The 57671-nt window shown below is 57.5% G+C and carries 53 protein-coding genes (2 of these 53 only partly in view); 25 read left to right on the top strand and 28 right to left on the bottom strand.

Annotation, left to right across the window (positions count from 1 at the left end; translation table 11 throughout):
* From H586_RS0104140 to H586_RS0104185, 9 genes are all read left to right on the top strand, one after another.
* A protein-coding gene (locus H586_RS0104140; RefSeq protein ID WP_027181423.1) for a tetratricopeptide repeat protein crosses the window boundary here: on the top strand, positions 1–45 show its final stretch. The gene continues 573 nt to the left of window position 1, outside the view; 45 of the gene's 618 nt are visible here — the last part of the coding sequence; the start codon falls outside the window, past its left edge; the stop codon is at positions 43–45.
* A 376-nt stretch (positions 46–421) separates the two neighbouring features.
* Entirely contained in the window at positions 422–1879 is a 1458-nt protein-coding gene (gene guaB, locus H586_RS0104145) for an IMP dehydrogenase (RefSeq protein WP_027181424.1), read from the top strand.
* Between the two features lie 47 nt (positions 1880–1926).
* Complete coding sequence (guaA, locus tag H586_RS0104150) at positions 1927–3477, top strand: glutamine-hydrolyzing GMP synthase (protein WP_011367436.1); 1551 nt, start codon at positions 1927–1929, stop codon at positions 3475–3477.
* 36 nt (positions 3478–3513) lie between these two features.
* The gene (gene tatB, locus H586_RS0104155; protein WP_011367435.1) at positions 3514–3894 is read left to right on the top strand and encodes a Sec-independent protein translocase protein TatB; all 381 of its coding nucleotides are present in this window, start codon (positions 3514–3516) and stop codon (positions 3892–3894) included.
* A 347-nt stretch (positions 3895–4241) separates the two neighbouring features.
* The gene (tatC, locus tag H586_RS18095; RefSeq protein WP_034618605.1) at positions 4242–4997 is read left to right on the top strand and encodes a twin-arginine translocase subunit TatC; all 756 of its coding nucleotides are present in this window, start codon (positions 4242–4244) and stop codon (positions 4995–4997) included.
* Positions 4998–5027: 30 nt separating this feature from the next.
* Positions 5028–5618: an imidazoleglycerol-phosphate dehydratase HisB gene (gene hisB / locus H586_RS0104165; RefSeq protein WP_027181425.1), complete on the top strand. Its 591-nt coding sequence runs from the start codon at positions 5028–5030 to the stop codon at positions 5616–5618.
* Positions 5618–6268, top strand: coding sequence for a hypothetical protein (locus tag H586_RS0104170; protein ID WP_011367432.1), 651 nt, complete (start codon positions 5618–5620; stop codon positions 6266–6268). Before hisB ends, H586_RS0104170 begins: the two co-directional genes overlap by 1 nt.
* Positions 6265–7002 (top strand): 1-(5-phosphoribosyl)-5-[(5-phosphoribosylamino)methylideneamino]imidazole-4-carboxamide isomerase, encoded by a 738-nt coding sequence (gene hisA, locus H586_RS0104175; RefSeq protein ID WP_011367431.1) that lies wholly within the window; start codon positions 6265–6267, stop codon positions 7000–7002. The genes H586_RS0104170 and hisA overlap by 4 nt, the downstream gene beginning before the upstream one ends.
* Positions 7003–7261: 259 nt before the next feature.
* Positions 7262–7717, top strand: a complete 456-nt coding sequence (locus H586_RS0104185; RefSeq protein ID WP_011367430.1) for a hypothetical protein — start codon at positions 7262–7264, stop codon at positions 7715–7717.
* Positions 7718–7726: 9 nt separating this feature from the next.
* Here H586_RS0104185 and H586_RS0104190 read toward each other — a convergent pair whose 3' ends face one another.
* The 5 genes from H586_RS0104190 to H586_RS0104210 all read right to left on the bottom strand — a co-directional run bounded on the left by H586_RS0104190 (position 7727) and on the right by H586_RS0104210 (position 12627).
* Positions 7727–9184, bottom strand: coding sequence for a dihydrolipoyl dehydrogenase family protein (locus H586_RS0104190; RefSeq protein ID WP_027181426.1), 1458 nt, complete (start codon positions 9182–9184; stop codon positions 7727–7729).
* 2 nt (positions 9185–9186) lie between these two features.
* Entirely contained in the window at positions 9187–9888 is a 702-nt protein-coding gene (locus H586_RS0104195) for a TVP38/TMEM64 family protein (protein ID WP_027181427.1), read from the bottom strand.
* 43 nt (positions 9889–9931) lie between these two features.
* Positions 9932–10921: a glucokinase gene (locus tag H586_RS0104200; RefSeq protein ID WP_011367427.1), complete on the bottom strand. Its 990-nt coding sequence runs from the start codon at positions 10919–10921 to the stop codon at positions 9932–9934.
* A 142-nt stretch (positions 10922–11063) separates the two neighbouring features.
* Positions 11064–11411 (bottom strand): PilZ domain-containing protein, encoded by a 348-nt coding sequence (locus H586_RS18100; RefSeq protein WP_011367426.1) that lies wholly within the window; start codon positions 11409–11411, stop codon positions 11064–11066.
* A gap of 25 nt (positions 11412–11436) precedes the next feature.
* Complete coding sequence (locus H586_RS0104210) at positions 11437–12627, bottom strand: cytidine deaminase (protein ID WP_011367425.1); 1191 nt, start codon at positions 12625–12627, stop codon at positions 11437–11439.
* Between the two features lie 223 nt (positions 12628–12850).
* On the opposite strand from H586_RS0104210, the gene H586_RS0104215 reads away from it, so the two are divergent.
* The gene (locus tag H586_RS0104215; RefSeq protein WP_027181428.1) at positions 12851–13336 is read left to right on the top strand and encodes a CinA family protein; all 486 of its coding nucleotides are present in this window, start codon (positions 12851–12853) and stop codon (positions 13334–13336) included.
* Positions 13337–13453: 117 nt separating this feature from the next.
* Here the strand turns inward: H586_RS0104215 and H586_RS0104220 are convergent, their stop codons facing one another.
* Together H586_RS0104220 and H586_RS0104225 are read right to left on the bottom strand one after the other, a co-directional pair.
* Complete coding sequence (locus H586_RS0104220; protein ID WP_027181429.1) at positions 13454–14257, bottom strand: class I SAM-dependent methyltransferase; 804 nt, start codon at positions 14255–14257, stop codon at positions 13454–13456.
* 152 nt (positions 14258–14409) lie between these two features.
* Entirely contained in the window at positions 14410–14895 is a 486-nt protein-coding gene (locus H586_RS0104225) for a hypothetical protein (RefSeq protein WP_011367422.1), read from the bottom strand.
* Positions 14896–15158: 263 nt separating this feature from the next.
* Between H586_RS0104225 and H586_RS0104230 the strand changes: the two genes are divergently transcribed.
* The 4 genes from H586_RS0104230 to H586_RS0104245 all read left to right on the top strand — a co-directional run bounded on the left by H586_RS0104230 (position 15159) and on the right by H586_RS0104245 (position 18083).
* Positions 15159–15608 carry a universal stress protein gene (locus H586_RS0104230; RefSeq protein ID WP_011367421.1) on the top strand — a complete coding sequence of 150 codons (450 nt, stop codon included), beginning with the start codon at positions 15159–15161 and terminating at the stop codon, positions 15606–15608.
* Positions 15609–15717: 109 nt separating this feature from the next.
* Positions 15718–16869, top strand: a complete 1152-nt coding sequence (hisC, locus tag H586_RS0104235) for a histidinol-phosphate transaminase (protein WP_027181430.1) — start codon at positions 15718–15720, stop codon at positions 16867–16869.
* On the top strand, positions 16862–17521 hold the full coding sequence (gene cmk, locus H586_RS0104240; RefSeq protein WP_027181431.1) for a (d)CMP kinase: 660 nt from the start codon (positions 16862–16864) through the stop codon (positions 17519–17521). Before hisC ends, cmk begins: the two co-directional genes overlap by 8 nt.
* A 148-nt stretch (positions 17522–17669) precedes the next feature.
* Positions 17670–18083, top strand: coding sequence for a hypothetical protein (locus H586_RS0104245; RefSeq protein ID WP_027181432.1), 414 nt, complete (start codon positions 17670–17672; stop codon positions 18081–18083).
* A gap of 163 nt (positions 18084–18246) precedes the next feature.
* Here H586_RS0104245 and H586_RS0104250 read toward each other — a convergent pair whose 3' ends face one another.
* Positions 18247–19494, bottom strand: coding sequence for a uracil-xanthine permease family protein (locus H586_RS0104250; protein ID WP_027181433.1), 1248 nt, complete (start codon positions 19492–19494; stop codon positions 18247–18249).
* Positions 19495–19665: 171 nt separating this feature from the next.
* A complete protein-coding gene (gene upp / locus H586_RS0104255; protein WP_011367416.1) occupies positions 19666–20292 on the bottom strand; it encodes a uracil phosphoribosyltransferase in 627 nt (208 codons plus the stop codon).
* Positions 20293–20398: 106 nt separating this feature from the next.
* On the opposite strand from upp, the gene coaE reads away from it, so the two are divergent.
* The 5 genes from coaE (at position 20399) to H586_RS0104285 (ending at position 25714) form a co-directional block, all read left to right on the top strand.
* Entirely contained in the window at positions 20399–22063 is a 1665-nt protein-coding gene (coaE, locus tag H586_RS18105; RefSeq protein ID WP_234702927.1) for a dephospho-CoA kinase, read from the top strand.
* A gap of 60 nt (positions 22064–22123) precedes the next feature.
* The gene (locus H586_RS0104265; protein ID WP_011367414.1) at positions 22124–22870 is read left to right on the top strand and encodes a rhomboid family intramembrane serine protease; all 747 of its coding nucleotides are present in this window, start codon (positions 22124–22126) and stop codon (positions 22868–22870) included.
* Positions 22871–23152: 282 nt separating this feature from the next.
* Entirely contained in the window at positions 23153–23935 is a 783-nt protein-coding gene (locus tag H586_RS0104275) for an ABC transporter ATP-binding protein (RefSeq protein ID WP_011367413.1), read from the top strand.
* A gap of 3 nt (positions 23936–23938) precedes the next feature.
* Positions 23939–25099 carry a SufB/SufD family protein gene (locus H586_RS0104280; RefSeq protein ID WP_027181434.1) on the top strand — a complete coding sequence of 387 codons (1161 nt, stop codon included), beginning with the start codon at positions 23939–23941 and terminating at the stop codon, positions 25097–25099.
* A gap of 165 nt (positions 25100–25264) precedes the next feature.
* Positions 25265–25714 carry a TraX family protein gene (locus tag H586_RS0104285; RefSeq protein ID WP_027181435.1) on the top strand — a complete coding sequence of 150 codons (450 nt, stop codon included), beginning with the start codon at positions 25265–25267 and terminating at the stop codon, positions 25712–25714.
* A 90-nt stretch (positions 25715–25804) separates the two neighbouring features.
* On the opposite strand, the gene sppA is transcribed toward H586_RS0104285, so the two are convergent.
* Positions 25805–26767 (bottom strand): signal peptide peptidase SppA, encoded by a 963-nt coding sequence (gene sppA, locus H586_RS0104290; RefSeq protein WP_027181436.1) that lies wholly within the window; start codon positions 26765–26767, stop codon positions 25805–25807.
* Between the two features lie 99 nt (positions 26768–26866).
* Between sppA and H586_RS0104295 the strand changes: the two genes are divergently transcribed.
* Positions 26867–27808: a Smr/MutS family protein gene (locus H586_RS0104295; RefSeq protein ID WP_011367409.1), complete on the top strand. Its 942-nt coding sequence runs from the start codon at positions 26867–26869 to the stop codon at positions 27806–27808.
* Positions 27809–27965: 157 nt separating this feature from the next.
* Here H586_RS0104295 and proC read toward each other — a convergent pair whose 3' ends face one another.
* From proC to H586_RS0104325, 6 genes are all read right to left on the bottom strand, one after another.
* Positions 27966–28769, bottom strand: coding sequence for a pyrroline-5-carboxylate reductase (proC, locus tag H586_RS0104300; protein ID WP_027181438.1), 804 nt, complete (start codon positions 28767–28769; stop codon positions 27966–27968).
* Complete coding sequence (gene ndk / locus H586_RS0104305; protein ID WP_011367407.1) at positions 28769–29188, bottom strand: nucleoside-diphosphate kinase; 420 nt, start codon at positions 29186–29188, stop codon at positions 28769–28771. Before ndk ends, proC begins: the two co-directional genes overlap by 1 nt.
* A gap of 80 nt (positions 29189–29268) precedes the next feature.
* Complete coding sequence (locus H586_RS18110; protein WP_051363853.1) at positions 29269–30735, bottom strand: divergent polysaccharide deacetylase family protein; 1467 nt, start codon at positions 30733–30735, stop codon at positions 29269–29271.
* Between the two features lie 96 nt (positions 30736–30831).
* The gene (locus H586_RS0104315; RefSeq protein ID WP_011367405.1) at positions 30832–32121 is read right to left on the bottom strand and encodes a S41 family peptidase; all 1290 of its coding nucleotides are present in this window, start codon (positions 32119–32121) and stop codon (positions 30832–30834) included.
* Positions 32122–32150: 29 nt separating this feature from the next.
* Positions 32151–33260 carry a murein hydrolase activator EnvC family protein gene (locus tag H586_RS18115; protein ID WP_011367404.1) on the bottom strand — a complete coding sequence of 370 codons (1110 nt, stop codon included), beginning with the start codon at positions 33258–33260 and terminating at the stop codon, positions 32151–32153.
* Positions 33260–33925 (bottom strand): endonuclease III domain-containing protein, encoded by a 666-nt coding sequence (locus H586_RS0104325; protein ID WP_011367403.1) that lies wholly within the window; start codon positions 33923–33925, stop codon positions 33260–33262. Before H586_RS0104325 ends, H586_RS18115 begins: the two co-directional genes overlap by 1 nt.
* A 143-nt stretch (positions 33926–34068) precedes the next feature.
* Here H586_RS0104325 and H586_RS0104330 point away from each other — a divergent pair, with 143 nt between their 5' ends.
* A complete protein-coding gene (locus H586_RS0104330) occupies positions 34069–35187 on the top strand; it encodes a glycosyltransferase family 9 protein (protein ID WP_011367402.1) in 1119 nt (372 codons plus the stop codon).
* A gap of 86 nt (positions 35188–35273) precedes the next feature.
* Here the strand turns inward: H586_RS0104330 and H586_RS0104335 are convergent, their stop codons facing one another.
* The 8 genes from H586_RS0104335 to dut all read right to left on the bottom strand — a co-directional run bounded on the left by H586_RS0104335 (position 35274) and on the right by dut (position 41760).
* Complete coding sequence (locus tag H586_RS0104335; protein WP_027181439.1) at positions 35274–36125, bottom strand: 50S ribosomal protein L11 methyltransferase; 852 nt, start codon at positions 36123–36125, stop codon at positions 35274–35276.
* A gap of 1 nt (position 36126) precedes the next feature.
* A complete protein-coding gene (locus tag H586_RS0104340) occupies positions 36127–36819 on the bottom strand; it encodes an amino acid ABC transporter permease (protein ID WP_011367400.1) in 693 nt (230 codons plus the stop codon).
* 9 nt (positions 36820–36828) lie between these two features.
* Positions 36829–37530, bottom strand: coding sequence for an amino acid ABC transporter permease (locus H586_RS0104345; RefSeq protein WP_011367399.1), 702 nt, complete (start codon positions 37528–37530; stop codon positions 36829–36831).
* 83 nt (positions 37531–37613) lie between these two features.
* Positions 37614–38429: an ABC transporter substrate-binding protein gene (locus H586_RS0104350; protein WP_011367398.1), complete on the bottom strand. Its 816-nt coding sequence runs from the start codon at positions 38427–38429 to the stop codon at positions 37614–37616.
* A gap of 65 nt (positions 38430–38494) precedes the next feature.
* Entirely contained in the window at positions 38495–39223 is a 729-nt protein-coding gene (locus H586_RS0104355; protein ID WP_011367397.1) for an amino acid ABC transporter ATP-binding protein, read from the bottom strand.
* A 355-nt stretch (positions 39224–39578) separates the two neighbouring features.
* A complete protein-coding gene (locus H586_RS0104360) occupies positions 39579–39875 on the bottom strand; it encodes a hypothetical protein (RefSeq protein ID WP_011367396.1) in 297 nt (98 codons plus the stop codon).
* Positions 39876–40062: 187 nt separating this feature from the next.
* Positions 40063–41265 (bottom strand): aspartate aminotransferase family protein, encoded by a 1203-nt coding sequence (locus H586_RS0104365; protein ID WP_027181440.1) that lies wholly within the window; start codon positions 41263–41265, stop codon positions 40063–40065.
* Positions 41266–41310: 45 nt separating this feature from the next.
* On the bottom strand, positions 41311–41760 hold the full coding sequence (gene dut, locus H586_RS0104370) for a dUTP diphosphatase (RefSeq protein WP_049753943.1): 450 nt from the start codon (positions 41758–41760) through the stop codon (positions 41311–41313).
* Between the two features lie 290 nt (positions 41761–42050).
* Here dut and glgP point away from each other — a divergent pair, with 290 nt between their 5' ends.
* The 3 genes from glgP to trmFO all read left to right on the top strand — a co-directional run bounded on the left by glgP (position 42051) and on the right by trmFO (position 46867).
* Positions 42051–44615 carry an alpha-glucan family phosphorylase gene (glgP, locus tag H586_RS0104375; protein ID WP_011367393.1) on the top strand — a complete coding sequence of 855 codons (2565 nt, stop codon included), beginning with the start codon at positions 42051–42053 and terminating at the stop codon, positions 44613–44615.
* A gap of 61 nt (positions 44616–44676) precedes the next feature.
* Entirely contained in the window at positions 44677–45441 is a 765-nt protein-coding gene (locus tag H586_RS18120) for a substrate-binding periplasmic protein (protein WP_051363854.1), read from the top strand.
* Positions 45442–45526: 85 nt separating this feature from the next.
* Positions 45527–46867, top strand: a complete 1341-nt coding sequence (gene trmFO, locus H586_RS0104385; RefSeq protein ID WP_011367391.1) for a methylenetetrahydrofolate--tRNA-(uracil(54)-C(5))-methyltransferase (FADH(2)-oxidizing) TrmFO — start codon at positions 45527–45529, stop codon at positions 46865–46867.
* A gap of 107 nt (positions 46868–46974) precedes the next feature.
* Here the strand turns inward: trmFO and H586_RS0104390 are convergent, their stop codons facing one another.
* The 4 genes from H586_RS0104390 to H586_RS0104405 form a co-directional block, all read right to left on the bottom strand.
* Positions 46975–49038, bottom strand: a complete 2064-nt coding sequence (locus tag H586_RS0104390; protein WP_051363855.1) for an HD-GYP domain-containing protein — start codon at positions 49036–49038, stop codon at positions 46975–46977.
* Positions 49039–49053: 15 nt separating this feature from the next.
* Positions 49054–49653, bottom strand: coding sequence for a transglutaminase-like cysteine peptidase (locus tag H586_RS20995; protein WP_234702928.1), 600 nt, complete (start codon positions 49651–49653; stop codon positions 49054–49056).
* Between the two features lie 584 nt (positions 49654–50237).
* Entirely contained in the window at positions 50238–51578 is a 1341-nt protein-coding gene (locus H586_RS0104400) for an HlyD family type I secretion periplasmic adaptor subunit (protein WP_011367388.1), read from the bottom strand.
* Between the two features lie 32 nt (positions 51579–51610).
* Positions 51611–53881, bottom strand: coding sequence for a type I secretion system permease/ATPase (locus tag H586_RS0104405; RefSeq protein ID WP_081428092.1), 2271 nt, complete (start codon positions 53879–53881; stop codon positions 51611–51613).
* 399 nt (positions 53882–54280) lie between these two features.
* Between H586_RS0104405 and H586_RS21000 the strand changes: the two genes are divergently transcribed.
* On the top strand, positions 54281–57671 hold the 5' portion of the coding sequence (locus H586_RS21000; RefSeq protein WP_027181442.1) for a type I secretion C-terminal target domain-containing protein. The gene runs 884 nt beyond the window's last position; the window shows 3391 of its 4275 coding nt (coding positions 1–3391); the start codon lies at positions 54281–54283; its stop codon lies beyond the right edge, outside the window.

Below are 57671 nucleotides of genomic sequence, written 5' to 3' on the forward strand. Positions count from 1 at the left end.
CGGGCCAAAGCCGAGCTGACCGGCAACAAACACGAAGACAAATAGCATGAAGCCGGCAGCCCCCTTTCATGACAGGCCTGCCGGCCGCACACTGACCCTCCACGGGCAGCAGGCTGCAACGCCTGTTGCCCGTTTATGCTTGGTCGGCTATACAATTACACTTGATCAGGTAACCTTGCGGCGCATAATCTGCGGACGTTGCCCCTTGGTCTGGTTCGCGGTGCACAGGGGCACCCGATGCTTGCAGAACCGCATCACAAGCCGCCTTCCGGTTGACAGAAGCCGCCCAAAAGGACTACTAAGGTCGATTAACTTTTCATTGATTTTAGACCGTTTCTTCCTCCACGGAAGCACGGCTCAGCGCAGACGGCGGCCTGCCTAAGGGCCGGCCGTCTGACGGAAACCTGTTTGGAGAAATATCATGGGCACGATTCTTGGCAAAGCTCTGACATTTGACGATGTGCTGCTTGTCCCCGGCTACTCCGAGATCACGCCGGATCAGGTGGACGTTTCCACCATGCTGACCGCGCAGATCAAGCTGAACATCCCGCTTATCAGCGCCGCCATGGACACCGTTACAGAGTCTGCCATGGCCATCTCCATGGCGCGTAACGGCGGTGTGGGCGTCATCCACAAAAACATGACCATCGACGAGCAGCGGCTTGAAATCGAAAAGGTCAAAAAATCGGAAAGCGGCATGATCATCGATCCGGTGACCATAGCCCCCGACTACACTGTGGCGCAGGCGCTGCAGATCATGCGCGAATACCGCGTTTCCGGTCTGCCCGTTGTTAAAGACGCCGAACTGGTGGGCATACTGACCAACCGCGATGTGCGTTTTGTCACCGATCTTGAAGGCACCAGAGTGCACGAAGTGATGACCAGCGAAGAACTGGTAACCGTGCCGGTGGGAACCACCCTGGATGAAGCCCGCCATCACCTGCATGAACACCGCATCGAAAAACTGCTTGTGGTTGATGAGAACAACAGACTCAAGGGTCTCATCACCATGAAAGACATCGACAAGGTGCAGAAATACCCGCAGGCATGCAAAGACGACAAAGGCCGTCTGCGTGTCGGTGCCGCCATCGGTGTGGGCGGCGAATGCGAAGCCCGCGCACAGGCCCTGCTCGGGGCCGGAGCCGACTTCCTCGTTCTTGATTCTGCCCACGGGCATTCGCAGAACATCCTCAAAACCGTGGAAATGGTGAAAAAAACCTTCCCCGATTGCCAGCTTATCGCAGGTAACGTGGCTTCCTACGAAGGCGCCAAGGCGCTTTTCAAGGCAGGAGCCGACACTGTGAAAGTAGGCATCGGCCCCGGTTCCATCTGCACCACGCGTATCGTGGCCGGTGTGGGCGTGCCCCAGATCACGGCCATCATGGAAGCCGTGCGTGCCGCCAGAGAATTCGGCCGCCACATCATTGCGGACGGCGGCATCAAATACTCCGGCGACATTGTCAAAGCCCTTGCCGTGGGTGCCAACACCGTCATGCTGGGTTCGCTGCTGGCAGGCACCGAGGAAAGCCCGGGTGAAACCGTGCTCTATCAGGGCCGCACCTACAAAATCTACCGCGGCATGGGATCCATCGACGCCATGAAGGACGGCAGCTCCGACCGCTACTTCCAGGAAAAGACCAAAAAACTGGTCCCCGAAGGCATCGTGGGACGTGTGCCCTACCGCGGACATGTGGGCGACACGGTCTTTCAGCTGGTGGGCGGACTGCGTTCCGGTATGGGATACACCGGCGCGGCCACCATTGCAGAACTGGATGAAAAAGCACAGATGGTGCAGATTTCCGTTGCGGGTCTTCGTGAATCACACGTGCACGACGTGATCATCACCAAAGAAGCCCCCAACTATAACATGGACAAGTAATCAACCGTCCCAAACGGAGCGCGTAACGCACGCCCCGGAGGAATAGAATGGAAAAGCAGAACAAAGTCATTATCGTGGACTACGGTTCGCAGGTTACGCAGCTGATCGCTCGCCGTATCCGCGAGGCCGGTGTCTATTCCGAAATTCATCCCTGCATCGTCACTGCCGCAGAAGTAGCCGCCATGTCTCCTTCGGCTGTAGTGCTTTCCGGCGGACCCGCCAGCGTGCTGGGCGAAGATTCCCCCGCGCTGGACAAAGGCCTGCTGGAACTCGGCGTGCCGGTTCTGGGCATCTGCTACGGCATGCAGCTGCTTGCGCACAATCTGGGCGGAGAGCTTTCCTGCTCCGAAACCCGCGAATACGGCCCCGCCGACCTGAAGTTCTGCGCCGGAAGCCCCCTGTGGGACGGCCTGAAAACAGATGAATCATCACGGGTATGGATGTCGCACGGTGACAGAGTGAAAAAAGTGCCCGCCGGATTTACGGTGACCGGCAGCACCGAAACACTGGAAGTGGCCGCCATGGCCGACGACCAGCGCCGCATCTATGCCGTGCAGTTCCACCCCGAAGTCCATCACTCTGAAGACGGCGTGCGCATGCTGCACAACTTCCTGTTTAAAATTGCAGGAATCAAGGCTGACTGGTCCATGTCTTCTTTCTGCGAGCGGGTGATAAAAGAAGTCTCCGAGCAGGTAGGCCCCGACGATCAGGTGGTCTGCGCTCTTTCGGGCGGCATAGACTCCACCGTGGTTGCCGTGCTGCTGCACAAGGCCATCGGCCACCGCCTGCACTGCATCTTTGTGGACAACGGAGTGCTGCGACTGAATGAAGTTGATGAAGTTTCCGGCTATCTGCGCGAACACTTCGACCTCAACCTGACGGTTGTAGACGCCCGCGAACGCTTTATGAAGCAGTTTGCCGGAGTCGAAGACCCCGAAAAGAAACGTAAGATCATCGGCTACACCTTCATAGACGTGTTCGATGAAGAGTCGCAGAAGATTCCCAACGTGAAGTATCTCGCGCAGGGCACGCTGTACCCTGATGTCATTGAATCCATATCGCACAAGGGCCCTTCGGCCGTCATCAAAAGCCACCACAACGTGGGCGGCCTGCCCGAAACCATGAAACTCAAGCTCATCGAGCCGCTGCGCGAACTCTTCAAGGACGAAGTGCGCAAGCTGGCCGTGGAACTCGGCCTGCCCGACTTCATTGTCTGGCGCCATCCCTTCCCCGGTCCCGGCCTTGCCATACGCGTCATCGGCGAGGTAACGGAAGAGCGTCTGGACATCCTGCGCAAAGCTGACAAAATCGTTCAGAATGAGTTGACGGCGTCTGGCTGGTATCGCAAAGTGTGGCAGGGCTTTGCCGTACTGCTGCCGTTAAAGACGGTCGGTGTCATGGGCGATGACCGCACCTACGAGCACGTCATAGCCCTGCGCGTGGTGGACAGTGTCGACGCCATGACCGCAGACTGGGTGCGGCTGCCCTCCGAAGTGCTGGAGCGCATCTCCAGCCGCATCATCAACGAGGTCAAAGGCGTCAACCGCGTGGTTTACGACATATCCTCGAAGCCGCCCAGCACCATCGAGTGGGAATAAGGGCGGGTAACAAGCTGAAAAGGCGGATACCAGACTATGTTCGGCATCGGAACTACGGAACTCCTTGTTATCCTTGTTGTTGCTCTTATCGTTCTCGGCCCTAAAAACCTGCCCAAAGCGGCTCGCACGCTGGGCAAGGGTCTGGCCGAGTTCCGCAGGGTGTCCACAGACTTCCAGCGGACCATCAATACCGAAGTGGAGCTTGAAGAGCACGAAAAGCGCAAACAGGAAGCCAGAAAAGACCTGTACGGCGATGATGAAACTCCCGCAAAGAAGAAAACGGCCAAAGCGGAACAACGCGACCCCGATGCAAAGCCTGATATCGCCGTGGCACCTGACAGTGAACAGCAGGACACGGCAGCAACAGCTCAGGCCGATGCTGATGCCGTAACCGACAAGCAGAAGGTAAAGGCATGAGTGACGAGCTGAAACGCGACGGGCAGACCGGAGATTCCGAAGAGCACGAAACTGCGGCAAACGGAGAAACCGGAACTTCTACCGCCGATGCCGGGCAGGGCGACACAAACGAACAGCCCGCAGCGGAACAGCAGGATACAGCAGCAGATTCCACCCCCGGGGACGGAACTGATGCTGATACCGGCGATGCCGCAGCAGATGACCCGTCTGCCGAATCCGCCGACGATAACAATAAAGCCGGGGCGGAAAACGCCCCGGCTCTTTCTGAATCCGTTCCTCCCGTACCTGCCGTCAACCGCGTGACCGAGGCGGCGGCAGATGAGGAAGAGGATGAAGACGAACGGCCCATGACGCTGCTTGAACATCTGGATGAGCTGCGGTTCCGGCTTGTGCGCTGCTGTATTGCCGTGGGCATAGGCTTTCTGGCCTGTTACGGTTTTGCAGAACAGCTTTTCGGCTATCTGGTGGCTCCGCTGCTGGCAGTAATGCCCGAAACAAGCACTTTGATTTTCACCGAGCTGCCCGAAGCGTTCTTCACCTATCTTAAAATATCCATCGTTGCCGGTATGTTCCTGACCAGCCCGTACATATTTTACCAGATATGGGCTTTTATCGCTCCAGGACTGTACGACGAGGAAAAAAAATACATCATTCCCATGGCCGGTGTTTCCGCACTGTTCTTTGCGTCGGGCGCCTGCTTCGGCTATTTTATTGTTTTCCCGTTCGCTTTCGACTTTTTCATGAGCTTTAACAACGAGACCATTCAGGCCATGCCCAAGCTTGGTGAATATCTCGGTTTTTCGCTCAAGTTGCTTATAGCGTTCGGCCTGATTTTCGAAATGCCTCTGTTTGCCTTTTTCGGCGCACGGATAGGCATTCTTACCGCTGCAGCCATGCGCAAAGCCCGCAAAGTTGCTGTGCTGTGCTTCTTTATTGTGGCGGCCATTCTTACCCCGCCCGATGTCATCTCGCAGCTGCTTATGGCCGGTCCGCTGCTGTTGCTGTATGAAGTAAGCATCTACGTGGCACAGATTTTCGGCCGGTCCGCCAAAGCCGGCGGGCAGGATGAAGATGAAAACGATGAGCAGGAAGAAACAGCGTAGCCGCTTTTTTTCCGGCTTTCAGGAGACACCATGACCCGACGCGCTGCGACTGTGACGCGCACCACGACAGAAACTGCCATTTCCATTTCGCTTACAGTGGACGGCAAAGGCGAAGTATCGGTAACAACCGGTCACGGATTTACCGATCATATGCTTACTCTGCTCGGCTTCTGGGCGGGCTTTGACCTGACCCTGACCTGCAACGGCGACACGCATGTGGACGCCCACCATACGGTGGAAGATGCAGGGCTCTGTCTGGGGCAGGCTTTCGCACAGGCGCTGGGTGACAGAAAAGGCATAGCGCGGGTAGGCAACGCACGGGTACCCATGGATGAAGCGCTGACGGAAGTCGATCTGGATATTTCCGGACGCCCCTATCTGGTTTACCGCGGCGACGAACTGCTGCCGCCGGTCATTGCCGGTGACGAGGCAGACCTGTGGCGCGAGTTTTTCAAATCATTTGCCAACGGTGCCAGAATCAATCTGCACATATCATTGCTTTACGGCAAAAACGGTCATCATCTGTTAGAATCCGCGTTCAAAGGTCTGGGGCTTGCTCTGCGCCGGGCCGCGGCTTGTGAACGCGAAGCACTGCTCAGCACCAAGGGGAGTCTCGACTGATGCGCAAACTCTGCATAAAAATCCTGCTGGTCACGGCGGCGGCCGCGCTGCTGCTTACCGGCTGTTACAGCCCTGTCCAAGGTCCCATGCCGTTGCCCGATATCAACATTGGTGTGGCGGGCTTTACCCAGCCCACCACCACGGCAGCGCTGCTGGCCGGTTACATTCCGGAAAATCAGCAGGAGGTGGACAACCAGACCCTGCGCGGTCTTGATGAAGACTTTGCCGCCATTCTTGCCGGTGCCACCGCACGCAAGTATGTTTCCAGTGAACAGGGAAGGCAATGTCAGGAAATAGTTTCCGCCGCACAGCAGGGCGAAAAAAGCATCAGCGCTTTTGAACACTGGCTGCGCGTGGGCCGCTGCATGGAGGTTGACTACCTGCTGGTGCCGCATCTCATCGACTGGCACCAGCGCAAAGGCGAAAACATGACGGCAGCCAGCCCCGCAAGCGTCACCCTTGACCTCTTTCTGATGGACGTGCAGGGGCAGTCCCTTGTTTCGCGTTACCATTTTGAAGAAACCCAGCAGACACTTGCTGACAATCTGCTGGAGTTCAGCAAATTCGTCGAACGCAAAGGCAAGTGGATCACAGCAGAAGATCTGGCCCGCGAAGGACTGTATCAGGGAATCAAGGAGCTGGGTCTGTGATCATCTTTCCTGCTGTGGACATAAAGGGCGGGCAGGCGGTTCGCTTGCGGCAGGGCAAGGCCGATCAGGAAACGGTTTTTTCCGGCGATCCTGTGGCCATGGCACGCCACTGGGAAGAACAGGGCGGACGCTGGCTGCATGTGATAGATCTGGACGGTGCGTTTTCCGGCACTCCGGTCAACCGCGAGCTGATCAGAACCATCTGCGCCAGTGTATCCATTCCCGTCCAGCTGGGCGGCGGCATACGCGATACCGTCACCGCGCAGGCGTATCTGGATGCCGGAGTTGAACGGCTGATAATCGGCACCATCGCCCTGACCGATCCCGATCTGTTCGGGGCCATGTGTTCAGCGTTTCCGGGCCGTATAGGCGTTTCGCTGGACGCGGAAGGCGGCAGACTGAAAACCAAAGGCTGGGTGGAAGATTCCGGCCTGAGCATTTACGACGTACTGCCCCGGCTGACAGAACAGGGAGCCGCGTTCCTCATTTACACCGACATCGACCGCGACGGGATGCAGAGCGGTGTAAACGTGGAAGCTCTTTCCGAACTTGCCGTCCGCTCGGCAATACCAGTCATAGCGGCAGGCGGCGTAGCGACCATGCAGGACGTCTACGATCTGTATCCTGTAAGCCGCAGTGCCAACCTGCAGGGCGCCATTACCGGCAAGGCCATTTACGAGGGTTCGCTGGATCTGGCAGAAGCCATGCGCTGGATAGACAGCCGGACAGCATGACGCATGCGCCATGCGTTGGCATGGCTGCAAGGCTTGCACCGGATTATGTACCGTCGTATTCAGGCACCGGAGCCGGTAGCCGCAGACAGTATCATATGTTTTTGGTCAGGCCGGTTGCCAACAGCAGCACAGACCCGTCTGCGGTGCGGCAGTCTGAAAAATTATCATGAACGGATACTCCGGCAGTACCTGCCGGTCATGCAGGGGGATGGAAACATCCCCTTTTGCATAAGGCATCCGCAACTCCGGAGAGAACACAATGCAGCACACATTTCTTATGGAAGAAGGATTCTGGCAGCTTTCCGGTGTCTTCTCCAACATCAGCGGTGTAGCTGTTCCGGTGGAAGGCAGGTCCATAGTCACCCACACGCCGGAACAATGGTCCAACCATGCATTCATGCGCATTCTCACCGCGCAGCCGCAGGACATAGAAAACCTGTACACATTTCAGCCGCTGCCCCCCAAGGCAACCTACGCGCAATGGCGCTCCACCAGCCCGTCTCTGGGTGACGTCAGCGGCTGCTTCGCCTTTGCAGGCGATACCATCATATCATCGTCCATCATTGCAGAAACCCGCCAGCACGCTACCGAACACCTGAGGCTTATCAGCAGCGAAGCGTACGAAAACAGAGGGGCACTGTTTCAGAACGACACGCTGGTAGCCACATGGAGCGTGCTCATGCAGCGCATCCGGCAGCCGGAAAGACTGCAGTAGCGGAGCAAGCTAGCTGCACGCCTTGCCCTGATGGCGAAAAAGAAAACACAGTGCACTCTGCACCTTGCCGGAGAACAATTTGTCCGCCATCACATTGCCGGCCACCCGCTTGCTTATTTCGCCCAGCGTCGGATACGGATACACCGCACCGGCAATTCTGGACAATGAAACCTTCCCGGCCTGCACAGCCACCCACTGGTTGATGATTTCACCGGCCCCGGCACCGCATATCTGCACCCCCAGCACTTTTTCCCGCGGGTCAAGCAGCATTTTTATGCGCCCTTCCGGTGCTCCTTCGGCCAGTGCCCTGTCGTTTCCTGAAAACAACTCAGTGCGGACGGTATAATCGATTCCGGCGGCCTGCGCCCGCCGTTCGTTCAGCCCCACGGATGCCAGCTCCGGATCAGTAAACGTGCACCACGGCATGTTGGTATAATCAGCCTTTTTCGGCAGACGGAATACGGCATTGGCAATGATGATGCCCCCCTCGTACCCTGCCGCATGGGTGAAAAGGTAGCGGCCGGTCACGTCTCCGGCGGCATAGATGTGCGGTACGTTGGTCCGCATGCGTGCATCCACCCCGACACCCCGCGCCGAATACACCACACCTGCATTTTCCAGCGTCAGTCCCGACACATGAGGAGCACGCCCCAGAGCCACCAGCAACTCTGCAGCAGACAGCAGCTTTTCCGATCCCTCGTGTACAAGGCGCACCTGCACACCGTCAGCTCCGCGCCGGACAGACTGCATCTCCGTACGGGTAAGCACACGCACCCCTTCAGATTCCAGCCGCAGCCTGACGATATCCGCCATATCGGCATCCTCGTTGCTCAGCAACTGCCCCGAACGCTGTACAACGGTCACTTCTGTTCCCAGACGCCGGAAGGCCTGCGCCATCTCAAGAGCCACAGGCCCGCCCCCCAGCACTATCAGCGATGCCGGCAGCACCGGCAGAGAAAAAATCTCTCTGTTGGTCAGATATCCGCTTTCTTTCAGCCCCTCCAGCGGGGGCACCGAGGCTCCCGACCCGGTGGCGATGACAATTTTTGCTCCTGTGGCCCGCACCACAGAATCATCAGAACGGATTTCCACCGTGTGGTCATCCGCAAACGACGCCGCACCGAAAAGCACCTCTGCTCCCAGTGCAGTGAAACGTTCCACGGAATCATGCTGCTGGATGACGGCCTGAACTTCGCTGATACGCTGCGCCACCTGCGCAAAGTCCACCGGCGGCAGCTGCGCATCGGGCAGTCCGTAACGTGCCGCGTGCCGCATCAGATGCCGCACTCCGGCGGTACGCAGCAGTGTTTTGCTGGGTACGCAGCCGTAATGAAGACAATCGCCGCCTAGGGCATGCCCGCTTTCCACCAGTAACACCTTAACGCCCAGCTGAGCGGCTCCGGCTGTTACGGTCAGACCGGCGGCACCGCCGCCTATCACGATGATATCATAGTCATATTTTGCCATCATCAGGCTCCTTTTGTGCTGCGCCATGCGGCTGCACGTTCCAGCACCTTGCGCGCTGCCAGCGGAAAAAGCCCCAGAAGGGCAAAAGACAGTATCAGCGAAGGCGAAAGGATGCCGGAAAGCGATTCAATGGCCCCCAGCTCTTTACCTGCATTCACATACACAATGGTTCCGGGCAGCATGCCCAGTTGCGAAACCCAGTAAAATGTCCTGATGGGCAGCGGGGTAAGTCCCATGGCCAGATTGATTAGAAAAAAAGGAAAGACAGGCACAAGCCTGAGAGAAAACAGATAAAAAGCTCCGTCCTCCCTTATGCCTGCGTTGATCTTTTCCAGCCTGCCGCCAAGCCGCCGCTGCACCCAGCCCCGCAGTACAAAGCGAGAAGCCAGACACGCCAGTGTGGCTCCTATGGTGGAAGCAAATGAAACAGCCGCCAGAGTCACCCAGAACCCGAACAAAGCCGCACCGGCCAGAGTCATAACCGTGGCCCCCGGCAGAGACAGAGCCGTCACCGCAATGTACAGGGCCATATATCCGGCCACCACAAGCACCCCGTGCTGCCGGTACAAAGCTGTGAACGAATCCTGAGAAGCTTTCACATATTCAAGCGTAAAAAAACGCCCCAGATCAAAATACCAGAATACTGCCAGAAGAACGGCCAAAGCCACAGGCAGAATCACCCTGCCCGTGTTACGAATAGTCATGAAAACTCCTTGCCCGCAGGCCGGACAACAGCAGCAGGCACAATCAGGCTCCGCCGGCGGAGCGTACAAGGCGGCCGGTTCTCAGCATCTGCACGCCGCACACGGCCGCGCCCCACAGGCCCGATTCTTCATTGCGGTTCAGACGCACAGGCACTTTGCGCAAAAGATGCCCGTGCACATCGCTCTGCACAAACTCCTGTACAAACGCGTGGTGGGTGACAAGTCCCGGATTACCCGAAGCAAGCCCGCCGGCGATATACAGCCCCCCCAGCGCCATGGTTTCCAGCACATAATCGTGGCAGGCTCTGCCGTAAAAACGGGCAAACCACTCAAGAACAACGGAGTCGCCTTCCAGCTTGCGGCTTACTTCACGCGATGACAGCCGTTCGCCGGTATGAAACTGGTGGAGCAGCCGCAGGCCTGTTCCTGTGACCACCAGATCGCCGATAACCTGCGGTCTTCCTGTCTCACGCAGTATAAATTCCGCAAATTCCAGTTCTTCTCTGCCTACAAAAGGAAATACGGAATGACCGCCCTCTGACGGCACGGTGATATAACGCCCCACCCCGTCACACACCAGCAGACACTTGCCCAGTCCGGTTCCCCCCCCCACCACGGCTATGGGGGCGCCGTCCTCTGCCACACCGTGCTGCACCGTAACAGCGTCATGCACGGCTTCGGACAGGCAGGCGTAAGCCTGCGCTTCAAAATCATTGATCAGACGACCGCGGGCGATACCGAACGTCTGTGCCACTTCATCCAGATCAACCGCCCACGATGCATTGGATATTTTGCAATAGCGCCCTTTTTTTTCGACAGCACCTGCCACAGCCAGCACCATGACGTCCGCATCACGCGGCAGCAGCGAAAACCCGCGGTTTTCCAGCTCTGCCAGCAACGCCGGAAAAGACTGCGCGCCCTGAGTGGAAAGCCATAAGCTGTCTTCAAATTTCAGCGTACCGTCAGCCTGCAGCACAAAGGCCGCAAACCGGCTGTTGGTTCCCCCTATGTCCACTGCGAGAATGCGTTCCATGCCTGCTCCTTGCTCGAAAAAAATAAACCCGCAGCCCCACGCGAGCATGTCGCAAAGGCTGCAGGCCTATACTACCCTACTTGACGCGGCGGGCAAAGCGCGCAGATGCGGTAACAATACATCTGCCCCGCACATACGGCATTTACTGAAACGGTACAGTTTCCTCCGCTTCCACACCGTCTGCATCGCCCGCCAGCAGTTCGACCATATTACGCAGATGCGCATAGGTTTCCGGTGACATGGCTGTAAAACGCAAAGCTGTTTCATCACTTTCAGCACGCACCACCTCGGCATCTACCGACAGCTCATACCCTTCTGCAAGAGTAAGCAGAAAACGGCATGCCGCGCCCACCGGCAGCGGCGGATGCGCGATGCACAAGGCCCCGCGCAGACTCAGGTCAAGGGTCAACGCCCTGTTTCTGCTTCCGCCGTATTCCAGATGCACGGCATACCGTGCGGGCACACGCAACCTTCTGCGACGATCATCCATAAATCACGACCTCCGGAAAAACAGACTACTCCTGCCACTCCGGACGCTGGACATACGGTTCCGGCAGCAGCTCAGAGAGCATGCGCTCTTCGTAGACGCCTTTTTCAGGCTCTATCAGGGCCAGTATACCACGTCCGAACTCGTAGAGGAACTGTCTGTCAGAAGCGGAAGGTGATAAAAGGCGTCCGTCCGGTCCCACTGACACCACTGCACGGATGCCTATGTCGCCCTCCGACACGGCTTTAAGCGTGGCCGTACGCAGTGCCGTACCCGTAAGGTTGAGCATGGGATTCTCCACATTGCAGCCTGTGAAGATTTTTCCGGAGCGGGTAAGCACAGCAGCGCCCACCGGCACTCTGGAATACGGCGCATAGGCATTGATAGCCGCTGCCGTGGCCTGTTTTATCAGTTCGGCACGCTCTTCGGGCAACAGTTCCGGCACAAACCATTTTCGGTAAATGCGGTCATACTCACCGTTGCGCATAACTTCCAGCATGCCGTCGTTGATTAACTTGAGCAGTTCAGGCTCTTCGCGGTTCACCGCATAAAAAACGTCGGTGACACGCAGCGGAGTGCCGACGGTGGTTATCCCGCCCAGCTTCAGCTTTTCTATATAATAGTACGCCGTGCGCTCCGGCCCGCCGTATGCCACAACTTCGTCCCTGTACAGGGCCCGCAGGGCATCCACCTTGGTATTGAACAGCTTGACGTTAAGCCCGCCGAAGCCTTCCAGCACACGCTGCTGAAACGACCCTTTTTCCACAGAAACAGTCTGCCCGCGCAACAGGCGCACATTGCCCACGCGGTTATGATTTTTGGTAAACAGCATAACCCGCGCAGGCAGGGTGGGACGTTCTGTGAAGCGGTACAACAACTCACGCTGAGCTGTCTTGGCCATGCCGGATGTCACCGTGATATTTCCGGCGGAAAGTTCCACCAGCACCTGATCCCACGAAAGCGGACGCATGATCAGCTTCACCGGCTTATCCCGCAGGACAGCTTTAAGCAGGTCCACATCAAACCCCGTGGGAATGCCCTGCGCTTCTTCAAAGGAAAACGGCGGAAACTCTCTGTCAAAACCGTATATCACTTTAAGCGGTGCCGCCTGCAACGGAAAAGCAAACAGCCAGCAGAACAGCCACACAGTGCAGAACAGCGCACAGAAACGCACCATGTGCGACGGACGCGGTATGGCGGCAATAACAGATTTCGGCATGAACAAACCCCGTAGTTGAGTAGACAGCACTATAGCAATAATCCGGCCACCGGCAGTGTGCACCGGTTCACCTGTTCTATTCGGCAGATACGGCAGGGAGTTTAGTGCTGAAACATTGCACACCGCTCTGTATGCTACCCGCCCGGGCCGGCGGTGGCAACCGCTGCAGCAGCCGTTGCCGGCATACCGGCCATATGCTACTGCGGCATTACAAGGAGCCGGTATGTTTTCTGAACATCTGAAAGACATTGCGGTATCGCTGGGCAACACCCTGACGGAACGCCGCATGACGCTGTGCACCGCGGAATCCTGCACCGGAGGGCTTGCAGGAGCCGTCCTTACCGCCGTGGCGGGCAGTTCGCGCTGGTTCAGAGGCGGTGTCATAGCGTATGCCAACGACGTGAAACAGCATATTCTGGGAGTAGACGCGGCAGTGCTGCAGCAGCACGGGGCCGTCAGCGCACAGGTTGTGGAATCCATGGCCGCGGGTGCGTGCCGCCTGCTGCAATGTACTGCAGGCATCGCCGTTTCCGGCATTGCCGGCCCTGACGGGGGCACCCCGCAGAAACCGGTGGGCACAGTATGGATAGGCTGGCACTGTCAGCAAAAAACAACAAGCCGCGTATTTCTGTTTTCCGGCAACCGCGACGCGGTAAGGCTGCAGACAGTGGAACAAGGCCTTCTGGGGCTTATGGAAATGCTGAAATGACCGCACCGGAAATAACAGAAAAATGTCCGGCTGTATCTTTACACAACCGGACACCGTAAACCGTTCTTCAGCCGTGGCTCATGCGATGCGGCTCCGCCTGCCGCACCGGAGCGCCGCTCATTGGCGCAAAGCAAGAGACGCGAACTGACTGCATGTGAACAGCAGCTTCCAGCGTTCGTGTTCCGGCACGGCCAGCGTGTCGGGAAAGGTCTGCTGCTGCAGGACAGGCGGCGGAGCCTCATGTCTGTTGATAAACTCCTGCCGTGTTTCAGCAAAACCGTAACCTTTCAGCTTTAAGGCATAGGTCAGCGGATTTTCCCGCACCGGCAAAGGCAAAGCTTTATCACCAGCAGGCAGATCAGTACGGGCAAGAAGACTTTCCACCGCTGCAGCGTACTGCCCGCCCAGCACCAGATGATTCTGAAAAAACTGAAGGGTGTACCTGTTCAGCGAAAAAAAATCGAACAGCATATTGGAATGGGAAACAGCCAGAAAGCCGCCACGCTTTACAATCCGCCGGAGCTGCGAATAAAATTCATGCTCTTCTTCCGGCGTAAAATAAGCAATGACGTTGAACGCCAGCACTCCGTCCAGAGAATCTGAAGGAATTTCTGCCAGATACTCAACTCCGGCAGCCTTCAGATTCTGCCCGGGCAGCGGCATGGCGCTCTCAATCAGGCGTCTGCGCACCTGATCAATCATTTTTTCTTCTTTGTCACATGCCAGTACTTCGGCGCCCGCCTCTATCAATAACGGCAAAAACGCGCCTTCACCACACCCGAAATCAAGAATCCGCATGCCCTGCCGCAACTCAGGCAGCAAGGAAACCAGCACCTTCATCCTGTGCTGATGGTAGGGGTTGGTCATTTCTTCGGTATAACCGGCCGTCCTCTCACTCCAATCTACATTTCTGCTGTTCATTGCGCTTGGCCCTTTCACTTCAGCTGTCCGGCGGCAGGGCGACCGGAACTGTGTACATGCCGCATGACCGGAAACCGGCCCGCAGACGGCGGCAAGCTGCCACAAACCTTACGCCGCGGGCCATTCCGGCATCACAGAAGCTCAGCTTTCAATCAGGCGGAATAATCTCCGCGATTGATTTTAAAGCGTTCCGTGACGGTCATCACTTCCAGTTCGTCCACTATGCGGCCCATACCGGGATGGCGTTCTGCCAGATCGGGTACGGCATCACGGATGCGGGCAACCTCTTCGCCGATACCCTCCAGTGTGCTGTAAGCAGAGCGCAGATCGGCGTTTCCGCCTTCTCCTGCGATCATGCGGGAATAATTTTCCCAGTCGTCCAGCACCCCGCCCAGCGTGTCCGCCACGCCGGAAAGCGGTACAGCCCCCTCTGTCTGACCGGTCTGCTGCACCATAAGCAACGGATTGACCGATCCCGCTCCGGGGGGCGGCAGAACAGATTGCGCTGCAGCGCCCTGTGCCCCGCCCTGCAACTGGCCCGCAAGCAGCGAATCAAAACCGGCAGCCGCGCCGCGCGGCTTCTTTCTGGCTTCTTCCTGCTGCTGCAATGCCTGCAGTTGTTCATTTGTTATTTTCATAGCCTGCCCCTGCTGTTAGGGTTTTGACCGGAATGTAGCAATAAGTCTGCCAACAGGCAGTACAAATATAAGCACTTGTTATTATGATAATTTTATAACAACAACGGGAAAAAAATACCAGCACTGCCTGCTTCTGCGGAAATTGTTACGGCAGAATTTACGTCATGTCTATTGCACCCGCGCCACGAACCCGTTATATTATAAGAAAGAATAATATCCGCGCGTTAAAGCTCGCGGTTTAAACAAGTACCAAGGAGGCCCCTATGCCCGCCATCAACAAGATACTCTGCGCAGTTGACTTTTCCAGCCACAGCAAGGATGTGGCCGAACATGCACGCCTGTTTGCCAAGTCTCTGGGAGCAGAAGTCATTGTTGTCTATGCCGCTCCTTCCCTCAGCCAGTATGTGGGCTTTCATGTGCCCACGGCTTCCATTGAAACACTGGTCGGTGAAATTGTAACCGGCGCGGAAAAAACCATGGAAGCTTTTGTGTCTGAAAACTTTGCCGATATCAATGCATCGGGACGCGTTGTCACCGGTTATGCGGCAGAAGAAATACTGGACGTGGCCGAAGCCGAAAAGGTGGACATGATCATCATGGGCACCCACGGACGCAAGGGCATCGACCGCATTCTGTTCGGTTCTGTGGCTGAAAAGGTGGTAAAGAGCGCCAGCATGCCTGTGCTCACCATCCGGCCCGAAATCGAAGACTAGCAGCAGCGGACGCCTTGCCCTGACGCAAAAGGTGGATTATCCAGAGGGGCGGTTCTCACGAACCGTCCCTTTTTTTGCTACAGTTCCATACCTGCAAAGGAGCACCCCCATGACTGAACCCGCAAAGCGGGAAGATTCCGGGCTGCCTGAGGCCGTTACAGCCATACGGCCAGAGGTGGCGGCATTCAAACCATACGCGCCCGGCCTTTCCATTGATGAAATCAAGGAACGCTACGGACTTTCCCAGGTCGTGAAAATGGCCAGCAACGAAAATCCGCTGGGCACCTCGCCGCTGGTTCAGCAGACACTGCGTACCCATGCAGACCTTGCCTTCCGGTATGTCCAGTCCGGCAATCCCCGGCTGGTCAGCGCCATTGCCCGGTCTTTCGGCGTTGCTGCCGAAAGCGTGGTCACCGGCAACGGCTCTGACGAGGTGATAGACCTTATCATTCGGGTCAAGGCCCGCCCCGGAAAGCACAACATTGTCGCATTCAATCCCTGCTTCAGCATGTACGAGCTGCAGACGCGCTTCTGCGGTGTAGAGTTCCGGCAGGTACCGCTGCGTGCCGACTTCAGTTTCGACTACGACGCTTTTGTCGGCGCCGCTGATGCCGACACGGCCGTCGCATTCATCACCACGCCCGACAACCCGTCCGGCTACTGCCCCCCGGTCGAAGAAATAATCGATCTTGCGCGGCGTCTTCCTTCATCATGTCTGCTGGTAGTGGACGAAGCCTACATGGATTTTGCCGATGACCCTGCCGCCCACTCTGTTCTGCCGCACCTGACAGAATTTCCCAATGTGGCAGTGCTGCGTACTTTTTCAAAAAGTTACGGGCTGGCCGGTCTGCGTCTGGGTTTCGGCGTTATGCATCCCGCCCTTGCTGACTATGTAAAAAGGGTGCGGCTGCCTTTCAGCATCAACATACTGGCAGAGTACGCAGGCATAGCGGCACTGCAGGACACCACATTCCACGCGCAGACCCTGCGTGTAACCCGCGAAGGCAGAACCTATCTGACCGGCGCGCTGACCGGGGCCGGATGCACGGTGTACCCTTCCGCAGCCAACTTCATCATGTTCGCGCTGCCGGAAAACTGCCCGCATGATGCGCGCGCGGTATTCGAGGCACTGCTGCGCCGCGGTATCATCATACGTCCGCTAAGCAGCTACAACCTGCCGCAGTGTCTGCGGGTCAGCATAGGCAACAGGCACGAAAACGAGCTGTTCATAGCTCAGTTCAAGGAGCTTCTCCGTGGCTGAACACATCATTGTCACACTGGACGGCCCCGCCGGAGTGGGTAAAACCACGCTGGCCCGCAATATAGCCGAAGAGCTGGGCATAGCGTATATGGATACCGGAGCCATGTTCCGCAGTATAGGCTGGAAACTGGGCAATATGGTGGAATCAGTGCCACCTGCCGAAATAGAAAAGAAACTTGCCGGATTCCGCTTTTCATTATCCGGAGCCGGGGCTGCCACGCAGCTTTCGCTCAACGGCACACCCGTGGGGGATGAAATCCGCACCGAAGAAGTTGCCCTGCTGGCCTCTGCCGTGGCAACGCTGCCAGTGGTCCGCACCTTTCTGAAAAAAACCCAGCAGAAACTCGGCAGTGAAGTTTCTCTGGTGGCGGAAGGACGCGACATGGGAACCGTCATCTTTCCCGCAGCCAGATACAAATTTTTTCTGGATGCCACGCCCGAAGAACGGGCACGCCGCCGGTACGAGCAGCTCACGGCTGCCGGTGAGACACCGGACCTGAAGGCCCTGACGGATCAGATACGCAAACGCGACCATCAGGACCGCAGCCGGGTGGTCGCACCGCTGCGCCCCGCAGACGACGCCATAATTATTGATACAACCGAACTGGATGTGCAGGGAGTTTTTGCAGCCATAATGAGCAAACTCAAATAACCGGACGCACATTTTCTGTATGCCGAAACGCCTGCATCAGCAGGCGTTTTTGCTTTCAGCCTATGTTAATACCGGTTATCTGTTGACAGGATATTGCACTCCGGATAAACATACAATTAAGAATGTATAACTACCGGAGGCACTCACCATGGCCGCAAGACAGCCTGTCATCCTTGCAGCGGATAACCTTGACCAGCTGCTTACTGATACCTGCAGGCAGATCAACGAAACCGCGCGCCGTTGCCCCGCAGAAAGCACACCGCCTGTTCCGCGGGGTTTTGCGATATTTTCCTTCATCATGCCCGCCGCCATCATCGGCGTAACGGCTGCCGTGCTGTATGGCACGGCACCTTTGCTGCTCGCCGTATCCGGCGTGGCGGCCTTTCTCATCATGATGTGCAAACCCTGTCACAAGGGATTGCGCCCGGCCGCTGCCCGTGCATCGGCCGCCATACAAAACATGCTGAATGCGGACCACAAGCCATACGGCTGGCATCCCGCCGCTCCGGCGCTGTGCCCCGTGCGCTGCACCCAGCGCATCGGACGCAAATTCAGGTCATAACGGCGTCCCCCAGACTCCAGCCGTTTGACATACTGCCCTCTCCCTCCCTTCACAGGGCAGCACGCTCCTCGTACGGCCGGTCCCGCCCCAGCGGGACCGGCCTGCATTTTTACCGGACACAACAAAGCCCGCTTTGCAGCGGGCCTCATTGTTAATCTGCTTTCTAGCGTTTCCTGCGGGCAGGCTTGGGCAATATCATATTAAGCACTACACCGGTGATACCGGCCAGTCCTATACCTTTTATGGAAAACTCACCGGCATGAAAGGCCATGCCGCCTATGCCGAAAACCAGTATGACAGAAATAATGGCAAGGTTGCGCGGCTCCATGAGATCCTGCTGAGCACGCACCAGCGAATTGACCCCCACAACAACAATGGCGCCGAAAAGCAGAATCATGATACCGCCCATGACCGGCGTGGGTATGGTCTGCAGCAGCGCGCCGAGCTTGCCCACAAAGGCCAGCAGAATGGCGGTTATGGCAGCCCATGTCATGATACCGGGGTTGAACGAGCGGGTCAGCGCCACAGCTCCGGTCACTTCGGAATAGGTGGTGTTGGGAGGACCGCCCAGCAGAGAGGCAAACATGGTGGCAATGCCGTCACCAATCATGGTGCGGTGCACGCCGGGTTTATCTATGTAGTTTTTACCGGTCACCGAACTGATGGCCAGCACGTCTCCCACATGCTCGATGGCGGGGGCAATGGCCACGGGCACGATGAAGATGATGGCCTCGATATTAAACTCGGGTGCCACAAAGCTGGGCACGGCCAGCCACGGGGCTTCTATGACCCGGGTAAAGTCCACCATACCGTAAGCCAGCGCCGCCGTGTATCCGGCAGCAATACCACAGATGATAGGAATAAGACGGATGACACCGCGGCCGAACATGGAAGCGCCGATGGTGGCAACAAGCGAAATCATGGAAACAACCAGCGCATCATTGCGCGCAAAAAGCTCCGCCGAACCGTCACCTGTTTTTCCCAGCGCCATGAACACCGCTGCAGGTGCCAGCACCAGCCCGATAACCATGATGACGGGACCGGTGACAATGGTGGGCAGCACTTTGTCCAGAATCTGCGTACCCTGAATTTTAATCATCGTGCCCAGCAGCACATACAGCAGCCCCGCCGCAACAAGTCCGCCCATGGTTGCAGGTATACCCCAGGTGGCTACCCCGTGAATGATGGGGGCGATGAATGCAAACGAAGATGCAAGGAAAATAGGCACCTGCCGTTTGGTAATCAGCTGAAAGACCAGCGTGCCCGCTCCGGCGGTGAACAGCGCCACGTTAGGGTCAAGCCCCGTAAGCAAGGGCACAAGCACCAGCGCGCCGAAGGCCACAAACAGCATCTGCGCACCTATCAGACTGTCTTTAAGCCTGAAAGAATATTCGGTCGATTCGCTCACCACACTCCCTCCGTGTAAACCCAGATAATCCGTTACTCACAGCAAGGGCGGCCCTTTTTCGCAAAGCGCCACCCTCATATTCCAGCCCTTGGCCCAAAAAAAGAGCATTTCTGCAACGGGTGGGCTTTCACCGCCGCTGCAAAAATGCTCTGTCGCGTTCAGACGCGCAGATACCTATTTGGTACCGAAAATCTTGTCACCGGCATCTCCGAGACCAGGCAGGATATAACCGTTCTCATTCAGGCAGTCATCCACTGCGGCCACATAGATGTCCACGTCGGGGTGAGCATCCTGCACACGCTTGATGCCTTCCGGTGCAGCCACCAGAAAAAGCCCGCGGATCTGTTTGCAGCCTGCTTTTTTCAGCAGGTCGATGGTTGCCACCAGCGTACCGCCGGTAGCAAGCATGGGATCGATGATGATAGCCTGACGCTCTTCGATATTATTGGCGAGCTTGGTATAGTACGTCACCGGTTCAAGGGTTTCTTCGTTGCGGAACATGCCCACAACGCTGACCTTTGCGCCGGGAATCATATCAAGCAGCCCGTCCAGCATACCCAGTCCGGCACGCAGGATGGGAACAACGGTAATTTTTTTACCCTTGATCTGCTCGACTTCCACAGGGCCGGCCCAGCCTTCAACCTGTGTCTTTTCCGTTTCAAGGTCCTTGGTTGCTTCATATGTAAGCAACCGGCACACTTCGTTGGAAAGTGCGCGAAACTCGGCCACCGGCACATCGCTCTGGCGCAGCCTGCCCAGTTTATGTTTGACCAGCGGGTGGTCCACCGCGTAAACAGCCACTCTCGGTCTCCTTAAAGAGATTGCGTTGGTTCAGATGTTCGCATTTAAACTTTATCCGGATATGTGTAGTATGGTGAAAGATTTTCGTCAAGGACAACATGAAAAATTGACACAACACACTGAAAATAAAAGCACTTCTTCCGGAAAACCCCTGCTTGACTGCATGGTCTCCCCGCAGGCCGCGGGTGAACGTGCCGACAGGTTTATTGCCGCAGCGCTGGCCGGAGACGCCATATCGCGCGGAAAAATCCAGCGCGCCATAAGCGACGGACAGCTTCTGATTGACAATACTGTCTGCACCAGCCCGAAGACAAAACTTAAAAGCGGACAGCACATTGTTTTCAGCATGGAAGCCCCTGCCGCCTGTGTCTCGCCCGAAGAAGGCGAGCTGGAGGTACTCTACCGCGATGCACACATGCTGGTAATCAACAAGCCTGCCGGATTGACGGTACACCCCGCCCCGAGTTGCCCCGAAGGCACACTGGTACACAGATTACTGCACCACTTTCCCGAACTGGAGGCACAGGAAGGATTTCGTCCGGGAATCGTGCACAGAATAGACAAGGATACCAGCGGCCTGCTGTTGATCGCCCTGACGGAACAGGCACGGCTGGCACTTTCCGACGCTTTTGCCGGACGCCGGATACACAAAGAATATCTGGCACTTGTAAAAGGCATTCCGGAAGGCGACAGCGGTGAAATTGACGCACCCGTAGGCCGGCATCCCACACATAAAACCCGCATGGCCGTCGTACGCGGCGGTCGCGAAGCCCTTTCCACATGGCGGGTGCTGCTCGCCGACCCCCATGGCGGTGGCGGAACAGGCTGGACGCTTGTGGCGGTGCGTATTCATACCGGCCGGACTCATCAGATACGCGTCCACATGCAGCATACAGGACACCCGTTATGGGGCGATGCACTTTACGGCGGTATGCCCGGCAGAGAAGAACTTCAGACCACACCGGCTCTGGCGCAGACGGCAACCCGCCAGATGCTGCACGCATGGAAAATATCCTTCGACCATCCGGTCACCGGAGCCTCCATGCAGTTCACCCTGCCGCCCCCTGCCGACTTCGGCACACTTATCCGCGATCTGGGCTCGCGCTGCCAGCGTGTGGTCATCACCGGCATGCCCGGCTGCGGCAAGTCTGCCGTGCTGGGGCTGCTGCGTGACCGCGGCATACCCGTATGGAGTGCCGACGCCTGTGTCGCGTCGCTCTACGCCGCAGGCGGCGACGCGTGGCACGGCCTGAGGGGCAGGTTCGGAGACCGCTTTGTACCGGACGAATCTTCTCCCGTGGACAAACAGGCCCTGCTAAAAGCCATGCAGACCGATGCGGCCATACGGCGCGAAGTGGAAGACATAGTTCATCCGGCTGTACGCCATAATCTGGAACAATTCTGGCTGGCGCACACCGGTGCCGCGCTGGCCGTGGCAGAAATACCTCTTTTTCTTGAAACAGGCTGGAAAAAAGAAGCCGACGTGCTGGTGGGCATATTCACCCCGATGCACATGCGGCAGCAGCGTCTGCGGGAAAAACGCGGATGGACCGACGCAACCATAGCGTCCATGGATGCATGGCAATGGCCGGAAGCGGACAAAATGCGCGCCTGCGGCATGATTCTGGACAATTCCGGTCCGGAGACAGAACTACCCCGCAAGACGGCGGCGCTTGCCGCACAACTGGCAGTGCTGCGCATGCACAGACTGGACAGACTGGAAGCCCGCGCCAGAACACTCTGGAGTGTTCCACCCGGCGGGCGGAAGTGATAGGATACTCTTTGCGCAACATGCATACGCTGCCCGCACACACGGCATAACGGAGCTGCCATGTTTCCCATCCGCGATTCCATTCCGCGCGTCCACAAACCATGGGCCGTATGGAGCATACTGCTGCTCAACATCGCCGTATTCATGCTGCAGCAGGGCATGACGGAACAGATGCTTGTGAGCTTTCTGCACCTGTACGGCGTGGTGCCCGCCCGCTTTACCTCACCGGAATGGGCACTTTTTGCCGGCTATCCGCGTGGGGGGTATATCGCATTTCTCACCCACATGTTCATTCACGGCGGCTGGCTGCACATTATTGCAAACATGTGGACGCTGTGGATTTTTGCCGACAACATTGAAGACGTGATGGGACCGGTGCGGTTTGTGCTCTTTTATCTGGCATGCGGGCTGTCAGCCACTGTCGTGCATATTCTGTTCAACGCCGATTCCACCATACCGGTGGTCGGCGCTTCGGGCGCCATTGCCGGAGTAATGGGGGCCTATCTGCTGCTTTACCCCCATGCAAAGGTGTTCACGCTGATCCCCGTGCTGTTTTTTCCGCTGTTTTTCGAGCTTCCGGCCGCCATCTATCTGGGCATATGGTTTCTGACGCAGTTTTTTTCGGGGGTCACCAGCATAGTGGCCCCTCAGCAAGGGGGCGGTATAGCATGGTGGGCGCATCTGGGCGGGTTTGCAGCCGGTATTGTGCTGCTGCCCTACTTCCGCCGCAATGACCGCTGTTACTTCTGCTACCGGCCGGATCCCGCGCGGCGTACCGCGGTGGTAGAACCGCCCCGCCGCGGCTGATGTCTGCCTGCCCCGCACTGCGCGTAAATACACGCTCCGGTCAGCGACCGCTTTCGTTGACTTGCCCCCCCGTATGCAGCATAACTACGTTCCGCCGACGGCGCTGCTGTCCATATTCCGCCCTGCACCGGTCCGGTCCGGCGCCTGTGGCAGCGGAGCGGCAGAAAACCGGCTCCTGCCGGTCTCCGCAGCACGCACATGATCTCCGCACGGGATCATGTGCCTACGGCTTTGCCGGAAACTGTTTCTGCGCCGCGGTAAATTCGCAAGTGGGGTTCACACATGCTTGAAATAAAAAATCTTCGTGTGAAGATCGGCGATGTTGAAGTGCTTAAAGGCATCAACCTGCACATCAACGACGGCGAAACCTTCATTCTGTTCGGTCCCAACGGCTCCGGCAAAACCACGCTGCTGATGACGCTGATGGGCTTCGGCAATTATACCGTCACCGGCGGGCAGATACTTTTCAAAGGGCATGACATCACGCATATGCCCATGTACGAACGCGCCCGCCTCGGCATCGGCATGTCGTTCCAGCGTCCTCCCACCATCCACGGGCTGAAAACCCGCCACATGGTCCGCATGTGCGGACAGGGACGTGAAGTGGATGTGGACGGGCTGGCCCGCAAGGTCAATTTTGAAAATTTTCTTGAGCGCGACATCAACGCCGGTTTTTCCGGCGGCGAGATCAAACGGTCCGAGCTGCTCCAGCTTATGGCCCAGCAGCCCGACCTTGTTCTTTTTGACGAACCGGAATCCGGTGTCGACCTTGAGAACATGGCTCTGATAGGCAAAACAGCCCGCCAGCTGCTTGACGGTGTGCCCCCCGCAAGCTGCAGCATGAAAGAACACCGCGCCCGCTGTAAAACCGCCGGACTCATCATCACGCATACCGGCTATATTCTGGAATATGTCAACGCCGACCGCGGACAGGTCATGTACAATGGCCAGCTGTGCTGCGAAGCCCGCCCCCGTGACATTCTGGACCATATTTCCAAGCACGGCTACGAAGAATGCCTGCGCTGTCTCACCCCTACAGAGGGCACAATCAGGGAGACCATGTAAATCATGAGCAAGATAGATCTTTCGCGCTACGCCTTTGACGGCGGCACCGCCGATTCCATTGCCGACCTGACCACCCTTTCCAGCGAAGACAAACAGCGCCTTCTGTACGCCGGTATCGACGTGAACCAGAACAAGCTGGGCGGCAGCTTCATGCACATGAACCACTCGGGTGTTCACTGCCAGAGCCGGCAGGAAGGCCTTGAAATCATGGATATCAAGGACGCGTACAACAAGTACGACGGGCTGCCCGAATACTGGTGGAAAATGGTCGATCCCGACAAGGACGAATTTACCAGAGCTGCACACGAACACCTGCATGGCGGCTACTTTATCCGTGCCCGCAAGGGCGTTAAGGTACAGGACCCCGTGCAGTCGTGCCTGTTTATCAAAGACAGCGGCCTTGCCCAGAACGTGCATAACATAGTCGTTGTGGAAGAAGGCGCCGAACTGCATGTGCTTTCCGGCTGTGCCACCGCTCACGGAGCCAAAGACACCGCCCATATGGGCATATCTGAATTTTATGTGAAAAAAGGCGGCAAGCTGACGTTCACCATGATTCATAACTGGGGCGACGATACCGCCGTCCGCCCGCGCTCCGGCGGCGTGATGGAAGAAGACTGCGTGTTTCTGTCCAACTACGTGCTGCTCAAGCCCGTCAGAGACCTGCAGATGTACCCCAGCATCACGCTGAACGGTTCCGGTTCCGTGGCGCGGTTCAACTCCGTCATGGTAACCCCTCCCGGCAGCTATGTGGACGCAGGCAACCGCATCATTCTTAACGCCCCCGACACACGCGCCGAAATCATCGCCCGTACGCTGACCACCGGCGGAACCGTCATCAACCGCGGATTCATCGGCGGCTACAATGTGCCTGCCAAAGGGCATCTGGAATGCAAAGGCCTTATTCTGGGTGGCGGACGCATCCATGCCATTCCCGAACTGGATGCCACCATCGACGGTGTGGAGCTGTCTCACGAGGCGGCCGTGGGCAAAATTGCGCAGGAAGAAATTGAATACCTGATGGCCCGCGGGATGGACGAAGACGAAGCCACCTCCACCATTGTCCGCGGCTTTCTTAATGTGGACATCATGGGACTGCCGCACGAACTGGAAGACGCCATCCGCCAGCAGATAGATCAGCTGGATGCCGGCGACGCCATGTAACCGCCCGCAGTTATCGCAGCACCGCTTGCAAGGCCCCGCGCATGTCGCGGGGCTTTCCTTATGCGGCGCCGGTTGCACGCCTGCGGGTATTTATCTATTGTCGCGCAGACCGGAAACGGCTCTGTCCCGCCTCCGGCCGTTTCAATTCATTACAAGGACCTGATCATGCCGGGGTACAAAGCTCATCTGGCAGGGGGTGCCGCCGTAGCGGGCGGGGCACTGGGCGGCCTGCTGTATTGCGACATCATATCGGCCTCTCCGCTCACGCTGGCGGCGTTGTTTTCGGTGGCACTGCTGGCCACCATGTTTCCCGATACCGATACAGAATCCAAAGGACAGAACCTTTTTTATGCCATCATGGCCACTGTGGACGTTGTTCTGATACTGAACAAAGAATACGAATGGGCAGCGCTGCTGGGGCTTTTTGCCATGCTGCCCGCGCTGGGCAAACACCGGGGCTGGACACACAGCTGGTGGGCCATGCTCATTGTTCCGCTTCCGCTTATTCTGCTGCCCATGGCGTTTTACCATACCCCATGGGAGGCAAGCATGCCGTTTTACCTTGCTGCGGTCACCGGCTACGGCACGCACCTTGTGCTTGATGCGCTGTTCTGATGCCGCCGCCCGCGAGCGGGTGGATATGCCTTAAATAAAAACAGGCCCGCAGAAGCTCTGCGGGCCTGTTTTTATAAACGGTACAATCTGTTAACGGGCGTATTCCGGCGCCCACAGATAATAAAACCCTGTGGAAGGCACGTTAAGCGGACGGGCCAGCGGCATCTCCACAAGCGGAGCACTGCCTGCCTGCGCGGTGATGGTGTTGTACGGCGTATCGTTGGGGAACGGTTCGCGGCGGTACACAACCACAGACGCCTCATCAAGACCGGCCAGTTCATGCGCGGCGGCAACGGCGTTGTCAAAGTAGCCTATGCTGTCCACAAGCCCGAGTTCAAGGGCTTCCCGCGCTGTCATTATGCGGGCGTCGGAATAGCTGGATTCCCTGCCCTGCAGTTCGCGGCGTTCGCTGACAAGCTTTATAAAGCGACTGTTGAGCGTTGTGACCATATTCTGCAGAATGGCCTGCTCTTCGGGAGTGTTTTCCCTGAACGGCGAACCGATGTCTTTGTGCGCCCCGGACTTTGTAGTCACAGCCTGCACGCCTATCTTTTCCATCAGCCCCGTCACGTTGGGCCGCATGAAAATGGTCCCGATGCTGCCGGTGATGGTCGACGGATGCGCAATGATACGGTCTGCGGCAATGGACACATAGTACCCGCCGGAAGTGGCCATATCCATTTGCAGGGCCACCACACGGGTGCCGGTACGCTGTTTGAAGCGCATTATCTCATTATACAGCACATCGCTTGAGGTGACGCTGCCTCCGGGGGAGTCAACCGTAAGTATCACTGCGCGGACAGCGGGGTCCATTTCCGCCATACGCAGGCGGGCTACGACACTCTGCACCAGACCGGGCTTGTCGGCAAAAATTCCGCGTTCCGGTTTGTTATCGATAACACCGGCAACGGGCAGCACAACAATCTTTGCATCGCCGCTGCCCTGCAGCTGGTATTCTTTTAAAGCTTCGGGGCCGCCGAAAAGCTTGACCCCCGATGCGCATCCTGTGGCAAGCAATGACACAAGAATCATAAAAACAGCCATATAACGCATATAAAACTCCTGTAAGAACGGAAGATGAGAGTTGCAGTGATGCCGATTTAACCTTGACACCCCGTTCATCGGCGTCAAATATCTGCTGTGGAGAATAGCATGACCGACACATTTAACAATCCCTTTGCAGAAATTGACAACAACGAATTCCCCGAAGCAGAAAGGGAAGACCAGACTGCAGGTACTGCTCCTGATGAAGAGCTGGACGACGCCGGACTTTTCGCACAGGCGTTGCAGGGACTCGAGCGTCCCGCAAAGGACAGAAATCAGGCTCCGCAGCAGGGCCGCAGAACCGCAGAACAGTCATCCGGCGGTATGCTGCTGGGAGAACATGAGGCTTTCAGACGCGTGCAGAACAGAACGCCCCGCTCCGGCACGCAGGAGCGCAAGGACAAGGTGCAGCAGAAATCACGCGCGGCAGTGACCAGACGCGCCGCTCAGCCGGTTTCGACTCCGGACGACGATGCCCTGTTCGGACAGGCAATGACGGGGGTTGCTCCGCTTACTTCCCGCGGGCGCGAAGTAAACCCGGAAGCCGCCCTGAATGCCAAAACCACGCTGTCGTCCGACCCGCGCGCAAGCCTGCAGGAATTTATGGAAGGCAAGGTGCAGTTCCAGATCGAATACACCGACGAATTCATTCAGGCGCATGTGCAGGGGCTTGATCCCGTCGTTATGGGTAAAATGCGTGCGGGACACTACAGTCCCGAAGGTCATCTTGATCTGCACGGCCAGAACATCATCCAGTCGTATTCCGCCATGGTGCAGTTCATCCAGACAAGCTACACCAAAGGCAAGCGCTGTGTGCTGCTTATACCCGGACGCGGAAAGAACAGCCCCGAAGGTTACGGCGTTCTGCGGGACAAAGTGCAGACATGGCTTACACGGGATCCGTTCAAACGGGTGGTACTGGCTTTCTGCACCGCCCAGCCCAAAGACGGCGGTGCCGGTGCCCTGTATGTGCTGCTGCGCAAATTCAAAAAAAGCTCGGGGAAAATACACTGGAACCGCACCCCCAGCGATGCGGACCTGTTTCTGTAACACCCTGCGTTTTTCTGCCTGCTGCACGCCGCAAAGGCGCCTTGCATGCAGCCTGCCTCATTCTGTCTGTCCGGTCTGCCGGATTATTCTGCGCATCCCAAAAAAAAACGGGATGCCCTTTGCGGGCATCCCGTTGTATTCTCTGTTGCCGGCAGGGCTATCTGCGCATGGCCAGACCTTTTTCATAGGCTGCCAGCACGGCATCAATGATGTGTCCCCGCACAGCGGTGCGGTCAAGGTGGTTGGTTCCGGCTATGGTTGTTCCGGCCGGAGAAGTGACCATCTCGCGCAGCAGCGAAGGATGCATTCCCGTCTGTTCGGCCAGAGCGCACGAGCCGGAAAACAGCTCCGTCACCATTTCTGTGGCCTGCTGCCGCGTAAACCCTACGGTTACCGCGGCTTCGATGACAGCTTCCATCATATGAAAGACATAGGCGGGACCGCATCCGGCCACAGCGGTAAATGCCTCGAACTTCTGTTCGGGCAGTACAATCACCTTGCCGATGGCTGCAAACAGGTTCCGGACAGCGGTTGCGGCTTCTGCAGACAGGGCGGGATCGTCCAGACACATGCCGTAAATGCCCCTGCCGACCATGGCCGGCGTATTGGGCATCACCCGCACCACCGGGGCCGCCCCCTGAGCAGCGCTGCGCATGGCTTCCAGCGAAACACCGGCGGCAATGGAAACCAGCACCTTGCCGGCATCCAGAACAGGACGCACCTGCCCTATAACATCGCAAATCTGATCAGGCTTGACGCCCAGCAGAATAATGTCGGCACGCCGCGCCAGCGCCACGGCATCAGGAGCAGGCTCAAGGCCTATTTCATCCCGCAGGGCTTCCACTTTCGGGGCACTGCGGTTAAAGCCGGCCAGCTGCAATCCTTCCACCCCGGCAAGACCGCGCATGATGGCGCCGCCCATGTTGCCGCAACCGATACACCCCAGAACCGTATTTTTCATCAGCCGGTTATCTCCATGGCGTTAAAGAAGTAGCCCATTTCAAATGCAGCAGTTTCGGCAGCGTCGGAACCGTGTACCGAGTTTGCCTCAAGTCCTTCTGCAAACTGTCTGCGAATGGTGCCTTCTGCCGCATTTTCAGGATTGGTGGCCCCCATCAGCTCACGCCAGCGGGCCACGGCATTATCCCCTTCCAGCACCATGGCCACAATGGGGCCTGATGTCATGAAATCCGTCAGGCTGGCGAAAAAGGGGCGCTCTTTATGAACATGATAAAAGCCTTCGGCCTGCTCTCTTGTCAGCCGCATTTTTTTCATGGCGACCACGCGCAGTCCGTTCTGCTGAATGACGGACAGAATGGGGCCTTCAAGATTGCGTCTTGTGGCGTCAGGCTTGATGATGGCAAAGGTTCTTTCTGCCATGTGTTCGTTCCTCCGATGCAGTGTGTTTGTGTGATGTGTGTGCATTAGGCACGCGGTACGCATCCGCGCGCCGACAGTGTTTATTGCCTGCGATGCCGCACTTTATCAAGCCCCGCCACACTGACAATCTGAATCTTGCGGCTGCGCACCCGCTGCCACTCTTCCAGCGCGGCCAGCGTTTCAGGCGTGGGATGCCCTATGGCAATGGCCGTGCCCTGACGCAGTGCCACGCCGGCAGCTTTGTCCAGCTGGTGCATAATGCTTTTTTTGTCACGCACCACATCAAGAAACACCGAGCGCCGGAATGCATGCAATCCGGCTGCCGCCGCCTTACGGTACAGCACAGAACCGCCATGCGTCACACTGTCCAGCACAAACAGCTTTCTGCCGCGCAGTTCATCCACCACGGCCTGCACTCCCGCATCGTCCTGCGTAAAACGCGACCCCATATGGTTGTTTATGCCTACGGCATGGGGCACCATACCCAGATTTTCGCCTAGCACAGTATGTATCTGATCCGGTGTCATGGAGACAAACAAGGCTCCCGGTCCCGGATTCACACGGGGGTAGCCCACCGGCTCCATGGGCTGGTGGATCATTATCTCGCACCCGTGCTGCCAGCCGTAATCAGCGGCGCGGCGGGCATAGGTTGCACGCGGCCATATGGAAAGCGTCACCGGATATTCCAGCGCCACAAGACGCTCCACAGCCCGCATGCTTTCACCTATGTCATCTATGACTATGGCAAGACGGGGCAGGTCGTTTTCCCGCTCCTGAATCTGCGTTGCAGCGGCTCCGCTTTCGGACCGGTCCGTGACAACGGCATCGGGGCTGCCGGCATCATCCTGCGCCTCCGGCAAGGGTGTGACGGCCTCTGATGTGCCTCTGTGCTGTCCGTCGACCGGAGGCTGCGGCTCCTGCTCCTGCAGCACGGCAAAAGCCAGTGCATGCGTCACCACACCGTCAAGCGAAATGCGCCATGCGCCACCGGCGGCCTGCTGCAAAGTCGCGGCCGGAACCCATGTGGCCAGAGCCGTACGCAACCCGGCAATAAAGTCATCATGACCGTTGCCGAGTCTTATCTCCAGCTGCTGGAAATGATACTCCTCTCCGTTGTGCGACCGTACTTCGACCCGCTGCAGCCCCAGTGCCCTGCGGGGCAGGTCCAGCCGTTCCAGCGTGCGCAGCAAAGCATAGTCCACCTGCTTGACGGTCTGATCCAGCGAGCTGCCCAGCGATTCTTCATAGGGAAGGCTCGAAGGATCGAGCAGATCGCGGACAGACGGCAGAGCCTCGCCCGACTGTGCCTGTTCAGCATCGGCAGGGGCACTAGCCGTACCGGAAAGACTGAAATACGCAAGAAGCAGCACGCCGGTCAGCAGCACGCCGCAGGCAAACGCCACCGCTGCCAGCACAAAACGGTTGGCCAGCAGGCCGCCCGCGGAATCTGCTCCGCCGGACCGCTGTGCCGTGGAAGACCTGAATCTGTCCAGAACACGCCTGATGCGTGATATAAAATTGCCACCGGAGCCTGACGGCGTCGTCATACAAACAAGTCCCTTTATTTAACGGTCAAAGGGCGCGGTCTCCCGCGCCCTTGTCTTTTCTGGTGTATACATCAAGGCCTGCCGCCGCAGATAATCCTAGTGGATAGCCTGCAGGCGCGGCAGCTGTTTGACCAGCTGCAAAGCCATGCGCAGCTGGTTGTCGCGCTCAAGGCTTGCTACGGATTCCTTGTCCCGCTCGGTTTCGGGGCTCTTTTTGTCCTCGCCGTTTTCAAGATGTCGTGCAAGGTCCTTTTCACGCATGATGCCGAAAGGATGCTTTGCCTTGCTTTCTTCTTCTCTGGCAGGCTGGACAAAAGGCAGCTTGATATCGGGTTCGACCCCTTCCGCCTGAATGGAAGTGCCGTCAGGCGTATGGTACAGGGCAATGGTCAGTTTAAGACCGGAACCGTCTGCAAGGGGAATGACGTTCTGCACCGAGCCCTTGCCGAACGTCCTCTCGCCCAGCAGCAGCCCGCGCTTGTGGTCGCGCAGTGCACCGGCAACGATTTCAGAAGCAGAAGCGGATCCGGCGTTCACCAGCACAACCAGCGGAGCTTTTACGTCAGTGGCCTGCGCAGTGGCTTTAAAATCCCTGTTGTTGGATTCGATACGGCCTTTTATGGAGACGATGGTACCTTCGGAAAGGAATGTATCGGCCACATGCACGGCCTGATCAAGAAGCCCGCCCGGATTGTTGCGCAGGTCAAGGATAAGGCCTTTTATGGGACCGCGCTTACGTTCTTCGCGTATGGCGTCATGCAGTTCGTTGGTGGTCCGCTCGCTGAAGCGGCTGAGACGCACCCACAGGTAGCCCGGCTCAAGTTCATGAGACTTCACACTGATAAGCGGAATGGAATCACGCTCTATGCTGACAGTCTCGGGCGAATTTTCGCCTTCGTGCAGAATGGTCAGTTTGACGGTGCTGCCTCTGGGGCCGCGAATCCTGCTGACAGATTCGCGCAGAGTCATTTCCTGCGTCAGCTTGCCGTCCACGGCCAGAATGATATCACCGGCCCGCAGTCCGGCACGGGCTGCGGGAGTATCGGCAATGGGTGCCACAACAACAAGCCTGTCGTTCTGCTGGGTTATCTCGATACCGATACCGAAAAACTCGCCGGAAGTGCTCTCCTGCATTTCACGGTATTCCGCGGCATCCAGAAACGCAGAATGGGGATCGAGGTTCTGCAACATGCCCCTGATGGCACCTTCCATCAGTTCGTCGCGTGAAACATCGCTCACATAAAAGCGTTCGACAAGGTCAAGCACCTGACTGAAACGCTTGAGCGACTCAAACCGGCCGGGACCGTCCGTGGCATTGCCCGGCCCGATGGACACGGTCAGCGTCAGAAAAACAATAAACGTGGCTGTCCACAGGGACAAACGCATAATAAAACCTCCGATCACCCTGAAAGCACTCACTTTACGGCTGTTAACCACGTTTCAGGGTTAATTGCTTTTTGATGAAAACGCAATTCGAAATACAATCCGTCTCCGTTCACATCGGGATAGTATCCCGCTGTACCGATGACCGCGCCCTGTTTCACATTCTCCCCCACCTCTGCAAAACTGTCCGAAAGATATGCATACAGGCTGTAATAATCCGTGCCGTGCATCAGGATGACAACCCTGCCGAACCCCCGCAGCACATCATTATGCATCACCTTGCCCCAGGCCACAGCCTTTACCGGAGCATTTTTGTGCACACGCAGTCCCACACCGCGTACAGGCGGTGAAGCCTTCAGGTTATACCGCACTGCCACGTCCCCGTCGGCAGGCCATGGCAAAATGCCCTTCAGCAGTGCTATATCTCTGCCGCCGCGCTGCTTTTCCAGCCGGAAGTTCAGACTGCGGATGACATCAAGCACATTGTGCAGTTCCGCCTCGGCGCTTGCCTTGCTTTTCTGCACTGTCTGCAGCTTGCGCCGGTAGCTCAGCTTATTCTGCAGCAGGTCTTTCTTGACCGCGTTCACCGCCTCCAGCCTGCTCCGTGCTTCGTCAGCCAGCGTCTGGCGTTCGGCCAGCACGCTTTCCACCTCGGCCTGACGGCGGGCCAGTTCCTTCTGACGGGCATCCACCTTTTCGTACAGCGATCTGGTCCACACATATCTGCGGCTTGCCGCATCCCAGCCTTCCGGCGGAATAACACCGGCACTGCGCCGCTGTATATCCAAAGGCCACAGCGTGGCCAGCAGACGGCCCAGATCATCCTGCACGGCACGTGTATCAGCCGAAAGCCGCTTCAGGCGCTCTCCGGTCTCCTGCAGTGAGGCTTCCACCTTTGCCAGCTTTTTCTCACTTTCGGCAATGCTTTTTTCCAGACTGCGGATACGCGCTTCTGTGGTCTGCATGTCTCTGCTCAGACGCGCTTCCTGTTTTGACAGTTTTTTCAGTCTGGCTTCACGTTCTTTAGCTTTCTGCTGCTGCTCCCTGATGGAACGCGTCAGGTCCTGCGCCTGAACGGCAGTAACAGCCGTGCAGCAGCACAGCAGGGCCACCAGAACAGCCCGCACCACAAATCCACGCATCAGCAGACCACCTCGTATTCAAGAAACTGCCGTAACGGGCAGGAGTCGCAGCGCGGGTGCGTTTTGCGGCACCATTCTTTGGCCACACGTACAAGCAGGGCATGATATTCATTGTATACTGATACATCCGCAGGCAGAACGTCCATGAAAAATTCGCGCATTTCGGCATATTGCACATCTTCGGGCAACAGGCCGTGCCGCACGCAGATACGCCGCGTATACGCATCCACCACAAAGCTGGGCATATCAAGCGCGTACAGCAGAATGGAATCTGCCGTTTCAGGCCCTATGCCTTTTATGTCCAGCAGCCGCGCGCGCAGACTGTCCATGGAAGTTCCCGCAAGGTTGCGGATGTCACCGTCCGCTTCTTCGTACAAAAACTGTACAAGCCGCCGCAGGGTGGCGGCCTTCTGCCGGTAAAAACCCGCAGGCCGCACCAGCTCTTCCAGCGTGTCAGGTGCCGCTGCGGCCACGCCCGATTCGGAAAGCATGTCCGCAGACCGCATCCGCTGCAGAGCCTGCCCGGCATTGGTCCAGCTGGCATTCTGGGTCAGCACCGCTCCCGCCGCCACCTCAAAAGGGGAACCGGCAGGCCACCAGCCGCTGGGGCCCAGACGGGCCAGCATGGCGCCGAACATCTGCATCAGGAGTGTCTCTCGGTTCATAGCGTTGTCATCCTATAGAGTTGCCGGTCGAAGCGCAATGAGCCAGACTGTACTTTGCGACAGCTTCAAGATACATTCCGCGCCTTGCAGGCGCCGGTGCCCCTGCGCCGCTGCCTACCCGTATACGGAGCACAACCGCCATAATGAATATGCATCATCAAGAGCAGATAACAGAAATCGCCATAAATGACAGCACTGTCCGTAAAATTCTTGTGTGCCAGCTGCGTCAGATAGGTGATGTGGTACTGGCCACACCCGCCATAGAGCTGCTTGCCAGACGTTTTCCCTATGCCGAAATACATGTGCTGACGGAAAAACGCTGCGCCGCCATGCTGGAAAACAATCCTTTTGTCACCACCGTGTGGAGCATCGACAAAAAGGAACTGCCCGACCTCATCCGTGAAATAGCCTTTTACCGCAAGGTGGCAGCCGAAAAATTCGATATTGTGGTTGCCTTTCAACAGCTGCCCCGCTGCCGCTGGGTTCTGGCTTTTTCCCGCGCACCTGTCAGGCTGAGCTACCCGCCGGCATGGCACAGCCGCTGGCTTTTCACCCACTGGCATCCGCTGGAGCCGGGGTATTCCGCCCGGACAAAAGCCAATGTGCTCAAGCCGCTGGGAATCGCCTGGCAGGGCGAAAAACCGCGCATATACCTGACCGACGAAGAAATGGACAATGCCGCGCACCTGCTGGAACAGGCAGGCGTGGCCCCCCGTCATCAGCTGATTACACTGGACCCGACCCACCGCCGCGCCACCCGCCGCTATCCGGCACGACACTACGGGCGTGTGGTTGCCGACCTGTACCGCCGCAACCCCGACATACGTTTTCTGCTGCTGTTCGGCCCCGGTGAAGAACAGGAAGCCATGGAGGTTGTCCGGCAGGCCGGGTGCGACGGGGCTTTCATCATTCCGCAGCACATCCTCACCCTGCGGCAGATGGCCGCGTGCATGGCGCATGCACGCATGCATCTGGGCAACTGCTCCGCACCGCGCCACATCGCCGTGGCCGTGGATACGCCCAGCATGACCGTACTGGGGTCCACCACCTCGTCATGGACCTTTCCTTCCCCCGAACATGACCACATTATTCTGGGGCTGGACTGTCAGCACTGCAATCAGGACACCTGCCGCCGCAACGACATGGCATGTCTGGAGCAGCTGGCACCGCAGGTGGTGACACAACGCGTGCTGGATCATCTGGAAAAGACCGGAGGGCATCCCGCCGCCCTGAGGCATCGCCAGAAAACAGCGGCAGTCTGAAAAAACCGTATCGTCCGGCACAAAAAAAGCGGAGCACTGCTCCGCTTTTTTACATCTTTTCACAGCATGTCCGCAGGCTGCGGCCGCTATTCCCAGATCAGCGCGGCCCAGTCGCCCTGCACTTCCCTGCGGGCCTGCGGCAGCCCCAGAGCGGTGTACACCGCTTCAACGCCGTCTGCCTGCAGTTCCAGCAGACCGGAAAGCACAAGACACCCGCCCGGCCGCATCAGTGCAACGATATCCTGCGCAAGCTCCTTGAGAGGCTGCGCAAGAATATTGGCCAGCACCAGATCATACTGTTCGCCCTGCACCGCTTCCACGCTGCCCAGACGCACCTCGAATTTATCAGAGACGTTGTTTATCTCTTTATTTTCCGTGGTGTTTTCCACAGCAAGCAGGTCAATATCAGACCCCACACCACTGAGTCCCAGCATGGCACAGCCTATCCCCAGAATGCCGGAGCCTGTTCCCAGATCAAGAAAGCGCATGCCGGCGCTTATGCGGCCTTTGTCGGCCAGCGCGGAAACAGCGCCCAGACACAAAGCCGTTGTGGGATGATGCCCCGTGCCGAATGCCGTTTTGGGTTCAATGACTATGGGCATGCGGTCCTTCAGGTCAACCTCGCCATGCATCCACGGTGCGATAACCATAAAGCGGCTGCCGGCTTCCACAGGCGTAAAGTAGTCACGCCATGCAGCCACCCAGTCCTGCTGCGGCACGCTTTCGCGCTCCACGCGGGCTTCGGGCACTCTCGATTCCACTTCACCCACCAGCTCTTCGCAGAACTGGGGATTATCTGTATACACGCGAAACAGCGATTCTCCGGTGGGCAGATAGTCTTCTTCCCACCCCTGTGCCACTCTGAGGGTCAGCACACCGGTGGTGATGTCCTCGAACTCCTCGGGCACGACAATGTCAATACGAATCAGATCAGCCATATTATCCTCTTGCCTGATAGCGCTTCATCTGCTTTTCCAGCCGGCGGCTGGCGGAAGTGAGCGCGTAACAGATAAGAAAGTACATGACAAGGATGGTAAAGTATATCTCCATGGGTGCGGAAAGGGTGCGGTTGTTCACCTGCACCGCGGCGCGGGTCAGCTCCGCCACACCTATCACGTATGCCAGCGAGGTATCTTTGGTCAGGCTGACAAACTGGTTCACAAATGAAGGTATCATGTTGCGCAGCGCCTGCGGCAGAATGACAAAACGCATGGCCTGCAGTTTGGTCAGGCCCGTACCGCGGGCCGCTTCCATCTGCCCTTGCGGCAGTGCAAGCACACCTGCACGCACTATTTCCGCTATATATGCACTGGTAAAGACCACAAAGGTTATCAATGCACATTCCACTTCGGGCAGCGTCTGCCCCAACACCACAGGTGCAAGAAAATAAAACCAGAACAGCAGAAGCAACAGCGGCGTTCCGCGGATAATTTCAATAAACAGCACCGCCGGCAACCGCACCGGCCAGCGTTTTGAAAGACGCATCAGCCCCAGGGCAAGCCCCAGCCAGAACGCACCCAGTATGCCGCCCAGTGACAGAACGATACTGAGCGCAATACCGCCGAGAGGCCCTTCGGGGTATGAACCGATAAGCAGATAATCAAGATTGTCCCAGACAACATTCCACTGCATGGCTGCCCCCTAATACCTGACGGTACGCAAAAAGTACCTGTTGTACTGGGTCACCGTAAAGGAAACAGCCAGCGAAATGCACAGATATACCAGCGTGGCCACTGTGAACGCCTCAAATCCGCGGAAAGTATACGACTCCACCTGACGGGTCATGTACGTCAGTTCCGCCACGCCTATGGTCATACACAGCGAGGAGTTTTTAATGAGGTTAAGCGCCTGCGATATGAGCGGCGGTACAATGATGCGGAACGCCTGCGGCAGAATGACATACCGCATGGACTGCAGAAAACTGAGTCCGCACGCGCGGGAAGATTCCAGCTGCGTTTTGGGAATGGCATTGATACCCGAGCGGATTTCTTCTGCTATGAACGCGGCGGTATACACCGTAAGTGCTATGACTCCCGCGGCAAACTCGAAATCGCGTGCATAAAGCCATTCGAGCACAGGCCGGGGCAGCAAACCGTCCGACCCGAAATACCAGAAAAATATCTGTACCAGCAGCGGCGTGTTACGGAAAAATTCTGTAAACCCGGCACTGAACCACACAAAAGGACGGATGCGTGAAAGACGCATGACCGCGATGACTGTACCCAGCACCAGAGCCAGAAACAATGACACAGCTGAAATTTTCAGCGTGAGCAGTACTCCGTCAATAATCCACTCACGGTATTCACCGGTCAGTACGACTTGCCAATCAAACGTATAATTCAAGGTGCTCTTCCATTGAAAACAGGGAAAAAGGGCGCGACGGATACGCCGCGCCCCCGCGGTAAACCAGCCTTACGGCCGCAGCACTAGTTGGGCCACAGTTCCATGGTCCACGTAAGCGGCAGATAATATCTGGAATCGGGACCGAACCATTTGTTGTACACCTTTTCATATTCGCCGGAACGCCACATGTCGTTCAGCGCCTTGTTTACAAAGTCGCGGAAGTCAGAATCATTTTCAGGCAATCCCAGCCCGTAGGGTTCGGCTGAAATATAGTCGCCGGCAATAACCCATTTTTCCGGTTCGGGGTCGGAATTTTTAAGCCCGAGCAGAATGGTGGAGTCCGTGGTGACGGCAGATGCCTTGCCCTGCTTGAGTGCAAGCATGGCCTGCGGGTATTCGTCAAAAGAAAGCACACGGCAGTCGGGCTGGGCGGCTTTGATGTTCTTTTCAGACGTCGAGCCTTTCACCGTGGCGACCTTTTTACCTTTCAGGTCGGCCACAGAGTTGATACCGCTGTCTTTGGCAACCAGTATTTTCTGCCCGTCCATGAAGTACGTAATGGAAAAATCGATCACGTTATCGCGTTCATGCTTGTGTGTCATGGTTGCCGCCGCGATATCGACGGAACCCTGCGTGACCATGGGAATCCGTGTGGCCGAGGTGACTGTCTTCAGCTCAAGCTCGACCCCGAGCTGTCCGGCAATGTAACGGCAGATATCCACATCAAAGCCCACAAGCTGCTTCGAGTTTTCATCCACAAAACCGAAAGGAACGACCGAGTCCTTCACCCCTGCCACCAGCACGCCGCGATCCTTGATCTCTTCGATTTTTCCGGCAGAAGCGGTAGCCGCCGAAAAGATCATGCCCAATGCAACGGCAATCAACAGAAGTCTTTTCATGTAACAATCTCCATTGTTAGTCGTTTTCCGGCCGGCCCTCTGGCATGCCGACATATCCAGCATTTTTACAATATTTCTTTAAGGAACGCTTTCGTCCTTTCATGTTTGGGGTTGGTAAAGAACTCCGCCGGAGAGGCTTCTTCAAGAACGCGGCCTGCGTCCATGAAAACAACCCTGTCCGCCACTTCACGGGCAAAGCCCATTTCATGCGTCACGCACAGCATGGTCATGCCTTCGCGGGCAAGGTCCTTCATGCAGTTCAGAACCTCATTGATCATTTCCGGATCAAGAGCCGATGTGGGTTCGTCAAACAGCATCACTTTGGGCCGCATGGCAAGTGCACGGGCAATGGCCACACGCTGCTGCTGCCCGCCCGAAAGCTCCACAGGGTATTTACCGGCCTGATCATGGATACCCACACGCTCCAGCAACTCCATGGCCACAGTTTCCGCCTTGATACGCTCAACCCTGCGCACCTTCAGAGGGGCCAGTGTCACGTTCTGCAGAACGGTGAGATGCGGATAGAGGTTGAACTGCTGAAACACTATGCCCACTTCCGTGCGCAGTTCGTTCACATCCACCGCCTTGTCATGGATGGAGCGCCCTTCAAGCATGATGCTGCCCTTCTGGATATCCTCCAGCCGGTTGAGGCAGCGGATAAATGTGGATTTTCCCGAGCCGGAAGGGCCGCAGATAACAAGAACTTCGCCTTTTTCCACTGATTCGCTGATGCCCTTGAGGACATGAAACTCGCCGTACCATTTATGAATATCGTTGAATTCGATCATTGCCATAAGTTAGGCCGCTCTCTTCCCGCAGCCCCGCAGGGCATACAGCTGCTCAAAATTGTCAAACGCCGAATGGGGTGGTTTCCGGATTTCAACACCGGACAGCAGGACAGCACCGCACGGCAGAGTCATCCGACGACATCAAAAAAGATGCTTTTATCACGCGGATGCGTCACGCTTTTCATTTTCTCCGTGTCCAGCTTTTTCCTACGCAATGAAAAAACATATTGTCAAGCCCAGCTTGTTACATAATTGTAAAACAAATAAAAACAGACATGTTATGCGACATGTGACACCACAAAAAAAGGGCGCGACACCTTGCCGCAACCCTTTTGCAGGAGCACATAAAAACCGGAAACCGTCATGAGTACATATCGATTATGCTGCCGACACCGGAATAGGCAGGACCCAGCACATCCTTGCCGAACTGGTAGGACTGCGCCACGGGATCGCCTTTGCCGAACACTGGCCCGTTCATATAATCCAGCGTCTTGGAAACGACAGCCGCACCAAATGTCTGCCTGTCGGCAGGCACAGCCTGAGCGGAAGACGGCATGACACCGTTCATATAGTCAAGGGTTTTGGTGACCACCGCAGCCCCTGCTGTCTGTCTGTCATACACTTTCGGCCAGCCTGCCTGAGCGGATGTTATGTTCATGCTGCCTCCGTCATTTTTGTCTTTTTCGTCAATACGCACTGTACGCCATACCAATATAGCAGACTGCGCATCAGGCACACATTATTTTTCCGCCCTGCTGGCGGAAAGGCACAAAAAAACGGTGCAGCCCGCATCAGGCTGCACCGTTGACAATTTCATCACCGGATCAAAAAGTACCGGTGAAAAGCTATACAGTGCGCTCGCTCAGTATTTCTTCCAGCGCAGTCAGAAAGTCCTGCAGGTACGTTTCCGGCACTGTCAGCGCAGGCAACAGGCGCAATACCCGTTCCTGCGTCAGATTAAGCACAAAACCGCGCCGGAGCAGCTCTTCCCACACTTCCCTGCCGGGAAATGTCAGCACAATGCCTATCATAAGCCCCAGCCCGCGTACCTCCTGTATGGTACCGGGCAGACGGGCGGCCAGACTGCGCACATCAGCCATGAAAGCCCCGCCCACCCGCTCGGCGCGTTCGGCAAGCTTTTCCTGCTGCATGATATCCACAACACGGGCCGCCACAGCCGAAACAAGAGCTCCGGCGCCAAAGGTGGTGGCGTGGCTGCCGGGTTCAAACCCTTTAGCGGCTTCGTCGGTGGCCAGCATGGCTCCCATGGGCAGCCCGTTGGCCAGCGCCTTGGCGCTGGTGACCACATCGGGCGTCAGTCCGTAATGCTGAAAAGCCCAGAACCTTCCGGTACGGCACATGCCCGACTGCACTTCGTCCACCATGAAAAGCACCCCGTGACGGCGGCAGATATCCTGCACACCCTGAGCATATTCCGGGGTCATGGGGCGGATACCGCCTTCGCCTTGCACAATTTCGGCCAGCACGGCCACCACATCGTCGTCCATGGCCGCTTCCAGCGCATCCAGGCTGCCCCACTCCACCTGCCGGAAACCCTGCGGGATGGGCGCAAAGCCGTCCTGAAACTTTGCCTGCCCCGTGGCTGCCACAGTGGCAAGCGTTCTGCCGTGAAAAGCGCCTGTAAGCGTTATCACCGTACCGGCATCGCGTTCCTTGACCCGCTGCGCATAGCGGCGGGCCAGCTTTATGGCCGCTTCGTTGGCTTCTGCGCCGGAATTGCAGAAAAACGCCTTGCCCAGATGGGTGGTGCCGAGCAGTTTTTCCGCCAACTCCAGCTGTTCCTGCTGGTAAAACAGATTGGAAAGATGCACCAGCCTGCCGGCCTGCGCGTGCATGACCTCTGCAAGAGCGGGATGGCAATGTCCCAGATTGGTAACGGCTATGCCTGAAAGCAGGTCAATGTATTCCCTGCCGGAAAAATCTGTCAGAACACTGCCCCGGGCGGACGCAACAGCCAGCGGATATCTGCCGTATGTTCTGCAGAGCAGAGATTCTTCACGCTGTTTCAATTCATCGAACGTAGTCATTGCAATGCACTCCTGTGCCGGAAAAAAGCTGAGAAAAAGACGGGATCAGATACGTCCCGTATGACCGAAGCCGCCGGTTCCGCGCTGCGTATCGCCCAGCTCTGCAACCTGCTGCAGTTCGGCCTGAAAAAAAGGCTGAAACACAAGCTGCGCGATACGCTCGCCTCGTCGCAGCCGCTGTTCCCCGCCCGAGGTATTCAGCAATGACACAATGATTTCGCCGCGGTAGTCCGGATCGATGACCCCCACGCCCTGACTGACAGTAAGCCCTTTTTTGGTTCCCAGCCCGCTGCGCGAATACACAAATCCGGCCACGCCCTGCACCATGGGTTCCACGGCGATGCCCGCGGGTATCGCCAGCCGCCCTCCGGCAGGAATGACAGCCTCGTCGCTTTCCATACAGGCCCGCAGGTCAAGCCCGGCGGAACAGGGGGTGGCGTACTGCGGCGCATCCCCGGCTTCACCGTTTTCATACAACTCCTGCGCGTTGCCCATATACCTGAAGCGGACGGCTATACGGGGCTGGACACAGCCCTGATCGTCTGTTTTGCTCACAGAATGCTCCTGATGAAGGGTAATTGCACACTACCGTGCAGCCCGAAAGGCAGCACGGAAAAGAAAGTGTTATGACACTCGGCAAGGCAAGTCAAAATCTGCAGATGCTTTTCGTCAATTTGTGTTGATGCATACCCGCGGAACAAGGTATCTTCACCGGAAACACCGTACCGTAACCGGTACCCAAAGGCACATCCGTGCACCTGAACGCGATACGCAGGAGGTCGCACATGCACCCCGTAAAGGTATTCAATGTCACTCCCCGGCTTCCGGAAGGGCTGGAACCGCTGTGGGATCTGGCGTACAATTTCTGGTTTGCGTGGAACGCAGGCATAGAAGAGCTTTTTGCCCAGATAGACTACAGGTTGTGGCAGCGCTGCGCCAAAAACCCCGTTGAATTTCTGAACAATGTCCCTCAGGCAACGCTGCGGGAACTGGCCGCGGACGCCATCTACAAGGAACGTCTTGCAGAAGCTCACCAGCAGCTGCAACGTTATCTGGGCGCTCCGGTGGACAAAGACTTTCATATTGAAGACGAACGCCAGCCGGTGGTCGCCTATTTCAGTCTCGAATTCGGCGTTTCCACCTGTCTGCCCATTTATTCCGGCGGGCTGGGCATTCTTGCCGGCGATCATCTGAAATCTGCCAGCGACCTGAATCTGCCGCTTATCGGTATCGGGCTGGCATACCGGCAGGGGTACTTCCGCCAGTACATGACCCCCGACGGCTGGCAGCAGGAGCGCTACCCCGACTATGATTTTGAACAGATGCCCCTGACAGCGGCCACGGCACCGGACGGCACCGCAGCCATGGTGCGGCTGAACATAGGCGACCGCCCCCTTGCCGCACGCATATGGAAAGCACAGGTGGGCAGAGTGGCCCTGTACCTGCTGGACACCAATATTCCAGAAAACCCGCCGGATTTCCGTGAAGTAACTGCGCGCCTGTACGGCGGCGGACTGGAAATGCGTCTGTGGCAGGAGATACTTATAGGCATAGGCGGCATAAAGGCATTGGAAGCGCTGGGGCTGAACCCCAAAGTCATACACATGAACGAGGGACATTCCGCCTTTGCCGGGCTGGAACGCGTGCGCCTGTTCATGAAAAACTGCGGACTGTCTTTCGAGGCGGCGCTGGAGCTGGCGGCCTCAAGTTCCGTATTTACCACGCACACCCCCGTGCCCGCCGGCAACGACCGTTTTCCGCCGGACCTCATGCAGCGCTATTTCGAACCGTATTCCCGCGATATGGGGCTTGCCTTCAAGGTTTTTCTGGCCCTCGGCAGAGAAAACCCGCACGACGACGGCGAACCTTTCTGCATGACCGTGCTTGCGCTCAGACTTTCGCGGTTCAACAACGGCGTGTCCATATTGCACGGCAAAGTCTCACGCAACATGTGGAAACAGGTCTGGAACCAGTATCCGGTGGAAGACATTCCCATAGGCGCTCTGACCAACGGAGTTCACGCTCCTTCGTGGGTAGCCCCCGACATACAGTCGCTGTTCGACAGATATCTGGGCCCCAACTGGCGCGAAGATCCGGACTGCCAACGCGTATGGGGGCAGGCGGACAGCATATCCGACGCGGAGCTGTGGCGCACGCACGAAAGGCTGCGCGCACGGCTCGTGGACTATGTCCGCGGCAGACTTATCCGTCAGCTTACAGCGCAGGGCGCCCGCAAAGCAGACCTGCAGGTGGCGCAGGAGGTGCTCAATCCCGAAGCCCTGACCATAGGCTTTTCACGCCGTTTTGCCACATACAAGCGGGCCAACCTGCTGCTGCAGAACAAAGAACGCCTTATCAGGCTGGTCACGGACAAGGAACGTCCCGTGCAGTTCATCTTTGCCGGCAAAGCCCACCCGCAGGATCAGGCGGGCAAACAGATAATCAAGGAAATAATATCCCTGTGCCGCACGGAAGAATGCCGCTACAGCATGGTCTTTCTGGAAGACTACGACATGGACGTGGCGGCGCATCTTGTTTCCGGCTGCGACATATGGCTCAACAATCCCCGCAGACCGCTGGAAGCCTGCGGCACCAGCGGCATGAAAGCCATGCTCAACGGCGTGCTGCAGTTCAGCACTCTGGACGGATGGTGGGACGAAGCCTACCTGCCCGACAACAGCCTGGGATGGGCCATAGGCAAAGGTGAAGAATACGAAGACCTTGAATATCAGGATTTCGTGGAAATACAGACTCTCTACAATATTCTTGAAAAAGATATTGTTCCGGAGTTTTACGACCGCGGACACGGCGGCATGCCGCGCGCATGGGTGGGCCGCATGAAAAATGCCATCAGGCAGCTGGGCCCCAGATTCAACTCGCACCGCATGGTGGAAGACTATAAGGCCACGGCCTATCTGCCCGCATATGAAAACTACCTGCGGCTTACCAGCGACAGTTTCGCCCGTGCCCGCGAACTGGCATCATGGCGCATGGACATGATGACCCGCTGGGGGCAGGTGTCCATACACAACGTGCGTGCCTACGAACACGAATCCATACATGTGGGACAGACAGTGACGGTGGAAGCCGCCGTAGCGCTGAACGGCATAGCCCCCGAAAGCATTCTTGTAGAAGTATACGCAGGGCCGGTGGGGCTGGACGGCAGTTTTGCCGGCAGGACCATCTATCCCATGGAACCGGCCGAAGAAACACAGGACGGTATGAGAATGTACAGAGGAAAGGCAACCCCGCTCGAAGCAGGCAGGTTCGGCTTTACCGTGCGGGCCGTGCCGTCTCATCCGCTGCTGCTTGACCCCCATTCGCTCGGGCTCATACGCTGGGCTTCATAACACCAACGGCGCACCCCGCACACAGGGGCGGGGTGCGCCACAGCTCACAAAGGCCCTGAGCATGCTGCACCGATTGCTGTTCATCTGCTGCCTGCTTGCAGCAGGCGTCTGCCTGATCTCTTCACCGGCCGCATCGCGGCCCGTGGCGGAACTGGCAACACTGGAATGGCCTCCGTACTCCGGCAGCTATCTGGACAGACAAGGCTATGCCAGCGAAGTCGTACGTCAGGCTTTCGCCGCATCGGGCATGGACACCCGCCTGCATTTTTTCCCCTGGGAACGGGCCATCCGCAGCATGAAACACCATGGATATGCCGGATATACGCCGGAATATTACTCCGAAACCCGGCGTGACTGTCTTTTTTCCGCCCCGTTTCCCGCCGGCCCGCTGTTTCTTTTTCAGCTGCGGGGCAGGAACCTGCACTACACCAGTCTCGACGACCTGCGCGGACTGCGCATAGGAACTGTCTCAGGCTATGTAAACACAGACGCCTTCGACAGCGCAGAGTTTCTGCTCAAAGATCCCGCGGTGGATGATGTATCAAACCTGCGCAAACTGCTTGCAGGCAGGGTGGATGTCATTGTCGGCGACGCTCTGACCCTGCGCTTTCTGCTCACCCGCGAGCTTGGTCTGCCCGCGGGCACCATAGAGCCTCTTGAACCTCCGCTGGATAACAAATCGCTGCATGTCTGCTTCAACCCGCGGTATCCGGCTGCAGGCGACTATATAAGCGCTTTTAACAGGGGGCTGGAGCAGATGCGGCACAACGGCACCCTGAAAGCGCTGCACAGCAGGCTGTACGACGCATATATGCCGGGCATGTGACGGCACGGGCCGCTGCCTCTTGCCTTGCGCCCCGCAATGGCATAGGTGCATGGCACAAAAACACACCAAACAATCGGAGAACGCCTTGACCGCTCTTACCTCTGCGGCAATTGTCGGCGGCGGCCTTGCCGGATGCGAATGCGCCCGCAAGCTGGCACGCGCCGGTATCGCCGTGACTCTTTTTGAAATGAAGCCCCACAGCTTTTCACCCGCCCATTCCTCGCCCGAACTGGGCGAGCTGGTATGTTCCAACTCGTTGCGCTCCGACGAGCCCGAAGCGGGCGTCGGCGTTTTGAAACAGGAGATGCGCGCACTGGGCAGTCTGGTGATGGAAGTGGCTGAAGCCACGCGTGTTCCGGCCGGTAAAGCACTGGCAGTCGACAGAGGTCTTTTCGCAGCCTCCATGACGGCAGCCATGGAGGCTGAACCGGGCATCACGCTGATACGTCGGGAAATCACTTCGCTGGACGACCCCGCCCTGCAGGGGTTCGACGCGGTGGTCATCGCCGCCGGTCCTGTGGCCAGCGAAAGCCTGAGCCGCAGCCTTGCCGATGCAGTGGGGGCGACACACCTGTATTTCTACGACGCCATAGCCCCCATCATCAGCGCAGACTCCGTAAATATGGAAAAAGCCTTCTGGGGTTCACGCTATCGCCCGGAAGACACCGACTATCTGAACTGCCCCATGAACCGCGAAGAATATTTCGCCTTTCGCGAGGCGCTGGTGGAAGGCGAAAAGGCCGCTACCAAAGATTTTGAAAAAGAACTGCACTTTGAAGGCTGCATGCCCATCGAGGCGCTGGCCGAGCGGGGAGAAATGACGTTGGCGTTCGGCCCGTTCAAACCCGTGGGACTGGACGATCCGCGCACCGGCAGACGCCCCTTTGCCGTGGTGCAGCTGCGTACCGAAAACCTGAACAAAACCATGTTCAACCTTGTGGGCTGTCAGACAAAGCTCAAGTACGGTGAACAGGACAGGATTTTCCGCATGATTCCGGGTCTGGAAGACGCGGAATTCGTGCGCTACGGCTCGGTGCACCGCAACACCTACGTCAATGCGCCGCAGGTGCTCAACGGCGACCAGTCGCTGAAAAACCGCCCCGACGTATTTCTGGCCGGACAAATCACCGGAGTGGAAGGCTATGTGGAGTCCGCCGCCAACGGCATGTGGCTGGGCATGATGCTTGCGGCCCGCAAGCACGGAGAAAACATCCCCCAGCCGCCTGTTGAGTGCGCTCTGGGTGCGCTGGCGGCCCACCTGCGCACTCCGGTAAAAAAGTTTCAGCCTTCCAACATCAACTTCGGTCTGACTCCGGAGCTGAATCAGCGGGCACGCAAAAAAGACCGCAAGGCCCTGTACGCCGAACGGGCACGCGAAAACTTTACACAGTGGTACGCGTTGCTTCCCGCATCAGCCCGCAGCTGAAAGTACCGTTAGCTCCGCAGCAAAAAACCGGCGGAACGTCATGCGTTCCGCCGGTTTTCTTATCCACTGACGCCCCTGCGCAGCAGAGTTGCACCGTCCCGCAGGGGTCAAGCCCTGCCGGCGTTTTCCAGACCCTGCAGCAGTTTTTCGCCTGTGGCCGATTCCACCACTTCACGCAGGCGGGCGATCACTTCGGCATCGTACTTGTCCTGCATCCGTTCCAGCGCGTCCAGCGTATCATCCACCGGTACTGCCGGACGATACGCACGGGGGCGCACCATGGCGCAGAAGGTATTTATCACCGCCAGAATCCGCGCCGGACTGCTGATGGCATCTCCTGAAATTCCGACAGGATAACCGCTACCGTCAAGCTTTTCATTCATCTGCTCGATGACCTGCAGCACAGGCAGGTCAAACTCGATGTCCGCCAGAACCATGCGTGCATGTTCCACATGGCGCTCCATCTCTTTTTTTTCCCGCTCGTCAAGCGCGCCGGGCTTATTCAGTATCTCCTTGGGCACAAACACCTTGCCCACCTGCGACAGGTTGGCAGCCGCCTGCACTGTGGCCACTTCCAGCGCGGAAAGCCCCATGGCTTTGGCCACCTGCGCCGACAGCCCGCTCATGGTGCGGGAATGACCGGCCAGATAAGGGTCTGAATGTTCAATGGTGCGCACCAGCGCATCCACTGTCTGCTGCACCAGCTTGCGTGAACGTTCCTGCGCTTCAGCCAGTTCCGTAATATCGCGGAACACATACACAAGGCCGCTCCAGTCACGGCGGGCGATACGGAAAGGCGTCTTGGAAATCTGGAAATAATACTTTCTGGACTGCAGATAGATTGTTTCGCTGATGGTCTGAGGCTCGTTGGACATGAGCACCTGTTCATCGGTGGCAGTAAGCCTGCGGGCCGTGTCGAACCCGAAAACAGCAGCAAAATCAAGACCGTCGAGTTCTTTTTCAGAACGCCCCACAGCCTCGGCAAACGCTCTGTTGGCGTAGCGGATAACGCCTTTATCGTCTTTCAGGCAGATAAAGTCGGCAATGGTGGCATTGATGCTGTCCAGAAAGCGTTTCTGCTCTTCCACCTGACCTGCCAGCTTGCTCATTTCACGGGCAACCTTGCGGCTTTCCACGCCCACCAGCCACCACCAGAACCCGCCCAGCATGCACAGAATGACCAGCGTGCTCAGCACACCGAACCCGACCACAGCCCGCGCCCGCTGCTGCAGCGGCTCTCTGGCTACGTCAATATCGGCCTCCTGCACCAGCCACCAATCCAGCCCGGGCACCCGCAGCCCCATGGAATAGACTTCTCCGCTGCCCGAAACCGATGTACGGCTGCCGAAAGGCAGGGCGTCATCCCCCAGCGACAGACCGGCCGAGGTGCGCACGCCCTCCGCCAGCCACGGTGCGACTTCCTCAGCCCGCTCACCCGAGCGCTGCAGCAGCTTCATGCTCTGCCCTCTGCCATGCCCCCCCTGCAGGATATCTCCCAGTTTGGCAGAGACATTTTTAGTCAGCATAAGCACGGCAACAGGCGTCGGTTCTTTCGATTCGTAACGCGGCGGATAAATGGGCAGAAACAGATCGACAACCAGTCCGGCAGAGCTGAGCCGGATATTGGAAAAAACAGGCAGGCCCGTCTGCTGTGTTCTGTCCGCATACTGCCGCTGAACCGGAGTAAGCGGCCGGACGGATGCATCGGTGGCGATGTAGCTGCTGCCCTGCCGGTTCATGATTCTTCCGGAAACAAAGTCGGAATACTGCACAAACTCCCGCAGCAGATTGCGCATCATGGGCAGCTGCACGGCCAGTTCAGTGTTTTCTCCGCTCAGCAACGCCGAAAGATCGTCGTCCAGCGTGTCCACTTCTGAAGCATACAGCCGGAAAAGGTCGGCATTGATAAGCCTGTTGCCCTGTTCCACCATGGCATCAAGCCATGTGGTCACCACGTTGACCTGCCCGTTGAGCATGATGCTCTGCTGTTTGCGCACCGATTCCTCAAGGTCCGCATTCAGGTTGCGGATGCTGACCAGCACCAGCGTTGCAGCGGTCGCCACTGTGAACAGGGCGGCGACTATTCCAAACCACAACAACTTTGATCCGGCTCCGGTTCTGCCGCTGCCGCGGCTCAGCTCACGCGTTCTGTCGGAAGCAGTTTCTGCCATGGTAGTCTCCAAAATCTATTGTTTTCCTTCCGCTTTGCCTGTTGCGGCAGGCCGCACGGGAATGTGCGCCCAGCGGTACTCTTCATTCACCGAATATTGCGGCCGGTAATGGGAATACCGGTCGTGCGTCAACACAAGATCAGAAAGATTATCAAGGACGTAAGCCTTTGCGTCCAGAAAAACCACCAGCACCGCATGCCCTATGCCGCGGATGGAATCAAGAAGCACCACAATACGCAACGCGTCGGCCGGAAAGCCCAGCATCCGCAGCGCAAAATATTTGCTTATGGCGTAGTCCTCGCAGTCGCCGGAGTGACGCATGAACTCCGCAGGAGTGGCCCAGAAATCAGATACTCCGTAAATTTCCACATCCAGCCGGTAGGGCCAGCGGTTAAAAAACGTATTGACCATACGCAGCTTTTCCATGGGCGGTGCTCCGGCAGCTCTGTCCGCTACGGACTTCCACCCTTCTCCTCTGCCGCCTGCCGGTGCATCCGGACCGGACACAGTCTGCTTCTGCAGCACCGGATTACGACGGTTTTCGCGCAGCACACGTTCCCATTTGGGCAAGGCCTTCAGCGGACCGCGAAACGCCACGGTATTGAACAACCGCACGCCTTCTTTCTGTGCCCCGCCGATTACCTTTATACTACCGGATGCATTATTCCGCGCTGCTGCACGCGCTTGCGGCGCCGTCGCGCCGTCAGCAGAAACAGAACGACGGATGCTGAAGACAGGAGGATTGCTGCTCCCTGCCCGGTCTTCACTTTCTGCCCTCCGGTCCGGCACTCCGTCCGGCGCGGTTGCTGTACTGTTCCGGGCCGCTGTTGCATTTTTCCTGCCCGGAACTCCGTCGGGGGCCGGATCCGCCGCCGCACCGTTGCGCACTGTATCCGCTGCATCGGCCAATGTCTGAACACGGGGCGCAGACTGTGTGCCGGCATCGCGGTCTGCACGGTCTGCAGCCGCCTGCGCCGCGGCGTTGCTCCTGACATCCTGAGCAGTTCCGGACGCCGCCTTTTCAGGAGCAGCGGCGGGTCTTGCACCGCCTCCGAGACATGTCAGCGGTATGACAACACACAGCCAGACTCCGGCCGCCAGCATGCAGCGTTTGCACATACTCTGCCGTCCGCGCGCAGTCAGGCGGCGGACAGTATGCAGAAAGGCGGCGGTAACGCCCCAGCCACGCGTGTTTTCCATCAACGCTCCCTGAGCGCGTTCTGTCTGGCCTTCAGAATGGGCTTAAGCAGGTAATCGAGCACGGTCTTTTTGCCCGTAAGAATATCCACCGTGGCCATCATGCCCGGAATAATGGGCAACTGCTCGCCCCTGTACTGTATGGCGCTTGCTCTGGTACGCAGCTTGACCAGATAAAAACTGTTGCCATCATTATCCTGAATGGTATCGGCGCTTATCTGCTCCACCTTGCCTTCCAGACCGCCATACACCGAAAAATCATATGCAGTTATCTTTACAGTGGCTTTCTGCCCGGGGTGCAGAAAGGCGATATCCTGCGGCCTGATGCGGGCTTCTATCAGCAGAGTATCGTCCAGAGGAACAATCTGCATGATTGATTCACCGGGCTTCACCACCCCGCCGATGGTGTTGATATTGATTTTTTTCACGGTACCGCGCACAGGAGAACGCACATCGGTACGGGTGACTCTGTCGCCGCCTGCGGACAGGGTTTCCTGCAACGAGCGCAGTTCAACCTGACGTCTGTTCATCTCTTCCAGCGCCTCGCTGCGATATTCCGCTTCGCGCTGCCGTATACGTTCCCGCGCTTCTTCAGCCGCAAACCGTGCACGCGGTATATTCAGTGCCAGCGAATCTATTTCTCCGCGCAGTGAAATGACCTTCTGCTCAAGAGTCAGGTAATCCACACGCGGGTATACCTTTTTTTCCATCAGCGGACGGGCAATGTCACGCTGTTCCATGGCCACACGCAGGCTGCTTTCCAGATTCTGCCTGCGCTGTACCATTTCCTGCACTTCTTTTATCTTCTGTTCGCGCTGGTTTTCCAGCACGCGCAGTTCCACCTGCTGCTGCTGCCGTTTTGCCGCAGCAATAGAAGCCTGCCCCTGTATAACCAGCGGGGCGCTCTGCATGACATCTTCGGGAAAAACAATCTCGCGCCAGCCTTCCAGTTCAGCCTCCAGTCTGGCTATGGCGGCTTTGTGCTCCAGTGACTTTGAATAGGCGTCGCGGTAAAAACTGGCCGCGGCTTCATTGTCAATGCGTACAAGAATATCGCCTTTTTCCACAATCTGCCCTTCCGAAACGGCGATCTCCTGCAGAATGCCCCCTTCAAGGTTCTGGATTTCCTGCACGCGCTGCGACGGGATGACCTGTCCCAGCCCTCTGGTCACTTCATCCAGCACGGCAAAATGCGCCCAGATAACCAGCACGCCGAACAACAAGGCCACGCTGGCTGAAAGCATAAAGGCAAAGGGGTGCCCCCTGCGACGCAGGGCGGCATCAACCTCGCTCATATATTCGATATCTTCAAGACGGTACCCGTCAGTTCCGCGTCTGTTCATCCGCTGTGCTCCGTTTAGTCAGACCGTACGCTTCATGCCCGTGCCGCCGCCCCGCCGCGTGCCATCCCTGCCGGGGCTGCCGTGCGCACCTGTTCCGAGGCCAGCGCTTCAAGCACCTTGTCCTTGGGGCCGTCGGCCACCACTTTGCCGTGGTCCAGCACCACAAGTCTGTCCACAAGATCAAGCATACTCATGCGGTGTGTCACCAGTATAAGGGTCTTGCCTGCTATTATGGATGCAAGACGCTTTTTAAGATTATATTCCGCGCTATTGTCCATGTTGCTGCTAGGTTCATCCATAATGAGAATTTCCGGATCATGCAGCAGGGCGCGGGCAATGACCACTGCCTGCCGCTGCCCGCCGGAAAGGGCCATGCCCCGCTCACCCACCGGCATGCCGAAGCCTGCGGGATGGGTGCGCACAAATTCGGTCACACCGGCAAGCGTGGCCGCACGGAGTATCATCCGGTCATCAAGGTCGGGCTGGCCCAACGCTATGTTGTCTCTCACCGATCCGTAAAACAGATAGTTATCCTGCGAGACATAGCCCGTGCGGGCACGCAGGTCGGCCACATCCAGCTGACGGATATCAACCCCGCCCACTTTCACCGCGCCTTCCACCGGCTGATACAACCCCACGCACAACCGCCCGAGTGTGCTTTTGCCCGATCCCATCTTGCCGATAACACCGACACGCTCTCCGGGGCGGATATGCAGATTGACATTTTCCAGCGCATACCGCTCTGCACCGGGGTACTTAAAAGTAAGCTGCTCAAGCCTGATGTCGTGAGAAAGGCCGGAATAGTCAAAATAGGTCTGGTCTTCGGAACGCTCCAGAGGCGCCTTCATAAGCATATCGAGCGACTTGAGCGCCATACGCGACTGCTGCAGGCGCGAAAGCATGGCCGCTATCTGGCTTAACGGTGCCATGGCCCTGCCTGCCAGAATGTTGCAGCCGATAAGCGCCCCCATGGTAAGCCTGCCGTCAGCGATGAGGTAGACCCCCCAGACGATAATGCCGACGCTCACCAGCTGGGCGGAAAGAAACGAAAACGTGACCGAAAGATTGGCAAGGCGTTTGGCCTGCTGGTTGGATTCGGCACTCATGCCGACAACCCTTTCCCACAGGTGCTGCATGCGCCCTTCTGCCTGCGATGTTTTGACTGTTTCAAGCCCGTTGATGATTTCGATAAGCAGCGCGTTTTTCTGGGCCGCCTCTTTATAGCCGGCTTCAACCACGCGCTGAAAAGGATACTGCAGAAGAATGCCGGCAATGGTGACCACAGGCACCGCGATGGCAGGAATAAACGCCAGCGGTCCGCCGATGAAATAAATGATCAGTATGAAAATGAACAGAAAAGGCAGGTCCACCAGCGCCAGTAACGTTGTGGAGCTGAAAAATTCACGCAGTGATTCAAACTCGCGCAGATTGTTTGCCAGTGCGCCTGTGGAGTCCGGCTTGTTGTCCAGCCGCATCCCCATAAGGTGCTGCAGCAACCTGCTGGCCAGAACGATATCTGCGTTTCTGCCCGCAACATCCACAAAATAGCTGCGCAGATTGCGCAGCAGAAAATCAAACGTATAGGCTATGATAATTCCCACAGCCAGCACCCACAGCGTTTCCAGCGCGTTGTTGGGCACCACCCTGTCGTACACGTTCATAAAAAAAAGCGGAGAAGCGATGACAAGCAGGTTGGTGACCAGACTGGCGACAATAACATGCTTGTATATGGGCATGAAATTCCAGATGGTACCCCAGAACCAGCGTTTGGTTTTCAACAGTTTGATACTGCTTGCGCGCTTGTCCAGCCGCTTGTGCAGCTTGCAGTACATGGCGTATCCGGCAAACTCATTTTCCAGCCGTTCAAGCGGAACCTGCTGTTCGCGCTCGCCGGACTCCGGAAAGATAACCGTGGCTTCTTCATCGTCCACAGCCGTAAGCACGCAGGAATGTCCGCCTTTGAGCAACAGAATGCACGGCAGGGTCAGCACGGAAATGTCGGCAACGGACTTACGCAGCACCATGCGTGCATCCATACCCGCATGGCTGGCCGAACGGATGCACGCAGCAGGCTTCAGTTCGCCCTGCCGCACAGGCAGAAATGATTTAAGGACATTTATGGAAACAGGCTTGCCCAGCAGCCGGAACATTGTGCACAGGCTGCGCAGCAACGCGTGTTCATAGTCAACATTTTTCGGAGAAGGCGCAAAATGCTCCGGCGCAGAAGGACGCTCCCCCGCCCCGCCGTGGTCTGCGGAATCCTGCCGCATGCCTTTATCCTCGCTTTCTTTTATGTCAGCCATTATCCCCCCGAATAAAAAAGATCGCCGTCAGGGCCGCCCGCGGATACTACTGCAGAAGCGCGGCAGACAGCCGGGCCTGCAACACGTTCCGGATGCAACCCCGCAGACTTACACAGGCGGTGCACCTGTTATCTGCACGGGAATAGCCCGCCGGTGAGGGTGCGTCAACTACAGGGCCCGATCCGGCAGCATACGGCGCCTGTTCTTCAGTGTACGCTGCTAAATAGAAAAGATTCTTGTTCCTGTCATTAATATATTGCGCTATATAGTGCGCTGTGATAGCCAAAAGGCAAAAAATACAGAAGGCTGTACCTTCTGTATACCGCACATGGTGGGGGGGATCCCGCCTGATTGCTTTTTCAGTTTTTCTACCAGCGCCCACCAACGGGAGACTATGCCATGGCCGACGTCCAAAGCATGCATTCTGAAGCCCTTACGCTTTCAGCCCCTCCGGCTGCCACATCAGTTACCGTCAACCTTTCCGGCTCCGAGCTTCTGCTTCCCCTCTTTTCACTTGCCGATGTGACCATAGTTCGCAACGGCGCAGATCTCGTCATCCGTTTTCCAGACGGAGGCACACTGGTACTGCAGCATTTTGCCGCTGCAGACGGGCAGTTGCCTGACGTACAGCTGGCAGACGGTTCCATTATTCCCGGCGAATCCATTCTGAACGCGCTTGCCGCCACTCCTGAACTGGAAACAGCCGCAGGACCGGCTTCTCCCAGCGGGGGCACCGGTGAATACGCCGACAATGCAGGAACCATTGCCGAAGGTCTGGAAGCTCTGGGATCCGTCGACAGCGGACGCAGTCAGGCTTTGAATGATCCGGGAACACAAGCAGACTCCGCCACGCCTGCAGCTGTCTCGGCCGGTGGCCGTCAGAGCACTTCAGCAGACGCTTCTGCCGACATCTACGGCACCGAAGGCGACGACACGCTTACGGGCACCCCGTCGGCAGACCGCATACACGGGCTGGGAGGAAATGATCTGCTGGCCGGAACCGGCGGAAACGACACAATTTTCGGCAACGAGGGTGACGATACGCTTATCGGCGGCAGCGGCGATGACATGCTGGACGGCGGAAGCGGTATCGACACCGCATCCTATGCCGGCGCAGGCTCCGGCGTTCAGGCCGACTTATCCGCCGGCACCGCCACAGGGACAACCACGGGCAACGACACCCTTGACGGTATCGAAAATCTGACCGGCAGCGCATTCAACGACACTCTGACGGGCAGTGATGAAAATAACAGTCTGCTGGGCGGCGCCGGTGATGACAGACTGTTCGGCGGTAAAGGCAACGACACCCTTGACGGCGGTGCCGATAACGATTTTCTCAGCGGCGGCGCAGGCAATGACCTGTTGCACGGCGGTGCAGGTAACGACGAACTTCGCGGCGGCGGCGGTGACGACGACCTGTACGGCGATGCAGGAGATGACACACTGTATGGCGGAGCAGGCAGCGATCTGCTGCAGGGCGGTGAAGGCGACGATGTGCTTCACGGCGGCAGCGGGGTTGATTATCTGAACGGCGGCGCAGGCAATGACACCCTGAACGGCGGCTCCGGCGACGATACCTTGTACGGCGGTACCGGTGACGACCTGATACGGGGCGGAGCCGACAACGACACCCTGTACGGTGAAGACGGCAACGACACGCTGCGCGGCAATCAGGGCAACGACGACCTGTACGGCGACGCAGGTGATGACAGACTGTTCGGCGGTGAAGGCAACGACACCCTTGACGGCGGCGCTGATAACGATTTTCTCAGCGGCGGCGCAGGCAATGACCTTTTGCACGGCGGTGCAGGTAACGACACGCTCACCGGCGGCTCCGGCAACGACCTGCTGGACGGCGGCGCAGGAAATGACACAGCTGTCTTCCGGGGAGCTTCCGGACAGTATACCATCACCCGCACGCAAGACGGCGGATACCGCATTGAAGACAATGTGGAAGGAAGGGACGGCATAACCACCGTTACCAATGTGGAGCAGCTGCAATTCAAAGACGGGACATTCACTCCCGAAGATGTCGCAGCCCCTCTTTCCATCACGCTGAACAATCAGAACACTCCCGATCCGGACTGGCACTCTGCAGAAGCCAACATGGACGCCTCATACAGCGGCACCCACAACGCAGGGGCAGAACTGGGCGGGCGCGGCATGGTCACAGTATCAACCGGCAACACGGGCACAGATGTCACGCTTGATTCCGGCTGGAACAGTGTCAAAAGCGTAAAGGCCGAAAGTGCGGAGGCAGCCACACTGCACCTTTCCGGTTTTGTACATGCCGATGTAACACTGGGCAGCGGTGACGACAGCCATGTCACGCTGGATAACATCAAGCGGGGCACCATTACCACCGGCGACGGCAACGACACAGTCAATGCTTCCGTGACCACCAACGACCGCAGCGCCGGCGGCAACGACCGCTGGAACCATCTTGACTTCAACACGGGTGAAGGTGCCGACACCATTACGCTGACCACCGGTGACCAGCACAGCCATCAGAACAGGGCCACCCTCCTCACCGTGGACAGCGGCTCCGGTGACGACACCGTAACCGTCAACATTGATGCGAAATCCGTCACTGCGGAAACCGGCACGGGCAACGATACCGTCACCCTGTCGGGCAGGTTCGGGCAAGTCGACGTTGCAACCGGCGAAGGTGCCGACCACGTTACTGCGCAAGGCACCAGCCAGAACATGCACATTGCCACCGGTCAGGGAGCCGACCACATAACCGTGTCCGGCAGCCATACGGCAACCACTGTGCAGGCAGGTTCAGGTGCCGATCATATCACCATAAGCGGCTCCACCGGCAATCTTGACGTATCAGCAGGAGACGGGGCCAACCATGTGACTGTCAGCGGGGCACACGGTAACACGCAGATAGACACAGGCACCAATGCCGACACCGTATCGGTAAGCGGTACCAGCACCAGACTGGACATTAACACAGGCGGCGGCAGCGATACCGTCACACTGAGCGGCAGCCACACAGATGTATCCGTCAGCACCGGCGCCGGTAAAGACCATGTCACCATAAACGGGTTTGCCGGTGCGGCCGTGCTCGACGGCGGTTCCGGATACGACACGCTCAGCCTTGCAGGCAGCAGAGCCGACTACTCCTTTGAAAAACACGGCGACAGCCTGCTGATAACTGACACGTACGGCAACTCTCTGGATGCCACCAGCTTTGAATCATTCACCTTTGCAGACGGCGGCTATTCCGCAGACCAGCTGACCAATACCGCGCCGGTCATCACGGATGCACCGCAGACCGTCACTCTTGATCAGGCAGAGCTTGCAGCGTTCAGCATTGTGGCGCATACCCGTGCGGCAGATGCCGACGGCGATACGCTGCGTTACAGTATAGCCTCGCCCGAAGATGGCGCCGGCAACCCGCTTTTTGCCGTGCACACCAGCGATGCGGCAGACGGAACACACCACGCGGGTGACATATACCTTACCGAAGCGGGCGCACACTACTACCGCACACACGGCAGCGACAGCTCGCTCTCTCTCACCGTGCATGACGGCTATGACTCCGACACTGCGCAGGTGGACATCAGCTTCACCGACTCCACCAACACTGTTCATGCTGCGGTATCGCAGGGACTCACCGGGGAGCTGACTCCCGGCAGTGATTTAGTGGTATCAACGCACATCAATGCGGAGTCCGGCAGCTATGAAAGCTCTCTGGGCATTTACTTTGCCACGGCCGACGGCACACCCATTTCCGGCATAATTGTGGACGCCCATGCCCAGACCGGCGACGCCGGTACAA

The sequence above is a fragment of the Oleidesulfovibrio alaskensis DSM 16109 genome (genome assembly GCF_000482745.1).
Classification (GTDB): Bacteria; Desulfobacterota; Desulfovibrionia; order Desulfovibrionales; family Desulfovibrionaceae; genus Oleidesulfovibrio; species Oleidesulfovibrio alaskensis.

Bases quoted from the DNA above. Each gene is read 5' to 3' on its own strand.
- guaB (WP_027181424.1), top strand. From the start codon at position 422: ATGGGCACGATTCTTGGCAAAGCTCTGACATTTGACGATGTGCTGCTT.
- guaA (WP_011367436.1), top strand. From the start codon at position 1,927: ATGGAAAAGCAGAACAAAGTCATTATCGTGGACTACGGTTCGCAGGTT.
- tatB (WP_011367435.1), top strand. From the start codon at position 3,514: ATGTTCGGCATCGGAACTACGGAACTCCTTGTTATCCTTGTTGTTGCT.
- tatC (WP_034618605.1), top strand. From the start codon at position 4,242: ATGACGCTGCTTGAACATCTGGATGAGCTGCGGTTCCGGCTTGTGCGC.
- hisB (WP_027181425.1), top strand. From the start codon at position 5,028: ATGACCCGACGCGCTGCGACTGTGACGCGCACCACGACAGAAACTGCC.
- H586_RS0104170 (WP_011367432.1), top strand. From the start codon at position 5,618: ATGCGCAAACTCTGCATAAAAATCCTGCTGGTCACGGCGGCGGCCGCG.
- H586_RS0104185 (WP_011367430.1), top strand. From the start codon at position 7,262: ATGCAGCACACATTTCTTATGGAAGAAGGATTCTGGCAGCTTTCCGGT.
- H586_RS0104190 (WP_027181426.1), bottom strand. From the start codon at position 9,184: ATGGCAAAATATGACTATGATATCATCGTGATAGGCGGCGGTGCCGCC.
- H586_RS0104195 (WP_027181427.1), bottom strand. From the start codon at position 9,888: ATGACTATTCGTAACACGGGCAGGGTGATTCTGCCTGTGGCTTTGGCC.
- H586_RS0104200 (WP_011367427.1), bottom strand. From the start codon at position 10,921: ATGGAACGCATTCTCGCAGTGGACATAGGGGGAACCAACAGCCGGTTT.
- H586_RS18100 (WP_011367426.1), bottom strand. From the start codon at position 11,411: ATGGATGATCGTCGCAGAAGGTTGCGTGTGCCCGCACGGTATGCCGTG.
- H586_RS0104210 (WP_011367425.1), bottom strand. From the start codon at position 12,627: ATGCCGAAATCTGTTATTGCCGCCATACCGCGTCCGTCGCACATGGTG.
- H586_RS0104215 (WP_027181428.1), top strand. From the start codon at position 12,851: ATGTTTTCTGAACATCTGAAAGACATTGCGGTATCGCTGGGCAACACC.
- H586_RS0104220 (WP_027181429.1), bottom strand. From the start codon at position 14,257: ATGAACAGCAGAAATGTAGATTGGAGTGAGAGGACGGCCGGTTATACC.
- H586_RS0104225 (WP_011367422.1), bottom strand. From the start codon at position 14,895: ATGAAAATAACAAATGAACAACTGCAGGCATTGCAGCAGCAGGAAGAA.
- H586_RS0104230 (WP_011367421.1), top strand. From the start codon at position 15,159: ATGCCCGCCATCAACAAGATACTCTGCGCAGTTGACTTTTCCAGCCAC.
- hisC (WP_027181430.1), top strand. From the start codon at position 15,718: ATGACTGAACCCGCAAAGCGGGAAGATTCCGGGCTGCCTGAGGCCGTT.
- H586_RS0104245 (WP_027181432.1), top strand. From the start codon at position 17,670: ATGGCCGCAAGACAGCCTGTCATCCTTGCAGCGGATAACCTTGACCAG.
- H586_RS0104265 (WP_011367414.1), top strand. From the start codon at position 22,124: ATGTTTCCCATCCGCGATTCCATTCCGCGCGTCCACAAACCATGGGCC.
- H586_RS0104275 (WP_011367413.1), top strand. From the start codon at position 23,153: ATGCTTGAAATAAAAAATCTTCGTGTGAAGATCGGCGATGTTGAAGTG.
- H586_RS0104280 (WP_027181434.1), top strand. From the start codon at position 23,939: ATGAGCAAGATAGATCTTTCGCGCTACGCCTTTGACGGCGGCACCGCC.
- H586_RS0104285 (WP_027181435.1), top strand. From the start codon at position 25,265: ATGCCGGGGTACAAAGCTCATCTGGCAGGGGGTGCCGCCGTAGCGGGC.
- sppA (WP_027181436.1), bottom strand. From the start codon at position 26,767: ATGCGTTATATGGCTGTTTTTATGATTCTTGTGTCATTGCTTGCCACA.
- H586_RS0104295 (WP_011367409.1), top strand. From the start codon at position 26,867: ATGACCGACACATTTAACAATCCCTTTGCAGAAATTGACAACAACGAA.
- proC (WP_027181438.1), bottom strand. From the start codon at position 28,769: ATGAAAAATACGGTTCTGGGGTGTATCGGTTGCGGCAACATGGGCGGC.
- ndk (WP_011367407.1), bottom strand. From the start codon at position 29,188: ATGGCAGAAAGAACCTTTGCCATCATCAAGCCTGACGCCACAAGACGC.
- H586_RS18110 (WP_051363853.1), bottom strand. From the start codon at position 30,735: ATGACGACGCCGTCAGGCTCCGGTGGCAATTTTATATCACGCATCAGG.
- H586_RS0104315 (WP_011367405.1), bottom strand. From the start codon at position 32,121: ATGCGTTTGTCCCTGTGGACAGCCACGTTTATTGTTTTTCTGACGCTG.
- H586_RS18115 (WP_011367404.1), bottom strand. From the start codon at position 33,260: ATGCGTGGATTTGTGGTGCGGGCTGTTCTGGTGGCCCTGCTGTGCTGC.
- H586_RS0104325 (WP_011367403.1), bottom strand. From the start codon at position 33,925: ATGAACCGAGAGACACTCCTGATGCAGATGTTCGGCGCCATGCTGGCC.
- H586_RS0104330 (WP_011367402.1), top strand. From the start codon at position 34,069: ATGAATATGCATCATCAAGAGCAGATAACAGAAATCGCCATAAATGAC.
- H586_RS0104335 (WP_027181439.1), bottom strand. From the start codon at position 36,125: ATGGCTGATCTGATTCGTATTGACATTGTCGTGCCCGAGGAGTTCGAG.
- H586_RS0104340 (WP_011367400.1), bottom strand. From the start codon at position 36,819: ATGCAGTGGAATGTTGTCTGGGACAATCTTGATTATCTGCTTATCGGT.
- H586_RS0104350 (WP_011367398.1), bottom strand. From the start codon at position 38,429: ATGAAAAGACTTCTGTTGATTGCCGTTGCATTGGGCATGATCTTTTCG.
- H586_RS0104355 (WP_011367397.1), bottom strand. From the start codon at position 39,223: ATGGCAATGATCGAATTCAACGATATTCATAAATGGTACGGCGAGTTT.
- H586_RS0104360 (WP_011367396.1), bottom strand. From the start codon at position 39,875: ATGAACATAACATCCGCTCAGGCAGGCTGGCCGAAAGTGTATGACAGA.
- H586_RS0104365 (WP_027181440.1), bottom strand. From the start codon at position 41,265: ATGACTACGTTCGATGAATTGAAACAGCGTGAAGAATCTCTGCTCTGC.
- dut (WP_049753943.1), bottom strand. From the start codon at position 41,760: ATGGGCAACGCGCAGGAGTTGTATGAAAACGGTGAAGCCGGGGATGCG.
- glgP (WP_011367393.1), top strand. From the start codon at position 42,051: ATGCACCCCGTAAAGGTATTCAATGTCACTCCCCGGCTTCCGGAAGGG.
- H586_RS18120 (WP_051363854.1), top strand. From the start codon at position 44,677: ATGCTGCACCGATTGCTGTTCATCTGCTGCCTGCTTGCAGCAGGCGTC.
- H586_RS0104390 (WP_051363855.1), bottom strand. From the start codon at position 49,038: ATGGCAGAAACTGCTTCCGACAGAACGCGTGAGCTGAGCCGCGGCAGC.
- H586_RS0104400 (WP_011367388.1), bottom strand. From the start codon at position 51,578: ATGAACAGACGCGGAACTGACGGGTACCGTCTTGAAGATATCGAATAT.
- H586_RS0104405 (WP_081428092.1), bottom strand. From the start codon at position 53,881: ATGGCTGACATAAAAGAAAGCGAGGATAAAGGCATGCGGCAGGATTCC.